The sequence below is a fragment of the Lactobacillus sp. UMNPBX15 genome (genome assembly GCF_002553785.1).
Classification (GTDB): domain Bacteria; phylum Bacillota; class Bacilli; order Lactobacillales; family Lactobacillaceae; genus Lactobacillus; species Lactobacillus crispatus.
This window is the reverse complement of sequence record NZ_PCYV01000011.1, coordinates 1-45028: the sequence shown is the minus strand read 5'-3', so window position 1 is coordinate 45028 and position 45028 is coordinate 1. Positions and strand designations below refer to the sequence as shown.

Here is a 45028-nt window from a genome sequence, read left to right as displayed (position 1 = left end):
ATACGAGAAAGGAACTCCTTTTTCTAATGTTTAAAGAAATAAATTTAAGGAATCATTCATCCTTACACAAACTATTTTACAGTCTCGACAAATGAGTATTAAAGGGATTTTTAAGGTCAATAAAGCTAAATTCATTTTAATTTTTCTAATGGTTATCATTGGTACGACCGTTGATGCTGCTTCGCAATATTTGATGACCCCGGCCTTTAACCAGCTAACGAAAATGAATTTATTTGGCTTTATTATTTTTATTTGTTTGGCTATTGGCTGTGATCTAGTTAGATTAGCCTTGATTACTAGTTCAGATTACTTATACGGAAAGCAATCACAATCTTATTTGCATCAAATTCGTGTAAAAATTAGTCGCTACTTTTTTAAAAATGAAATTGCCCAAACTGCTAAAGTGCAAAATGAATTGGTTGCCAATCTTGATCAGCTAACACAGAATTATTTAAAACCAATCAAAAACGGTTTTATGTACTTGTTGTCTGTGCTTTTCTCAATTGGAATTTTGTTTTCATTTAACTGGCTTTTAGTAGTAATGACGGTGATTTTAACTGCAATTTCATTATTTTTGCCTAAAACTTTTGAAAAAATGACTTCATCGGCCACAATAAAGGTTACTAAGAAAAATGAAAAGTTCTTAAACACTTTAGCCAAGTGGATGAGTGGCCTGGATGAATTACGAAGATATGCCAGTTTTAATATATTTAGTGAATCAGTTAACCAAAGCGCAGACGAATATAAAAAAGCAGCTATTCATCAAGGAGCAACTATTGCTATTGCAGATATGATCACCTTTGTAGTTAATATTGTGGGACAAATGCTCTTGATGGTTTTATGTGCTTACTTATATTTGCAAGGACAAATTGTTTTTGGTGCGGTAATTACTACTATTCAATTTAGTTCAACTGTAATGAATGGTGTTTCAGCATTTGTAACGGAATGGAATTTAATTAAATCTACCAAGGATTTGAATAAGGAAATTACTAATCTTCAAGCTCCAGTAAAAATAGCTCCAGATCAGCATCAAGTTAAGAAAATTAACAGGCTAGAAGTAAAAGATCTGGCCTTACAATTCAAAAATGGTGAGTATTTATCTTACCCAGATTTTACAGTTAAGCAAGGTGAAAAAATTTTGCTTACTGGTGATAGTGGAACTGGCAAGTCAACTTTATTTAAATTAATTTTAGGTAAATTAACGCCCAGCCAAGGTGAGATCAATTTTTTTGATCATAATGGTCAAAAATTAAATTTTGATCTTGATGAATTAGGCTATATTGCTCAAGATAATACCTTGTTTCCTGACACAATTGCCAATAATGTCACGATGTTTAATAGTGCTTTAAATAATCAAATTTCAGGTGTATTAGATCAAGTAGGTTTTACCAAGGATTTGGATAAGATGTCTGCTGGACTTAATAGTCAAATTGATTTGGATAAAGGAAATTTATCTGGAGGACAAAGGCAGAAGCTTGTGTTAGCCAGAGCTTTGATTCATCAATCACCTTGGCTATTGATCGATGAAGGGACTAGTGCAATTGACAGTGCTGGGGCGAAGCAAGTATTACAAAATTTAATGAATACTCCAAGTACTGTAATTATGATTGCGCACAATTATTCTACAGAATTAGTTTCAATGTTTGATCGACAAATTAAATTGACTAATCGAGGTGACGCTGATTGAGTTTCAAAGGCTTTATTAAAACTAATTATTTAAGATTTATTTACATTAATATTTTATCAGTTATTTCAGGTGTCGCTGCTATTGGTGCAGGCTACATTCAAATGTACTGGCTGACTTATATCAAAGATCGTGCTTGGGTGAAGATTTTACTTGCGACGGCTTTAATGGGGATTTTATATTTAGCTGCTCAAGGGATGATCTATTATATCCAATTTGTAATTCGAGTGCAGGAAGAAGAATATAATAAAAAGGTGCGCGCTCGTTTGGCTACACATTACTTTAGAGATGGTCAAAATCATCAAGTACCGGCCGTGCAAAATCGGATGACTAATGATTTAGAAATGATTAGAAAAAATTATTTTGATTGGTATCCAATTGTGCCGTTCTATGGTTCAATGTTTGTTGCGGCATTGGTGGCTCTACTTACAATTAATTGGTCAATCTTTTTGACTAGTGTAGTGATTGATATTGTTTCTTACTTTGTACCTAAATTAGTACAAAAGAAAATGGAACAAGCAACTAATAATGTTTCTGAGCAAAATAAGCATTATCTAGATGTTTTAGCTAAATGGTTCTCTGGCTTAGAAGAATTAAGAAGATATTTTGCTGGTGCTAAGTTATTTCAGGTAGGTGAAAAAACTTCAAGTAAAGTAGAACAGGCTCATGTTAAACAAACGGCTGCTCAACAGCAATTAATTATTTTGAATGGGATCTGTAACATGGTAGGACAAATAATCCTGTTGTCTTTGACGGCTTTTTTGATCACTAAGAATTTAGTGATTTTTGGTGCAATTATGTCTGTCCAAAACTTTGCAGCTAATATTTCGATCGGCTTACAACAAACAATTCAGGCATTAAGTTTTATGAAATCGTCACAGGATTTAATGAAACAAGTTGATGGTGATGCTACTGTGATTGAAAAAGTTAAAGCCGGCCAAGAAGAGATACCAGTAGCATTTTCAACAAAAGATTTGGCTTTGCAGTATCCTAATGGTGAAAAACTTACTTTTCCTGATATTGCAGTTAAACCTGGCGAGAAAATCTTATTAACAGGAGATTCAGGCGCAGGTAAGTCTACTTTATTTAAATTGATTTTGGGTGAACTTAAACCTAGCACAGGCAAAATTGAATTTCAAAATAGTCAAGGTTTGACAATTAAGCCTAATATGTCAAGAATAGGCTATATTCCACAAGAGCCGAACATATTTCCGGGTACAATTAAAGAAAACATTACAATGTTCAACAAGCAACTTAATAATCAAGTAGCTCAAGTGCTTGATGAAGTTAATTTTGCGGCCGATATTAAAAAGTTTAAAGCAGGTGTCGATGAAAAAATTGACTTGGATAATTTGAATATTTCCGGAGGACAACGTCAAAAAATCGTCTTAGCAAGAGCTAAGATTCATGACAGTGACATTATTTTGATTGATGAAGGAACTAGTGCAATTGATCAGACGGCGACTATGAATATTTTGCAAAAGCTATTAAAAAGCAAGGCAACAATTGTCTTTATTGCCCATAATTTTAATAAAAAGATGCAGCAAATGTTTGATCGTGAAATTCATTTAATAAAGGAATAAAAAATCAATTAGAGAAAAGACTCCAAAATATTAATATTTTTAATTTGAACCTTGACAAAATGGTGATTTAACCAGTAAATTAATTGCGGGTTATTAATTAGGATAGATTAATTATTGGAGTTGTGAAAATTGAATAAAAAATCTAAAGCTCCTCAACTCAAACGAACAATGACAGCAGGTCAAATGGAAATGATCTCTCTTGGCGGTGCTATCGGTGTTGGTTTGTTTATGGGGTCAACCTCGACTATTAAATGGACCGGTCCATCAGTACTACTAGCTTACATGTTTGTTGGCTTAATTTTATACATTGTGATGCGAGCACTAGGAGAGATGCTCTATATCAATCCTGGTACAGGTTCATTTGCTGATTATGCAACAGAATATGTGCATCCCTTAGCTGGCTATCTAGCAATGTGGGCCAATGTCTTTGAATATATTGTAGTAGGAATGTCTGAAGTAGTCGCAGCAACTGAATATTTGAAGTACTGGTGGCCAAATATTTCAGCATTGTGGTCGGGCATAATTATTATTGCCTTTCTGCTTTTGGCCAACTTAGCTAGTGCTAAAGCCTATGCTTCATTAGAATTTTGGTTTGCCATGATCAAAGTAGTAACAATTATTCTAATGATTATTTTAGGCTTTATTGTTATTTTCTTTGGCGTTGGTAATGGGGGACATCCAACTGGCTTTAGCAATTTATGGTCTCACGGTGGTTTCTTTACTGGTGGAATAAAAGGATTTTTCTTTTCAATGTCAATCATTGTTGGTTCATATGAAGGAATCGAGTTATTAGGTATTTCTGCTGGAGAAGTAGCCAATCCACAAGAGGCAATCGTTAAAAGTGTTAAGTCAGTTTTGTTTAGAATTCTAATTTTCTATGTCGGAGCAATTTTTGTCATTGTAACGATTTATCCTTGGGATAAATTAGACAGCCTAGGTTCACCATTTGTAACGACTTTCGCTAAAGTAGGGATTACTGCGGCTGCTTCAATAATTAACTTCGTTGTTTTAACGGCTGCTCTTTCTGGTGCTAACTCAGGAATTTATTCTTCCAGCAGAATGTTGTTTAAGCTATCTCATGACCACGAAGCACCGGGAATTTTTAAGCATATTTCTAAGCGAATTGTACCCGATCGGGCCATTATGGGCATTTCTGGTGGTATTTTTATTGGTTTTGTTTTGAATGTAATTGCTTCGCAATTCAATCATTCAGCCAGTGACTTATTCGTGATTGTCTTTAGTTCCTCTGTTTTACCAGGGATGATCCCGTGGTTTGTGATTTTGCTGGCTGAATTAAGATTTAGACGACATAACAAAGGTGCAATGCAAGATCATCCATTCAAGTTGCCTTTGTATCCATTCTCGAATTATTTTGCCTTTGCAATGTTAATACTGATTGTGATTTTTATGTTTATCAATCCTGATACAAGAATTTCAGTTATCGCTGGGGCACTAGTCTTGATTGTGGCAACAATTGTCTACTTAGTCAGACATAAAAGTGAATTTAAGAAAAATAATTAAGGTGATTATTCACCTTTTTATTTTTTGTATGAAATACTAAATCTATGGTTTTTCATTATCCAACATACAAGATCTATGGTATGTTAGAAGAAATGTTTTTTGAAAGGTGAAGATAATGGCAATTCTTGAACAACCATATTTGGATTTGTTAGAAAAAATTATGACTGAAGGACATGACAAGGATGATCGAACTGGTACTGGGACCAGATCATACTTTGGTGCCCAAATGCGTTTTGATTTGACACAGGGCTTTCCACTTTTAACGACTAAGAAAGTGCCGTTTGGTTTAATTAAAAGTGAATTGTTGTGGTTCTTACGGGGCGATACTAATATTCGCTTTTTGTTAGAGCATGACAATCATATTTGGGATGAATGGGCCTTCAAAAATTGGGTTCAAAGTCCTGAATATCAGGGTCCTGACATGACTAATTTTGGTTTGCGTAGTCAAAGTGATCCAGAATTTAATCAAGTTTATCAAGCAGAAATGAAGAAATTTGATCAGCGCATTCTTGATGATCCTGCTTTTGCCCAGAAATATGGCAACTTAGGTGATGTCTATGGGGCACAATGGCGTCATTGGGAAAAGCGGACAGGCGGTTTTATCGATCAAATTGCTGACGTGATTAATCAAATTAAGGAAACGCCAGATTCTCGTAGAATGATTGTCACGGCCTGGAATCCGGAAGATGTGCCAACTAGTGCTTTGCCACCATGCCATGTCATGTTCCAATTTTATGTAGTCGATGGCAAAATTAGCGTGCAGCTTTATCAAAGAAGTGGTGATATGTTTTTAGGCGTGCCATTTAATATTGCTTCATATTCGCTGCTCTTGAACATGATTGCGCGTGAAACCGGCTTAAAAGTGGGTGAATTTGTACATACTTTAGGGGATGCACATATTTATCGCAACCACTTTAGCCAAGTAAAGGAATTGCTGAGTCGGACGCCATATGATTCACCTGAATTGTGGCTTAATCCTGAAAAAAAGCACATTGAAGACTTTGAAATGAAAGATATCAAAGTGCTGAATTATCAGCACCATGGCACGATCAAGGCACCGGTTGCAGTTTAGGAGGTCTCAATGTTAAGTTTTGTTTGGGCTGAAGATCAGCAGCATGGTATTGGCATCGATGGCCATTTGCCTTGGCATCTGCCGGCTGACTTGAAGCATTTTAAGGAAAAGACCATAGGTCATCCGATCATCATGGGGCGAAAAACCTTTGCGAGTTTGCCTCACTTGTTACCAGAGAGAAAACATATTGTTTTAACTCATCGTCAAGAATTAAAGCAAAAATATGCGGGTAATGAGCAAGTGAAGATTGTGTCCACATTAGCTGAATTAAATGAATATCTTCGTCAACATCAGACTGAAGAAATCTGTGCAATTGGTGGAGTTTCAATCTTTAGGGCGTTACTTGATCAAGTTGATCTTTTAGAAAAAACAGAGATCAAAGCTAATTTTAAAACTGATACAGTGATGCCAGCGATTAACTATGATGATTTTGAATTAGTTAGTCGCGAAGAGCATCATCATGATGAAAAGAACAAGTATGACTATACTTTTTTAACTTATCATAGAAAAAATAAATAATTGTTAAAAAGTCTCGCAGAGTTGCGTGGCTTTTTTATTTTTCGCTATAATGGATGAAAGTATTTTCAGTATAGGACAGAAAATTATGACAGATAAACAAATAACGGGATTAACTCAAGCTGAAGTTGATCAAAGAATTCAAAATGGACAGGTTAATCAAGCCATTGATGACCAGTCCAAAACAGCTACTCAAATAATTCGAGAAAATGTCTTTACTTATTTTAACTTGATTTTTGCTATTTTGGCTGTGCTATTGGTGTTTGTTGGTGCCTGGAACGATCTGACTTTTTTACCAGTGATTGTTTTAAACACGATTATCGGTATTGTGCAGGAGCTTCGTGCTAAAAAAGTTTTAAGCAAGTTAAACGTGATGAATGCGACGGAAATTATCGCGGTGCGTGATGGGCAAGAAGAAAAAATTCCCATCGAAAAATTGGTTCAAGATGATGTCATTCTTTTACAAACTGGTGACCAGATTCCAGCTGATGCGCGGGTAATCTCAGGTGAGCTGCGGGTTAATGAAGCCTTGTTGACAGGTGAATCTGATGAAATCACTAAGACTAAAGACGCAGAATTAATGTCAGGTTCTTTTGTAGTTTCTGGTAAGGCTTATGCCGTCTTAGAAAAAGTGGGTAAAGACTCATATATTTCTAAATTAACGATCAAAGCAAAGGCAATGGGCAGTGTTGAACAATCTGAAATGGTGCGTTCAATCAATCGTCTGGTTAAATGGGTCGGCATCATCATTATTCCGGTGGGAATTGCCCTATTTAGTCAGAGTTTCTTTTTGAATAATATTGGACTCAAGCGTAGTATCACTTCCATGGAAGCTGCTTTAATTGGGATGATTCCAGAAGGGCTATATTTATTGACTACGATTGCCTTAGCTCTAGCTGCTATGCGATTAGCGCGACAAGAAGTAATGCTGCACGATATGAAGAGTGTTGAAACTTTAGCCCGAGTAAATGTCCTTTGTGTAGATAAAACGGGAACAATTACCGAACCGAAGATGGCCGTAGAAAAAGCTGTTAGTAGCAAGAATTTTACTGGTGATTTAAGTAGCATCATTGCGGATTTTGCTAAAAACATGCCAGCTGATAACGCGACGATGAAGGCGATTCAAGCCTATTTTAAAGATGGAACCAAAACGGCGGATAGCGTTTTGCCTTTTACCTCAGTCAATAAATATTCTGGTGTAATTTTTGGCAATCAGACAACTTTAATTGGTGCGCCTGAAATGGTTTTGCGTGATCAATTTGCGCAATATCAAACTGAATTTGAAAAATATGCGGCAGAAGGCTACCGGGTGTTGATTGCGGCTAATTATCCTGGCGTATTAACTGAAGATAATTCCGCCTTAAAGGAAAATGTACAAGTTCTCGGTTATATTTTATTGTCGAATCCAATTCGTAAAGAAGCCAAGTCAACTTTTCAATATTTTAACCAGCAAGGTGTTGATATCAAGGTTATTTCTGGGGATAATCCGGTAACCGTTGCTCGAGTAGCTAAGCAAGCTGGAATTAATGGGGCAGATAAGTATATCGATGCGCAAACCATTAAAGATGGTGAATATGAGCAGGCCGTGCAAAACTATAATGTCTTTGGCCGGGTTAAGCCTGATCAAAAGCGAAAGTTTGTCGTTGCTTTGCAAAATCAAGGTAATACCGTAGCCATGACTGGTGACGGAGTTAACGATATTTTAGCGATGAAAAAGGCGGATTGCTCAATCGCTATGGCTTCTGGTAATAGTGCTGCAGTGCAAGCTTCACAAGTGGTTTTGCTCGATTCTAATTTTGCTAAAATGCCGTTAGTGGTGAACCAAGGCAGGCAAGTAGTTAATAACATTCAACGTTCAGCCAGCTTGTTCTTGGTGAAAAACATTTTTTCATTCTTGATGGCCATCTTCTCTTTGATTATGACAATCAATTATCCGCTGCAGCCAGCCCAGATCACATTGATCTCTGCATTTACAATTGGCTTGCCGTCGTTTTTATTGGCCTTAGAAAGCAATCACAAGCGAATTCGTGGAAAGTTTATGCCAAATGTTTTAGCTCGGGCAATTCCAGGGGGCTTAACAGATTGGCTGGCAGTTGCAATTTTAGTCATTGCAGGGGCCTCTATCTCACTTGATCATGGTCAGGTAGGCACGACAGCGACTATGTTGCTAGTCTTAGTTGGTTTTATGGTGATGTATCATATTTCGGCACCAATAAACAAATTTAGACTTGCTGTTATGGGCTTATCAGTTATCTGTATTATTGGCTCAACTATCTTTTTCCCAAGATTGTTCTCATTGACAATGCTTAATAACAAATCATTATTTATTTTGGCGGTCTTATTCTGTGCGGCAGTGACTATCTTTAGATGGTTATCTAAAATTTTGGATGGAATCGCCGAAGTGTTGGTTGTCTTTGATCAAAAAGGAAAGAACATGACTTTTGTGGAATTCAAGGAAGCATATGATCGTGGCAAAAATAATGTGAAATAAGAAGATAATGAAAAAGCCAGAGTTTTGCTCTGACTTTTTTACTACCTTAATGATTTTCGATATCCAGCAGCTTGTGCGGCAGCTTCACTGTTGAAGTAAACTGCATTAGCTGATGACATATGATAATTTTGCCCATTCATTACATGGTAGATCTTACTGCGACGATTGCCAACGACTCGGTGTTCTGCAGTGGATACAGTACCTTTGATATGGTGAATGGTTCGTTTCTTGGTTACTCGAGAAGTGGATCGTTTTCTAGATTTTACATGTTCAGCAATAGTACTAGACCCATGTTTAACCTTAGAAGTACCGGTCTTGTAATTAAGCAACATACCAGGTTGCTCATTAAAAATGTAGACATTAAAGCGAGGCCCGTTTTTGCTAGTTGCTTCGGCTTCCATTTCAACGCCGTTAGCTAATAGGTCATTCCCTTTAAATATTGGAGTAACCCGATAGCGGACATAGTTTTTGCTCGAACTACGTAAATATTCAGCAACCTCATTTTCATGTTTAAGCATATCCGGATCATTTAATTCACGCGTACCGGTAATCAAATTGCGTGGATTGTTGTTTTGACCAGTCAACTGATAGCCGATTAGATGGCACCGATTATACAACCAACCACTAGCGATTCGTTTATTATGCCAGCCGGTCGGATTCCAAGTTAAAGCCGCACGCTGACTATGTGGCATTAATCTTTTATTTAGTAAAGCATTAGCAGCATGAGCTCGGTTCAAATAATCTAATTGGCTATATTTTTGCCATGGACCTTTTTTCTTGCTCAATGTACTCTTAGAAAACTGCGGCTGATCATGATCAACGGTCACAATTTCTTTGTTGTGGTATTTCAAATTGACTAATGCTTTATCTGAAACAGCATAGACGGTTTGATTGTTGCATGGGACATTAGTATTAGCAAAAGAAATGAATCCAATTGCTGCAGCTAATGAGAGAGCAAAACTTCGAAAGCGATTTTTCTTCATTTTTTCTCCTTAGCAAAAATAAATTATTTAACTATATCCTAATTATACAATGAAATCGCTTTTATCTAATAAAAATTAAAAAAGATGTTGACTAGATTAAAAGAAGATGATAACTTATTTATAACAAATCAAGAAAACAACATCTTGAAGGACTGAGTAACTAGAACTTCTATTGATAAAGAGAGCCAGCGTGGTGGTGAAAGTTGGCAAATAGGAGCTAGTGAATATGGGTTTGGAACGATGACCGGTGGTGATATTTAGCTATCGGCGGGGCTGCATCCGTTAACAGTGCAGGCTATTTTTTGATAGCCAGTGAGGTTGATTACGTAAGTGATCAGCGAATTAAAGGTGGTAACGCGAGCACTCGTCCTTTTGGGATGGGTGCTTTTTTATTTTTATCAAAGTAGGAATGTATTTTATGAGAAAACGGAGAAGAAGAAATACCATTATTTGGACGATCATTGGTATACTGATCGTGATTGCAGGTTGGTTTAGTTTTGGTCCAGGAATTCCCAGTCAAAATCAGGCAAAAACTGTTACAGTCGGAATCGTTGGGGAAAGTAAAGCCGAAGCCGCAATTTGGAAGTCAATTGCTAAAACGGCTAAGGAAAAATATGGTATTACCTTAAAAACTAAGAACTTTACGGATTACAACCAACCTAACAAGGCCTTGAAGTCGGGCGATATTGACATGAATGCTTTTCAACACTATGCCTTCTTAAAGGATTGGAATAAGGCAAATCACGGTGGCGTTGTCGCCATTGGTAGAACCTACATCGCACCGATCAGACTTTATTCACGCAAGTATCATAAATTGAGTGACTTACCTGATGGTGCCACGATTGCAGTGCCTAACGATGCTACTAACGAATCAAGAGCACTGTTTGTTTTGAAAAATGCCGGCTTAATTAAGTTGAAGAAGGGTAAGACCTTAGTTACTGTAGCTGATATCACCAGCAATCCAAATAACTACAAGATTAAGGAAATCGGTGCTGAACAAACTGGTCGAGTATTGAATTCAGTTGACGCTTCTGTAGTAAATAATGATTATGCTGGTCCTGCTGGCTTGACTGATAAGCAAACGATTTACATTGAACCAATTAACAAAGATTCAAAACAATGGATTAACATTCTTTGTGTCAAACAAGGCAAACAAAAGGACAAGCTTTACCAAGATGTCGTCAAGGCTTACCAAACTGCAGAAACTAAGAAGCTAACTAAGGAATACTATGGCAATACGCAAATTGCAGCCTGGGACGTTAAGTTGAAGTAAGGAGGATCAAAAATGAGTATTGTTGAATTAAAAAATGTAGAAGTGGCCTTCTCTCAGAAGAAGGGCGAACCAGTTAAAGCGGTGAATAATGTTTCTCTTTCCATTGAAAAAGGCGACATTTATGGAATTGTAGGCTTCTCTGGTGCCGGCAAGTCAACTTTAGTTAGAACGGTCAATCTTTTACAAAAACCAACTGCCGGTAGTATTACCGTTGATGGCACTGAATTTGTTAAAGATGGCAAGCAGGTGATTTCTAATAAAGAATTGCAATTAAAGCGCAGAAACATCGGAATGATCTTCCAGGGTTTTAACCTATTAAATGAAACGACTGTATTAGAAAATGTAGCCTTTGCCTTAAAACATGAAAAGTTGAGTGATGAGGAATTAGAAAAACGGTCATTGGAACTGCTTGATCTGGTTGACTTAAAAGATAAGGCTGACTTTTATCCAGCTGAATTATCTGGTGGGCAACAACAAAGAGTAGCGATTGCTAGAGCTTTGGCTAATAATCCAGATATTTTGATCTCTGATGAAGCAACCAGTGCCTTGGACCCACAAAATACGCAACAAATCTTGGACCTGCTTAAGCGTTTGAACAAAAAGTTCCACTTAACGGTCATCTTAATCACGCACGAAATGGATGCTGTTAAGAAGATTGCCACTAAGGTCGCCGTCATGGAACACGGCAATGTGATTGAAGACGGCAGTTTGCGAGATGTCTTCTTACATCCTAAGCAGGATTTAACCAAGAAGTTTGTTGGTGGATCACTTGAAGCGATTTCTACTTTGAATTCATTGGCGCTTGATAAGCTTGGCAAAAATGAAGCAATTTATCAATTAGTTTACAGCGTAGCTAATGTGACTAAATCAATCATTATTGAATTGTATAAGCAAATTGGCGTAGAAGTTTCAATGCTTTATGGGAATGTTGAACTTTTGAATGAAGAACCAATTGGTACTTTGGTGGTATTGGTGAAAGGCGATCCAGCTAAGCAAAAGCAAACACAAGAATTTTTGGCTAAGCAAAATGTGACATTTACACGTTTAGATGAAAAGGGGAATGTATATCATGATTAGTTTCTTAAGTAAATATTTACCCAATGTTGTTCAACTTGGCTGGGGCGGAGACGCTGGCTGGGGCACTAGTATTTTTCAGACCTTATTTATGACTTTTTGGTCAGCTATCTTTGGTGGCATTCTTGGTATTATCTTTGGCGTGATTTTAGTTTTAACTAAGGATGGCGGGATTCGGCCCAATAAATTCTGGTACAATTTCTCAGATAAGCTAGTTTCAATCTTCAGAGCGATTCCGTTCATTATCCTGCTTGCCTTTGTTGCACCAGTTACTCAAAAAATTGTAGGTACACAGATCGGAATGAAGGCAGCCTTAGTACCATTAACTTTAGGCGTATTTCCATTTTATGCTCGTCAGGTGCAAGTTGCTTTAGAAAGTGTTGACCCAGGTAAGGTTGAAGCCGCAGAAAGTTTGGGCTCAACTGCGCGTGATATTATCTTTGATGTTTATTTAAGAGAATCTCGCTCAGAACTGATTCGTGTTTCGACGGTGACGATTATTTCTTTGATTGGTTTGACTGCAATGGCTGGTGCTGTAGGTGCCGGTGGTTTAGGTAATACCGCTATTTCATACGGTTATAACCGATTCAATAATGATGTTACTTTAGTAGCTACTGTATTAGTAATTATTTTGATTTTTATCGTTCAAATCATTGGTGACTTCTTTGCTAAAAGAATGAATCACCAGTCTAGATAAAACTATGATCCAGGAAAAATCCTGGGTCTTTTTTTGGAATGAAATTGAAAAAGAAAGCCTTTACAGGTATTATAAATGGTGATTGATAATTAACGCAAACCTTATAGAGCTTAATAAGGAGGAATATAATATGAGCGAAGAAGAATACCGTGTTGAAAGTGACACTATTGGTCCAGTTAAGATCCCTAAAAATGCTTTATGGGGCCCTCAAACTGAAAGAAGCCGCAATAACTTCCCAAGTGGTGAATTGATGCCATTGCAAATTATTCGAGCATTTTTACACTTAAAGAAGGCAGCTGCAGAAAGTAACGTTGAAGTTGGCGATGAACCAAAAGAAAAAGGCGAAGCAATTGAAGATGCAATTGATCATTTGTTAGCTTTAAGCGATACTGACTTGCGTAAGGACTTCCCACTTCATGTTTTGCAAACCGGTTCAGGTACTCAAAGCAACATGAACGTTAACGAAGTTGTAGCTAACTTGGCTAATAAATTGCACCCAGGTTTAGATATTTTGCCTAATGATGATGTTAACCGTGGTCAATCATCTAATGATACTTATCCAACTGCAATGAATATTGTTGCCGTTGAAGCATTGGACAAGTTGGAACCAGCAATTCAACACTTAATTGATGAATTAGTTGTTAAAGAAAAGAAATATTGGAAGACTGTTAAAGTTGGTCGAACCCACTTACAAGACGCAACGCCTTTGACTTTTGGTCAAGAATTATCTGGCTATATTTCTGCTCTTAAACATGACTTATCATATATTCGTGAATTGAAGCCAACTCTCTACGAATTAGCTATTGGTGGGACTGCTGTAGGGACTGGCTTGAATGCAGCACCGGGAATGACCGAAAAAATTGCTGGTAAATTATCAGAAGTCTATGGTCATAAATTTGAAGTTAAAACTAATAAATTCTGGGGCTTAGCTCACCATTCAGGTCTTGATGTGGTTCATGGTGCCCTTAAAACATTGGCTGCTGATATGTTTAAGATTGCGCAAGATATTCGTTTACTTGCTTCAGGTCCGAGAGCGGGCTACCATGAATTAAATATTCCAGCAAATGAGCCAGGTTCAAGTATTATGCCAGGTAAAGTTAACCCAACTCAGGCAGAGGCTGTGACAATGGCTGCTGCTAAAGTATTTGGTAATGACACCACCATTACCTTTGCTTCTAGTCAAGGTAATTTTGAAATGAACGTCTTCAAGACAGTCATCATTGCATCATTCTTAGATAGTTGTGATATTTTAACTGGTACAATTACTGGTTTTGCTGATAAAATGATTCATGGCTTAACGGTTAATGAAGAAAGAATGGATGAATTACTTGAGAATTCATTAATGACCGTTACTGCCTTGTCGCCACATATTGGCTATCATGCTGCTGCTAAGATTGCGCAAACTGCTGATAAAGAAGGCACTACTTTAAGAGAAGCTGCTTTGAAGAGTGGTAAAGTTACTGAAGAACAATATGATGAATGGATGGACTATATGCAAATGACTAATGTTGATAAGTCTACTCCAGAAGAATAGGGAAAGTAAGAAATGCCAAATACAAAAGAATTAAAGAATAAATATGATGCTATCGTTGTTGGCTCAGGCGGAGCAGGTCTGACTGCTGCACTTCAAGCTCATGAACTAGATCTAAATGTTGTTGTGCTTGAAAAAAATGAGAAAACTGGTGGTAACACTAGTCGTGCTTCAAGTGGAATGAACGCTTCTGAATCTTTGGTTCAGCTTGACGAAGGGATCATTGATAATAACCGTGACTTCTATGAAGAAACTTTAAAAGGTGGAGGTTTATTAAATGACCGTGCCATGTTGAAGTACTTTGTTAACCACTCTGCTTTAGCTATTTCATGGTTGATGAAATATGGTATTCGTTTAACTGATTTGACCATTACAGGAGGGATGAGTAAGAAACGTGCTCACCGTCCTGCTTCAATGGAACCAGTTGGATTTTATCTAACTTCACGAATGACAACACAGGTGAAAAAAGCGGGTATTGACATCTTTACTGGTGCTAAAGTTACCAAGTTGTTGCAAGATGCTAAGAAGCGCGTTAATGGTGTTGAAGTTGAGACACCAGATGGCATTAAAACAGTTAAAGCTAAGGTGGTTCTTTTAGCTACTGGTGGCTTTGGTGCTTCCAAGGATATCATTAAGAAGTATCGTCCAGACTTAGTTGACTATAAGACTACTAATCAGCCAGGGGCTACAGGCGATGGACTGAAGCTTGCTGAAGCACTTGATGCTCAACTAATGCAAATGAACTTCATTCAGGTTCACCCAACTGCAGATACTGATAATCCGCATGTTTATTTAATTGGTGAAGGTCTGCGCGGTGAAGGTGCTATCTTAGTTAACAAGAATGGTCAACGTTTTGTTAATGAATTAAGTACACGAAAGATTGTTTCTAGTGCAATTACTAATTTGCATGAAGATGGGGCATACTTGATTTTTGACTCAGGTGTACGGGCTCATTTTGCTGCAGTTGAGTTTTATGACCAGATTGGTTTAGTAGAACATGGTACTGATTTGGCTGATTTAGCTAAAAAAATTGGCGTAAATGGTGCCAACTTAGAAAAGACCATTGCCGCTTGGAATAAGTCCGTTACAACTGGTAAGGATAAAGAATTTGGCAGAACGACTGGGATGGATCGTGAACTTGATCGTGGTCCATACTTTGCAATTCATGTTCATCCAGCAATTCACTATACTATGGGTGGTATTCATATTAATACTGAAACTCAAGTACTTGATACTAATGGTAATGTAATTGATGGATTATTTGCAGCTGGTGAAGTATCTGGCGGACTTCATGGAAATAATCGAATTGGTGGTAACTCAATTGCCGAAACAGTTATTTTTGGTCGTCAAGCAGGTATTCAGATGGCTAAATATGTTCGTGAAAGTAAATAATATAAGAAAGATTATGTAAAGAGAGCGGTTGGTTAACTGCTCTTTTTCGATAGAAATAATAACACTGGCGAGATTTTGATGGGATATTATAATTTATAATTATGGAATAAATCGTGTCTAATGAAAGCGCTTAGTGTATAATTAATCATGTAGATAAAAAACAGTTTATAAACATTTGAAAGGACTAATTTAACTTATGAGTAGAAAAGTATTTCTTGTTGGTGATGGTGCTGTTGGTTCAACTTTTGCAAATGACTTATTGCAAAATACAATTGTTGATGAATTAGCAATTTTTGATGTAGCTAAGGATCGTCCTGTTGGTGATTCAATGGACCTTGAAGATATTACGCCATTTATGGGTCAAACCAATATTCATCCTGCAGCCGATTATAGTGATGCTAAAGATGCTGACGTTTGTGTGATCACTGCTGGTGTTCCTCGTAAGCCAGGTGAAACTAGACTTGACTTGGTTAACAAGAACGTTAAGATTTTGGAAAGTATTGTTAAGCCAGTAGTTGAATCAGGATTTAATGGTGTCTTTGTTGTTTCCGCAAACCCAGTTGACATTTTGACGACTTTGACCCAAAAGTTGTCTGGTTTCCCTAAGAACCGTGTAATTGGTACTGGTACTTCACTTGATTCAATGCGTCTTCGTGTTGAACTTTCAAAGCGTTTGAATGTCCCAGTTGCTAAGGTTAACTCAATGGTTCTTGGTGAACACGGTGATACTAGTTTTGAAAACTTTGATGAATCAACAGTTGCTGGTAAGGCACTCCGTGATTACTCAGAAATCAACGATGATGTTCTAGCAGAAATTGAGACCGATGTGCGTAAGAAAGGTGGCAAGATCATTGCCAACAAAGGTGCTACATTCTACGGTGTTGCAATGATGCTTACTCAAATTGTCTCAGCTATTTTGGACAATCGTGCAATTTGTTTGCCACTTTCAGCTCCGATTAATGGTGAATACGGTATTAAGCATGATCTTTACTTAGGTACCCCAACCGTTATTAACGGTGAAGGGATCGAAAAGGTAATTGAAACTAAGCTTTCCGATACTGAGCATGCTAAGATGATTAACTCAGCAGACAAGATGCAAGAAGTTTTGTCAGGTATAAACCTTTAATTGATCATTAATTTTATTAAAAGCCCTAGTTGTCAAAAACTAGGACTTTTTCTTAATGACAAAAAAGCTAGAAAATAGTATTATATAAGAAAAGATTAATAAAAAGATTAAAAGATAAGAATTAACGAGGTATATCATGACAGTTATTTCACAACAAGAAATTGAAGGCTTTTCTGAAAGCTTTAATTCTAATCCTGAGAATAAAGTAGCTTCTCGTGCTGCTCGTCGTAGTGGTTTGCTTGAAGCTTCATTTAATGACCGCGTATCAGAACGACTTAACCATGTCTTTTCAACTGAACTTGATATTGGCGGTGTAACTGATCAGAAGCATTCTGGTCGTTGCTGGGAATTCACTACTTTGAATGTTTTGCGCCACTACTTTGGCAAGGAAAACAAGGTCAAGGATTTTACGTTCTCACAAGCTTATAATTTCTTCTGGGACAAGATTGAACGTGCTAACGCTTTTTACAATGCAATTATTCGTTTAGCAGATAAACCTTTGACTGATCGTCATGTCCAAGCATGGCTTGAATTTGCTGGTGAAGATGGTGGTCTTTGGACTATGGCCATTAACTTAGTTAAAAAATATGGTGTAGTACCTTCATACGCAATGCCAGAGAGTTTTAATACCAATAATACTACTGCTTTGGCTGAGAACTTGGCTCGCAAGGAACGAAAAGATGCGCTTGTTTTGCGTAAATTAGTCAGTGAAGGTAAGAAGGATGAAGCAGAAAAAACTAAGAAGGAATTCTTGAACGAGATTTATCGCATGGTTTCTGTAGCCTTGGGTGAACCACCAAAGAAATTTGACTTAGAATATCGTGATGATGATAAGAAATATCACTTGGAACGTGATCTGACACCACAAGCTTTTGTCCAAAAGTATTTCAAGAGCTTTAATTTCGATGATTATGTTGCTTTGTCCAACATCCCTAATCATGAATACAACAAAGTTTACCATTTGCCACTTTATGATAATGTTGCTGGTGGTGATCAAGTTAAGTATTTGAATGTACCAATTGAATATTTAGCTCAAGCTGCAGTGGCGCAACTTAAGGCAGGTGAAGCAGTCAGCTTTGGTAATGACGTTTTAAAGCAAATGGAAAGAAAAACTGGCTTTTTGGATACTGAATTGTACAAGACTGACCAATTATTTGACGTTGATACGCAAATGAGCAAGGCTGATCGTTTGAATACTGGTGAGGGCTTTGCTACTCACGATATGACTTTAGTCGGTGTTGATGAAGACAACGGTCATATCCGTAAGTGGAAGGTTGAAAACTCATGGGGCGACAAGTTTGGTCACAAGGGCTTCTACGAAATGAGTCAAGCTTGGTTTGAACAATATGTTTACGATGTGATTGTGAAGAAAGAATTTTTACCAAAAGAATTGCAAGAGTTGCTTGATCAACCTGCAATCGATGTAATGCCTTGGGAAAACTTTGGTGAATAAGATCAAAATAACAAAGATCAAGTAAAGAGATCTGGTTTAATTAGCCAGTTCTCTTTTTTTGCATAATTATTTGAGTTTAAATAATTCAAAAAATAAGCCAAAAATCAAAATAATTCAAAATTTGTAACCGCTTAATCTATTGATAAGTGTATAATACTAATTGTGAGTTGTGATGAGTTTTAGTTTTTATAAAAAGGCTTGTTTAACAATAACAAGATAGATTAGGGAGCATAAAGAGGGGAGAGCTACTCTATGCCTGTAGGAAAAAGAATTTATTTAAAGAGGCAAATGCCTGATCCAAAAGTTGTAGCTGGTTTTAAAAAGATCCCAGCTTCTAATACCGCGGATTGCATGGAACGAAATTGTGCTATGAATCCTAGAATTAAGTTAATGTCGAATCCTGATGAGGAAATGGTTGGTCCAGCATTTACGGTTCACACCAGGGCGGGTGACAACTTAGCAATTTATGCGGCTTTAAAGTATTGCCAGCCAGGCGATGTGATTGTCATCGACGACGAGGGTGATAACACTAGATCTTTGATTGGTGAGGTAATGATGTCTTACTTACGCGATCAAAAGAAAATTGCAGGTATTGTAATTGGTGGCCCAATTCGTGATATTGATAATTTAAGAAATTGGAAACTGCCGATTTATGCAACCAGTACTACTCCAGGTGGACCATATAAAGAAGGACCTGGTGAAATAAATGTACCTGTTGCTTGTGGGAATGTTAGTGTTAACCCAGGTGATGTGATTTTAGGGGATGCTGATGGAGTAATTTGTATTCCACGTAAAGATGCTCCTGAGATTTTGCCTAAGGCACAAGCTTTTCATGAGCAGGATGAGGCTAAAGCAATTGCCTTTAGCAAAGGAGAAGTTGATTTAAGTTGGGTAGATAAAAGCTTAGCAGATAAAGGCTTTGACATCATTGATGATGTGTATCGTCCATAGAGAATAGGGGATTCTTATGAAAACTTTAGAAAAAGTGAATTATAAAGGCTTTATTTGGCCTTTGATCGTTGGAATTGTATTGTGGTGTATTACTCCATGGCGCCCAAGTGGCCTTTCGGTTCAGGCATGGCAAATGTTTGCCGTTTTCGTTGCCACAATTGTAGGGTGTATTACAAAACCTTTGCCAATTGGTGGTACAACCTTAGCTGGCTTGGTAGTAACTGTTTTAGTTGGCTTAGCACCAATGAAGGACGTTACAAATGCAAAAGGTATGGTAGTTAATCAAGGCGTGCTTAGTTCATTTGGTAACTCTGCTGCATGGTTAATCGCTATGGCCTTCATTATGGCTCATGGTATTAGTAAAACAGGTCTAGGTAACCGTATTGCCTATATTATGATTCAAAAATTTGGTAAGAAGTCATTGGGTATTGGTTATGCGATTACTGGATTGGAATTAATTCTCGGTGCCTTAATTCCATCGAACTCAGCTCGTACGGGTGGGGTCGTTTGGCCAGTTGTTGAATCTGTTTCAAAAGAAGGCTACGATTCTAAGCCAGATGATGCTTCTCGTAAAAAGATTGGTGCCTACATTGACTTTACTGCCTTTCATGCCAATATTTTATCAACGGCTTTGTTTATTACCGGTGCTGCTCCTAACATGGTGGCTCAACAATTAGCCGCACAAAAGGGCTATCAAATGTCTTGGGCAGGTTGGTTTTTCACTGCAATCGTACCTGTTGCTGTATTGGCAGTAATCATTCCATTTGTTATTTACAAGATGTACCCACCTGAGACTAAAGAAACTCCAGATGCTAAGAAATGGGCTGATGAAAAATTAGCAAAAATGGGACCAATGTCAACTCCAGAAAAAATTATGATGTCAGTCTTCATTCTTTCAATTGTTTTATGGGTTTTGTCTGGTTTCTTTAAGATCCCACAATTAGATGCGACTTTTGTTGCCTTCCTGGCTGTAACTATTTTGATGACTACCGGTGTGTTAACAATGCAGGATGCTCTGAAAGAAACTGGTGCTTGGAATATCTTGATTTGGCTTTCTATCCTGATGTTCATGGCTGGTAAGCTGATTTCATACGGATTTATTGATTGGTTCTCCAAATTAGTTCAAAATGGTCTTCATGGTGTTAGCTGGGGCTTTGTATTGGCAATTCTAGTTTTGCTTTTGTTCTACACCCACTACTTCTTTGCAAGTGGAACTGCACATATGACTGCTCTTTATTTGCCATTCTTGTCTGTTGCGGTTGCAACTGGTGCTCCTTTAGGCCTTTCCGCAATGCTTTTAGCCTTTACTGGTGCAATCAACGCATCAACCACTCACTATGCTAATGGTCCTGCCTCAATTTTGGCTACTACTGGCTATGTTAAACAAGGTGAATGGTGGAAGATGAATTTTGTCCTTGGATTAATCTATATGATTATTTTTGGAACTGTCGGAGTTCTTTGGATGAAGATTATTGGTTTATGGTAAAAAATAAGCAATCTGGAATCACCAGGTTGCTTTTTTTGCGTCATAATAGAATTGAGTAATCAAAATGAAAGAAGATTAAAGATGAAATTTAAAACTAATGACGATGTAATTTTGCATTATACCGATACGGGGGATGAAGATAAGCCTGCTTTGATTGGGATCCCAGGTATAGGGGGATCTTGTCAAATGTGGCAAGATTTAATTGCCTTATTTAAAAATGATTATCGTTTTATTATGCTTGATCCACGCAATCAAGGACGGTCCGAACGAACCTATCGTGGACAGCGGATTAGTCGTCATGCAGTTGACTTAGAGGAGCTATTAGTTAGGCTCAATTTGCATGATGTAGTAGCTATTGGAAATTCCATGGGGGCTGCCAATATTTGGGCATATTTGTCAATCTATGGCAAAGGTAGACTAAAGGCAATGGTTGATTTAGACCAGTCACCAAAGATGATTGCGGATAAGAGCTGGAAGTATGGCTTTAAAGACCTAACTTGGGATAATTATCCTGACATGCTTAAATTTGATTTTGGCAAGGCTTTTTACCATCACATTGATGAAAAAATGTTTTTGGCTGCTAAAAAGGAATATCAAGAATTCCCATATGATCCAGCCGAAAACTATAACTGTTTAGTTGAACATGCGGAGCAAGATTGGCGTGACATGATTTTGGATACGCCGGTTCCCATGCTGGTAATTGCTGGGGAAAAATCGCCATTTTTTAATCCAGAATTTACCCAAGCGATAAAAATGCTGAATCAACATGTTCAAACGGCGATTGTACCGGAATGTGGGCATTTGCCTCAGGCTGAGCAACCAGAAAAAACGCATGAGATTATTGCTGAATTTTTGAAAAATTTAAAAAATTAATAGATAAATTGAAATAATCAAACTAAGAGAGTAAACTATATTTGTGAAAACGATTACCGAAATAGTAAGGCGGCATATTTATGGATAAAGTCGTTGATTTGTTTTTAAACGACGCTACAACTAGGCAAAAATGGGAAAACTTGTTGGAATCATTGGGGTTAAATGATTTTAGTGAACGCGAAGTTAATGTGATTGATCATACTATTGGGCTAGAAGATGAGGAAGGCAATTTAGTTGGTACTGGTAGTGTGGCTGGTAATGTCTTAAAGTATATCGGAGTCAAGAATGATGCCGATACGCAGGGGGCTCGCTTTAATAAAGTGGTTACAGCCTTAACGCAATATTTGACTAATGATGGAATTTTCCATTCCTTTGTCTTTACTAAAGCAAAGTATGCAACTAGCTTTGAGCACTTGCACTTCAATTTGTTAGCCAAGACGGATCAGGCAGCCTTTTTAGAAAATGGAATGCCTGATGTGAAGGAATTTGTGGCTGAAGTGCCCGAAATAGCAGATCAAGAGCATAAGAAGGTCGCTGCAATAGTCATGAATGCAAATCCGTTTACCTTGGGTCATCAGCATTTGATTAAGATGGCTAGTGAAGAAAACGATTTGGTTTATGTCTTTGTTGTGGCTAATGATGTTTCTTTGTTTAGCTTTGATGAGCGCTTCAAATTGGTGCAAGAAGGTACTAAGGAGTTTAGTAATGTGAAAGTAATCTCTGGCGGAGACTACATGGTTTCACCAGCTACTTTTCCAGCATACTTCTTAAAATCACCTGACGATTTAATTGCTGTACAAACGGTGATAGACGCAGCTGTCTTTAAGAATCAAATTGCACCGGGACTGAACATTACCCGTCGTTATATTGGTAAAGAACCAATTTCAAGAACGACTCACTTTTATAATGTTAGCCTAGCGCATGAGCTTGGTCCTGAGATTGAAGTAATCGTAATTGATCGCTTGGAAAAAGACGGTCAAATTGTTACTGCCACTAAAGTTAGACAGCTGATCAAGGATGGCAATTTAAAAGAGATCAATAAATTCGTGCCGGAAACGACTTATGAATTTATTAAGCAAAACATGCAGAAATTGCAGTCTAAAATTGAGAAAGGAATGAATATTGATGGAAATTAAAACCACAGCAGTTGCGGGAACACTTGAGAGTTCAGATATTCAAATCATGATTTCAAAGGGTTCTAACGGCATTGAGATTGACCTTGAATCAGAAGTAAAAAAGGCCTATGGAGATCAGATTGAAAAGGTGATTACTGACACCTTAAAAGCTTATGGCTTAGAAAATGCCAAGGTTAAAGCAACCGATAAGGGAGCACTGGATTGTGTAATTAAGGCTCGTACTTTAGCAGCTGCACAACGTGCAACCGAAACTTCAGACAAGCCAGATTTGGAGGTGCTCTAAATGACATACGTTAAGAATCGTTTGCGTAGAACCATGATGTTTGTACCTGGTAATAATCCAGCTATGATTAAGGATGCTGGCATTTATGGTGCAGATTCGGTTATGCTTGATTTGGAAGACTCAGTTTCATTAACGGAAAAAGATGCTGCCAGAATGTTGGTTTATGAGGCAATTAAGACAGTCGATTTCGGTGGCAGTGAAATTGTAGTTCGTGTTAATGGTCAAGACACGCCATTTTACGATGAAGATGTTAAGGCAATGGTAAAAGCCGGCGTTGACGTTATTCGCTTGCCTAAAACTGAATCAGCTGCAATGATTCAAAAATTGGTAAAGGATATCGAACATTGGGAAGATGAATTTGACATTGAAAATGGTTCTATTGGCGTGATGGCTGCCATCGAATCAGCCAAGGGTGTCTTAAATGCCCCAGAAATTGCAACCGCAACGCCTTTAATGATGGGCTTGGCAGTATCTGGCGAAGACTATACTGCAGATATGCATACTCATCGTTATCCAGATGGTCGCGAATTGGAATTTGCGCGTAACATGGTTTTACAAGCAGCTCGGGCCGCAGACGTATATGCCTTTGATACAGTGTTCTCAAATATGAAGGATACTGAAGGCTTCTATCGTGAAACTAACTATATCCATGAACTAGGGTATGATGGCAAGAGTTTGGTTAACCCACGTCAAATTCAAATGGTTAATAAGGTCTTTAATCCAACTAAAGAAGAGATTGAGCAAGCTAAGAATGTTGAAAATGCCATTCGTGAAGCCAAAGCTAAGGGCTCAGGCGTTATTTCACTTAATGGTAAGATGATCGATAAGCCAGTTGTAGAAAAGGCTACCAGGGTTTTGGAAACAGCGAAAGCTTCTAACTTGATTGATAAAGAAGGTAACTACATTGGAGAATAAAGTAAAACGCGAATTACCAGATGATTTAATGAAAAAAATGAATTTGAAACCATTTGAAACTACTGAAATTGGTCATCCTGAAGTTAAGCGGGTTGCTCCAAAAGTAAGAGTTACTACTGGACAAAATAAGATTATTGATTCACTTGATGAGGTAATCAAGAATAACCTGAAAGATGGTATGACTATTTCATTCCACCACCATTTTAGAAATGGGGATTATGTTTTTAACTTGGTAATGGATAAGATTATTAGTATGGGTTACCAGGATTTAACCTTGGCTCCAAGTTCACTTACTGGTGTTATGAATGATAAAGTTATCGAAGCGATTAAAAAGGGAGTAATCACTAATATTACTTCTTCGGGTATGCGCGGTTCACTAGGTGATTTTGTTTCACATGGCGGCTTGAAGAATCCTGTAATTTTCCGCTCACATGGTAATCGTGCTCGTTCAATTGAAGAAGGCGAGATTAAGGTTGATGTTGCCTTCTTGGGTGTGCCAGTATCTGATCCCGCAGGTAATGCTAACGGTCAAGATGGGGATGCTGTCTTCGGCTCATTGGGTTATGCCCTAATGGATGCTCGCTATGCTAATAAGGTTGTTTTATTAACTGATAATATTGTTGATTATCCAAATACGCCTGCGTCAATTCAGCAAGATCAAGTGGATTATGTGGTTAAAATTGATAAAGTCGGAGATCCAGACAAGATTGGTTCTGGTGCCACTCGCTTTACCAAGGATCCTAAGGAACTCAAGATTGCTCAAATGGTTAATCAGGTAATCATTAACTCTCCATATTACAAGCAAGGGTTTAGCTTCCAAACTGGTTCTGGTGGTGCTGCATTAGCTGTCACCAGGTACTTACGTCAAAGTATGATTGATGATGGCATTACTGCATCATTTGCTTTGGGTGGTATTACTAAACCTACCACTGACTTACTTGAAGAAGGTCTAGTCAGAAAAGTTATGGATGTGCAGGACTTTGATAAGGGTGCTGCCCAATCAATGGCTAACAATAAAAATCAACAAGAAATTGATGCTTCTTGGTATGCTGATCCTCATAATAAGGGTGCAGTGGTTAACAACTTGGATGTTTCAATCTTGTCAGCTTTACAAATCGATACTGACTTCAATGTTAATGTTATGACTGGCTCAGATGGTGTCATTCGTGGAGCCGTCGGTGGTCACCAAGATTCCGCAGCTGGTGCCAAGATGACGATTATTACAGCTCCTCTTGTTCGGGGACGTAATGCGACTGTTGTTCCAAGAGTAGAAACTATTGTTACTCCAGGTTCATCAATTGATGTTTTAGTAACTGAAAGAGGAATTGCCATTAATCCAGCTCGCCAGGATTTAGTGGATGCCTTTAGTAAGGTGCCAGGACTTAAGATCTTGGATATTAATGAATTGCAAAAAATGGCTGAAAAACAAGTTGGTGTACCAAAGCCACTTGAATATACTGATCGTACGGTTGCCTTAGTTGAGTATCGTGATGGTACTATCATTGATACCATTAAGGAAGTTAGGGATTAGTTCAAAACGAAATGTATGAATAAGTAATCACAAAGGTGTCACGAAAGTGGCATCTTTTTGTTTTTATTAAAATGTTAAGTTGTATTTTTGCAAGAAACGTTTTTTAATTATTTGTGCAAATATTTTATTTTCAAGCATAAATATCTGCACTGGTTCTTTGCGTAAAAAAACACCTCGTTTTAAGAACGAGGTGCGCGTATACATATATTTTTCTGAGTAATTTTATTATGACACAAATTAGATTGATTTTCACTTATTTAGACTCATTATTTTGTTTTGATGAATATTTTTGTTAAAGTGAACTAATGCTAATGATTTTTTGAGGGGAGATAAATATGGAAAGTTGGTTATTTCTAGCATTGGTGCTAGTTGTAGCGTTATTGGGTAAAAACATGTCATTAATTATTGCAACGGGAGTGGTAATGGTGTTTAAATTATTACCGTTTACTAGTAAATGGCTGCCTACTATTCAAGCAAAGGGGATTAATTGGGGCGTAACTATTATTTCGGTTGCAATTCTAGTTCCTATTGCGACAGGACAGATTGGCTTTAAGGATCTGATTAAAACTTTTAAGTCGCCAGCTGGATGGATTGCCATTTTAGCGGGAATTGCTGTAGCTATCTTGTCACGTTATGGTGTTGATCAATTAGCAGCGGTGCCACAGGTGACGGTTGCATTAGTTTTAGGTACTATTATTGGAGTAGTGGTTTTCAAGGGTGTAGCTGCAGGTCCTGTGATTGCTAGTGGAATGACATACTTAGTAATTACGCTGTTTAACCTACATTTTTGAGGTATAATTATGAAAAGTGAGGCGATTTAATGATTATTGTACATGAAAATACGCAAGAGCGATTAGATGACTATCTTGAACACCGTTTGCGTAATTATGAAATAATCACGCCGCCGATTCCTAAGAAACCTGAGATTGTCACTCAAGATGATCATAAACAGAAAAATCGAAAACAAAAAAGGGACCATTAGGTCCTTTTAATTTTGGTCTAAATAAATGGATTATAAAATCTACCATGATCAAGTTGCCAGAGACCAACCACAATTAATACCAAAATCACGGCTGCGATCATTACAAGATAATCAGCTTTTTTAAATGATTGGGTGACATACCAGGTCCGTTTTTTCTTTGAGCCAAAGCGGCGTAATTGCATGGCTGTTGAAATTGTATCGATTCGATCCAAACTGGAGAAGATAAGAGGCATCACGATATTCAATGTCCCCTTAATTCGTTTGCCTAAACTAGCCTTTTTGGATAGTTCATTGCCACGTGCTTGTTGGGCAGCTGAGATATCCCAATAAGAATTTTGGATATCTGGGATGTAGCGTAGAGCTAGAGAAACAGCATAGGAAATTTTGTAACTAATGCCGATTTTATTTAATGAAGCAGCAAATTGACTAGGATTAGTAGTTAATAGAAACAGCAATACGATTGGAATTGAGCAGACATATTTTAAGAAAAGATTGAATAAGTAGAATACCTCTTGCAATGTTAATGTGAAGTAGCCGGCATGGATCAAGATGCTTTTAGAATGATAAATATTTTCACCATAGCTTGGCTGAAAGATGAAAACAAAAATCAGATTTAGCAACATGAAAACTACAATAAATTTCACGATAAAAGAAATCTGGCTCCACTTAATTTTTGCCTCTTTAAACAAGAAAATTGATAAAATACAGATAGCAATTAAGAATCTGGTATCATAAGTTACCATACAAGCAACCGAGACTAGGAGCATAAAAACTAACTTAGTGGTTGCGTTTAATTGATAAATAAAAGAATCACCAGGTTGATAACCTAAAACTTGGCTCTCATTATGCATGTTTTTCATCCCTTTCTGCATCAATATAGGCGCGGACAAAGCTATCTGGATTTTCTAATTGATATTTGATAGCGAGATTATATAAGGAGGTTCGCTTCAAAGCGGCCTTTTTAATTAAAGCTTTTTCAGTTAATAACTTGATTGGATCTGTGTCAGCAATTAGTGTTCCGTCAGCAAAAGCCAGGGATCTGTTAGTGTATTCCATCAGCAAGTACATATCGTGAGTGATAATCATAATTGTTTTGCCTTGATCATTAAGCTGTTTTAAAAAGTTCATGATCTCAGTATAAGTTTGCCAATCTTGCCCTGCAGTTGGTTCATCAAGAATTAATAACTCAGGATTAAGCACTAAAATTGCAGCAATTGTGACTCGCTTTTTCTGACCGAAGGATAAAGCAGAGATTGGCCAGTTGCGGTACGGATAAAGACCACAAACTTTCAAAGTATCATAGACCTTAGTGCGAATAGTCTGCTCATCATAACCACGTAGACGCAAGCCTAGAGCTACTTCGTCAAAAATCATTTTTTGTGAAATCATCTGGTTAGGATCTTGCATGACATAACCAATCTTATCGGAACGCTCTTTGATTGAAAACTGCTTAAGGTTATCACCATCAAATAAAATAAGTCCCTCATTGTCGATAAAGCCACAAATAATTCGACAAAGGGTGGTTTTTCCCGCACCATTTTGACCGACTATTGAAACAAAATCGCCTTGATTGATTGTCGCTGTAACGTCATGTAAAGGATGAATCTGCAATTTACTATAACGGTGGCCGACGCCTTTGAGTTCTAATAGAGGATGAGTCTCTTCTTTTTCACCACTTAGGGTAATGTTGTTTTGCCATTCTTGCAATTGCTTAGCAATTGCAGGATCTTGGGGCAAAGCAGCGACTGAAGTTAGGTCCGGAATACGCGTAAGGTCGACGTTAGCTTTTTTTAAGGCATTTAAATAAAGAGGACTACGAACACCAACGTCTTCTAAACAATTCTCATGTAATAGATCATTTGGCTTCTTATCAGCTACAATTTCACCATCATTAATTAGGATAATGCGATCTATAGGCTGACTCAAAACTTCTTCTAGACGGTGTTCAATAATGATTACTGTCGCATTTAATTCTTTTTGAATGCGATCAATTAAAGCCATCGTTTTCATTCCTGAAGCTGGGTCTAAATTAGCAAGTGGCTCGTCAAAAAGTAAAATTGGTGATTCATCAACCATGACACCAGCTAGAGCAACAATTTGTTTTTGACCACCAGATAGATTTTGTGGCGCCTGCTTTAATAAATGCTCAATCCCTAATTCATCAGCCCAGCGATGAACAACTTGCTTCATATGATTTTGTGGTTGGCAGTCGTTTTCCAAAGCAAAAGCAATGTCTTCACCAACAGTTAAGCCGATAAATTGACTGTCAGTATCTTGTAGGATAGTTGAGGTGGTGAAAGAAAGATCAAATAGGTTAGTGTCTTTAATATTCTTGCCGTTAATAGTGCATTCACCGGTGATCTCACCAGTATCTAGATTAGGAATTAGGCCGTTAATACAGCGGCCAATGGTCGATTTACCTGAACCTGATGGTCCAGCAATTAACAATTTTTCACCTTGTTTGATAGTTAGATTAATCTGTTTTAGTGTTGGCTTGGCCTGACTGTCATACTTAAATGAAAAATCTTTGAATTCAATAATTGTTTTAGGCATTGTTTAATTCTCCTTGCGCAAGCTGCCTTTTTTAATCTTGGTTCCAGCATAAGCTTTAAGTAGGAGCGTGCCAATGACCATAATTGTAATACCATTAGAAAGCGTAGCCGAAATTCCTTGGACAAAAACTTTGTTAGCAGGTTCACTATAGATGATAATGTCACCGATTGGTGCAACTACAATCCAGGCGAGAATATTGGCAATAATTTGAATGATATTAAAAAAGATTATTTGTTTAATACCAAAAATACCATTTTTTAAGTCTAAGCGTTTGGCCGCTAAACCGATGATCCAGCCTAAAACAGCAGTAGCTAATACCCAGCTCCACCAAGTCTGCCCGTACATAATGAAATCAGACAAAGCATGTCCAATAAAGCCGACAATAAAACCGACCTTAGCGCCATAGATTGACGCAAAAAGAGCCAAAAAAGGAAAGACTAATTCAATATTTGTGTTAGGAATAGGCGTAGGAATCGATGTGAAACGTGCTAAAATAACATAGATTGCCGATCCAATTCCGATCGCTACAACATTTTTAACTGATAAACCCTTAGTATGCATATTTTTCTCCAAAATTTAGTATATTTACAAGGTATAATTAGTAAGCGGTAACAGTCAAGCTGATTGGGAGATTCAATCTATTTAATAAATTTGTAGAAGAATTACTAAGAGGGTATCCTTATATTAAAGAAAAGAATTTATAAATTAGAGGTAAAAAATGAAGCAGGATGAATTAAAGAAAATTAACCATGAAATAGGTTCGTATGTTGCTAAGGTAACCAAGACAATTTGGGTTGACGATAGGACATTGCAGATTGCCACAATGATGATTGATTCTTATGGCGATACCGTATATGTTTGGGTTGAGGAAGCCGATGATCATTGCCGCGTTAGTGATGGCGGACGAATTCTATTTAAGCTAGATCCTAATGAAGAAGATAAAGAGTTATATGAAACTGCGGAAGATATTGCGCTAGGGTCAGGTTATGAATTTGATGAAAAACACTGTGAGATTTTTGTTGATGTTGATCGCAAGAATGTGGCTCAGGCGGCAATGAAACTGGCACAATTACAAGTAGCAATTTCATATTTGGGCTAAAAAAGACATCCCTAAGTTTTATTTGATTAGGGATGTCCTTTATTTTTAAGTCATTTCGAAAAACTTTAGATATTTGCCATCCTTCCTAGGTTCACATCTTGTGGCTTTTTACCATTGAGGTCAAAATTAGCAATTGCTTGTGCCAAAGCCATCATTGATACAACATCTGGAATACATTCATCAATTCTAAACTCCATAATTCTCACCTCCCAGTCATTGTAAATACAACTTTAGTAATTGTTAATCAGTACATAACAAATTTTAGCATAGAAAAAAACAGCCAGTTTTTGGCTGTTTTTTCTATTTTTTATTGCTATGTTGCATAAAAATAAAGAAGGCAGAAATAATATTAACAATCACAGCAGGTAAGGCTAGAGCAGCGGTAAAGCCATATAGTGCATTACCAATTACTCCTAAAATTGGCCCAATTAGTGAGATATTAATGTTATGCGATTGCACTACTGCAACGGCATTAAGGATCACGCCGAACCAGGCAAATAAGTAAAATATTAAAGCTATTCTAGCAGTGAAGTCAGCTCCAAGGATGGCAAACCAAGAGCTAATGAATAACACACAATTGATCAGGTTCAGTGCACCAATCCATAAATCATATCTAGATTTTTTCATTTTTTCTCCTCATTATAAATAGTCTATCTCTGTATTACTTTAGCGAATTAATCGATATTTTGCAAAACGCGTTGGGCAATTGCATCATTAGTTACTAGATGAGTAATGATACCGCTACGTAAGGCGCCAAGGAGTGCCTCAGATTTAAAGCGATTGCGGACGACACAAAAACGAATTGGCGTTTTCATAATGTCATTCATGCTGATACCACAAATGTGTTGTTCGAAGTCAGGGAAAAATTCACCTTTAATATTATATGGTCGTCCCATGATCATTCCAGCTACATCGCAGTCAGGAATGTCTTTAAATAGTTCAGGTCCATAATTTTCTTTCAAAAATTGATTAGCTTGAAATGATTGGAAAGTACTAAGACCAGTGAAAAGCATGTCTAAGTGATGATAACAATTTTCAATTACTTTAAAATAAGGCTCATGTTTCAAGGCAGGCATGATCTTTGGATTTAGTATATAAAGTGGAGTTGGCAGACTTAGACTATGGGAATGCAATTTTTCTGCCGCATCTTGGGCCAATGGATTCTTCCTGCGGTTAGAATTAATTGGTTGACCAAGTAATTGAATAAAGTAAAGTTGCTCTAAGTCCTGCTCAAAAAAGTCGTTGATCACGCCATGCATTGTTGCACCCCAACTAATACCAGCGATTTTTGCTTGCTTTAGATAGGTTTCAATTTGTTTAGCAGCGAAGTTAACTACGGCTTCACTATTTTCATCGCGGTTGCCGGTAGTTTCGACAATAAAAGCTTCTTTTAATCTGAATCTTTTCTGAAATTCTCTCTCTAGTACCTGATTGCGTTTGATTCCACGCGAGATTTTAATTTTAACAATTCCACGGTTACGCGCGTCTTCTAGTGCTTTAGCGATTAAATATCGCGATAAATCATATTTTTGTGAGATATCAGCAATATTAAGCTGACTAAGGTAAAAGTCATGAGCAATGTTAGCAAGTTGTTCATCAGTTAATTGAGCCACTTTAAATCATCCTTTATTTCAAAATAACTTATATGTCTATTATAAATTTAAAATAATAAAAAGGAGCAGCAAATTTTAAAATATCAAAAATTATGATGAAGTTCCTGTGGTAGAATATAATGGTTATAATTATGCGAACTATGTGAGGGAAAGTAATAATAGCATGAGTGAAATTGATCGAGAACATCATTTATCAGAAAAACATCATATGAAGATTCTGTGGGAGGAATTTTTCAAGAGCGATAATAATACGATGGCGCAGGATGCAACATTAGTTGAAAAGACCTCGATTGTAGGTCGAGTAGGTATTATGCTTTTAAGCTGTGGTACAGGTGCTTGGCGAGTACGTGATTCAATGGATACGGTTGCCAGAACCTTGGGCATTACCTGTTCAACGGATATTGGATTAGTGTCAATTGAATATACCTGTTTTGATGTTGATAATGAATCATATTCCCAGACTTTATCGTTACCAGCAACAGGTGTGAATATGACTAAGTTGAATGAAATGGAAAAATTCGTTCGGCAATTTGAAAAGGGACATGGGGAATGGACTATCGGTCAAATTCATAAACGCTTACGGGAGATTTCTCAGCAAAAGTCAGCGTATTCTCCGTTAATTTCGGGACTTAGTTCAGGCTTGGCCTGCGGCGGCTTTATTTTCTTATTAGGCGGCGGTCTTCCTGAGGTGATCTGTGCTTTCTTGGGTGCAGCTTGCGGTCAATATATTAGAGCAATTATGGGTAAGCACAGGTTAACTTTGGTAGCCAAGATTGCGGTTGCGGTTGCCATAGCCTGCAGTGTTTACTTTATGAGTTTTCATGTAGGAGAAATATTATTCCACATTAACCATGATCATGCCTATGGCTATATTGGTGCCATGTTGTTCGTAATTCCGGGTTTTCCATTTATTACATCTGGATTGGACATGTCTAAGTTAGATATGCGCTCTGGGCTTGAACGGCTGACTTATGCGATTTTAATTATCGTAATTGCAACGATGGCAGGCTGGGCTGTAGCAACAATTTTGCGTTTGCATCCAGGATCTATGCCTAAGTTAAAAATTGATCCAGGGACGTTAACCTGCTTGCGATTGCTGGCTAGCTTTTGTGGGGTGTTTGGTTTTTCAATTATGTTTAACAGTCGACCACAAATGGCAGCTACAGCCGCGGTAATGGGAGCAATGGCAAATACATTACGTCTTAGCTTAGTCGATTATGCTCAGGTTGCTCCAGCTTTGGCAGCATTTATTGGTGCTTTAACAGCTGGTCTATTAGCAAGTATTGTAAGGAAAAAAGTTGGTTTTCCAAGAATTGCGATTACTGTTCCATCAATTGTAATTATGGTGCCTGGTCTTTACATGTATCGAGCTGTATTTAACTTTGGAATCACGAATATTAATATCGGGGCTTATTGGATCGTAGAAGCGTTGATGATTGTCGTGGCCTTGCCATTAGGTCTTTTAGCTGCACGTATCTTAACTGATAAGAAGTGGAGACATGCAGATTAAATAAATTAAGGTAGAAAAAAGAGACAGATTTTTGGTCTGTCTCTTTTAGTTTGCGATTGTTAATTAATCATGTTTTCTTTTTAGTATAAATAGTTTGGCCTTATATATTAAATATTTATAATTTGATAATAAATAACTATTATATAGAAAATAAAAAACGGCGTGATATCAAACCACGTCATTTTAAATCTGTTATTATTTTTTCGCTTTATTTACTTGGCAATTGCTAATGCCGTAACAACAAAGGCAGCGATCATGGCAACTACAAAGCCAACAATTCCTAACAATATATTCATTTTTGTCATCTTCTTCTATGTAATTGTTATATTCTGTATGCGGTACATATATTTACTATAACACAAAAGAAGAAGAATAACGCAATAAATTGTAAGCGCTTTTTATTCTTTTAGATCAATAAAAGGAGCATGGCAGAATTTGGCTAAGTCTTCTGGGTTCAAAAAGACACTGCGGCCAACTTCACCACTAGAAACACCAATTTCAGGATTTCCTTGCATAGAGTCATCCAAATAGATAGGAAACTTTTCCTTAAAATAAATTCCGATAGGAGTATTAGCGCCATGTACATAACCAGTTGTTTTGGCTAATTTCTTTAAGGGAAGCATTTCACATTTTTTGTTACCAGAAACTTTAGCTAACTTTTTCATGCTTAAATGTTCAGTAACTGGTACAACACCAACCAATGGACCAGTTTTATTTCCTTCGCAGACGAGAGTTTTATAGACTAAACGCTCTTTGTCTTCTAAAATAGAAGTGTTCATTTGTGCAACTCCGCCTTTATCTTCGGAGACAGCAAATTGAGCTTGACGATACTTGATTTTATTTTGGTCTAAGATTTTTTCGACCAATGTTTTTTCGAGTTTGTTCTTTTTATTTTTCTTCTTTGACATATTTATCACCTGTTATCATGATAGCATTATGCAAAGAAAATCCCAAAGGAGATAATATTAATGAAATTACTAATTATTAAAATTGATACTAGTCATGAAGTTGAAGACGCTTTGAGCGTTTTTGCTTTAGATAATCTGAATGCATTGGGTATTGAATCAAGAAAGCGTAGCGACTTTGAGCAAGCAGGCTGGTTGCATGATTCTACTGTAGTTGAAATGGATGACATTAAAGACTTACCTAAGGATACATATTTCTATGCTTATTTTGATGAAGAAGCAGATAAAGACGCATTAGTAAAAAAATTCCAAGATAAGTTAAAGGAATTGAAGAGCTATGGCCTAGATGTAGGGGATGCCAAAATTACAACTTCATACATTAAGGACCAAGATTGGAACACGGCATGGCAAAAGTATTATCACGTGATTGATTTTTCACGTCACTTGGCAATTGTGCCTGAATGGGAAGATTACAACCCCGCTTTTAAGGACCAGCAATTAATTAAGCTTGATCCAGGCTTAGCTTTTGGTACAGGAAATCACAAAACTACTCAATTAGCAATGATGGGCCTAGAGAGAGCAATGGTTAAGCCAATGAATGTAGTGGACGTTGGTACAGGGTCCGGTATTTTGGCAATTGCTGCATCAAAATTAGGAGCAACTGACGTTTTAGCCACAGATATTTCAGATGAATCAATGACTGCAGCTAAACAAAATGCAGCCTTAAACGATATTAATAATATTCACACTCAAAAGACTAGTTTGTTAGCTGATGTTAAAGGCAAGTTTGACATCATTGTTGCCAATATTTTGGCAGAAATTTTACTAGACTTGATTCCACAAATGGATAGTCATTTAAACGACGATGGTCAAGTTATCTTTTCTGGAATTGACTACCTGCAATTGCCTAAGATTGAAAAGGCTCTAGACGAGAATGGCTTTAAGGTCGATTTAAACATGCGTCAAGGTCGCTGGATTGGACTAGCAATTACTAGAAAAGAAAAATAAATATGGTAAAATATTATCAATTAAATTAAACTTTGATGAGAGGCACAATCTTTTAATGAAAAAACTAGGAAATAAAATCGAAGCAATTCCAATTGTCAGGAAGTTGAATTCTCATCGCTGGATGTCACTTGTCTGGTGGAGTATTTTGGTAATGATTTTGCCGTATATCTTTAGCATTTGCCGTGTGCCGGTAGTGTGGCGAGAAGCAATTCTGTTTTTTATTATTAACAGCATCATTGCATACCATCTAGGCAATTTAATTATTAAACTTAACCTGTCCAAGTGGTGGATTTTCTTGTTACCTGTGCTTTTCTGCTTAGCAATGTTGCCACATTTTGCTTTGTATAATTTAATGTTTGGTTTAATTTACTTAATAATTGAAGCTTTTGGCTTAATGAATAAAAATATTTACCGCTAGAGGGGATGATCATAATGTCCAAATACATTGAAATGACGCATGATCAGGTAATTGATACCTGCAAAAAGTATATGAATAATGACCAGGTGGCCTTTGTTGAAAAAGCATATGAATTTGCCAATAAAGCTCATGCTGGACAGAAACGGGCGTCTGGACAGCCTTATATTATTCATCCAACGCAAGTGGCTGGAACTTTAGCTACATTAGGCTTAGATCCTGATACAGTTGCAGCGGGCTTTTTGCACGATACAGTGGAAGATACCCCAGTTACAAATGATGAGCTGAAGGAAAAATTTGGTGAAGATGTAGCTTTTATTGTTGATGGTGTAACCAAGTTAAACAAATATGAGTACAAGTCTCATCAAGAATTTTTAGCTGAGAATCACCGTAAAATGTTGATTGCCATGGCTCAAGATCTACGTGTAATTATGGTGAAATTAGCTGACCGTTTACACAATATGCATACTCTGCAACACTTACGACCTGATAAGCAGCGGCGTATTGCTTCCGAAACAATGGATATTTATGCACCGCTGGCTGATCGTCTAGGTATTGGGACAATTAAGTGGGAACTAGAAGATATGTCTTTCCACTACTTAAATCCCGAAGCCTATTACCGCATTGTTAACTTGATGGATGTCAAGCGAAGCCAGCGTGAAAAATATATTGCCGATACAATCAAGACTTTGAAGAAGACTCTAGATGAATTAGGCATTAAGTATGAAATTTATGGTCGTCCGAAGCATATTTATTCAATCTATAAAAAGATGGTTAATAAGCATAAAGATTTTGATGAGATTTATGACTTATTGGCCGTACGTGTAATTGTTAAAAATGTGCGTGATTGTTATGCTGTTTTGGGTGCTGTTCATACTGAATGGAAGCCAATGCCAGGTCGTTTTAAGGATTACATTGCTATGCCAAAGGTTAACGGCTATCAATCACTCCATACAACCATTATTGGGCCTGGTGGTCGTCCACTAGAAATTCAGATTAGAACTGAACAAATGCATGAAGTAGCTGAATATGGTGTGGCTGCACACTGGGCTTATAAGCGTGGTAATTTTACTGGTGTTGAGCAAAGTACCTCTGGTGAAAAGCTGGATATGGTAAGAGAAATCCTTGAATTAAAGGATGAAACTAAAGATGCCGGTGAATTTATGAAGTCTGTTAAAAGTGATATTTTTTCAGACAGAGTTTATGTTTTTACGCCTAAAGGTGAAGTATATGAACTACCTAAAGGTTCGGTTACGCTAGATTTTGCCTATGCAATTCACACTCAAGTTGGTAGTCATGCTGTTGGAGCTAAAGTTAATAACAAATTAGTTCCTTTGGACTATAAATTACGCAATGGCGATGTTATTGAAATTATGACACAGACTAATGCTGCGCCATCGCGTGACTGGGTTGACATGGTGAAGACTTCAAGAGCGCGCAACAAGATTAGACGCTACTTCAGAAGTCAGGATAGAGAAGATAGCATCCGGCATGGTGAACAATTGATTGCTGACATGTTGCGCGATGAGGATCTTTCACCCAAAGAATTTATGGCCAGGGATCGAATTGAAAAGCTATTAGAGCACTTTAATTATCACACTGCAGATGAACTATATGCGGCAGTAGGCTTTGGTGATCTTTCTGCTCAAGCAGTGGTTAATCGCTTGACGGTTGATTTGCGCCGTGAGGAAGAAAATCAAAAACAAAAAGAGCTGGAAGAAAAGATTTTGAATTCTGGACAACAAGCAATTCAAGAAGAACAACCTAAGAAGAATTCAAATACTACAATGAAGGTTAAGCATAAAAATGGCGTCATGATCCAAGGCGTTAGTGACTTAATGCTTCATTTAGCCAAGTGTTGTAATCCAGTTCCAGGTGACAAGATTATTGGGTATGTAACTAAAGGTCGCGGTGTAACTATTCACCGAACAGATTGCCGTAATATCACCAAAGAAGCTGAAGAACAAGGCCGCTTAATTGATGTTGAATGGGAAAATGTTGAGGAAAATAGTGTTCAATCCTTTAATGCAAATATTGAAGTCTTTGGTTACAATCGTTCCAATCTGCTTAGTGACGTTATTAATAAGTTGAACTCACTTACTAAGAATATTAATAATATCTCTGGTAAAGTAAACGAAGATAATGTTACACATATGTATGTCACAGTTGCTGTACGGAATGCAGATCAACTAGATGAAATTTTGAGTAAATTACGTGATATTCCAGACGTATACGAAACTAAGAGGTCAGATAATTAATGCGAGTTGTAATTCAGAGAGTAAATCATGCTCAAGTAGATATTGACGGTAAAACTGTGGGCAAGATTGGTAAAGGCTTTTTATTATTAGTTGGCATCAAAAATGGTGATGAATTGCCAGTAATCAAAAAAGCAGCTGATAAAATAGCTAAAATGCGTATTTTTGAAGATGAGGAGGGGAAGACTAACTTGTCTTTAAAGGATGTTAACGGAGAAATTTTGTCGGTATCACAATTTACGTTGATGGCAAATACTAAAAAAGGCAACCGTCCTAGTTTTGTTGATGCGATGCGTCCACCAAGATCGAAAGAACTTTGGGAAGACTTTAATCAAGAACTAGAAAATGACGGTTTCCACGTTGAGACTGGTGAGTTTGGGGCTGACATGCAAGTTAGTTTAGAAAACGATGGTCCATTCACGATTGTGTTAGATCTTTAGCGAAAAAATGAGACCGCAAAGGTTGACAATGTCTTGAGAAAAATATAAGCTAAGTAAGAATTATCGATGACAAAGAATGTAGATTAGCAATGATCTATTCAAAGAGACTGCTCGTTGTGGTGAGAGAGTAGATAGATCGCGGTCTGTGACACCTTTAACAGATAATGGATCGTTTGGCGAGCGTTAATCGCAGCAACCAAAAAGGTGGTACCGTGCTAATCTAAGCGCCCTTGATTAAGTTCAAGGGCGCTTTTTATTTTTAATCAAGTTATCAAAATATAAAAAGGATGATTAAATGAGAGTTCAAAAACCTAAGGGAACAGTTGATATTTTGCCTGATCAATCTGGTTCATGGCAAAAAGTTGAAGAAACTGCCAGAAATTTCTTCAATCGCGCAAATTATCGTGAAATTCGCACACCAAGTTTTGAAAACTATGAAATCTTTGCTCGTTCAAGTGGCGATAGTTCAGAAATCGTTGAAAAACAGATGTACGACTTCGATGATAAGGGTGGTCGCCATATTGCCCTTCGCCCAGAAGGAACAGCTGGCGTAGTGCGGGCTTATGTAGAAGACAAGATGTATGCGCCAGAAGTTGTTAAGCCATTTAATGTTTTTTATATGGAATCAACTTTTAGATATGAAAGACCACAAGCCGGTCGTCAACGTGAATTTCACCAAATTGGGGTAGAAAGCTTTGGCTCAAGCAACCCATTAAGTGATGTACAAACAATCATGATGGGACATGATTTATTGGGTGAGTTAGGCGTTAAGAATTACCAACTTCACATTAACACTTTGGGGAATGAGCAAGTACGTCAAGATTATCATGATGCTTTGGTTAATTATTTCACTCCTTTGAAAGATGAGTTATCAGAAGACTCACAAAGAAGATTGCGTGATAATCCATTGCGTATTTTAGATTCTAAAGATGAACGTGATAAGAAGTTCTTGCCTAAGGCACCTAAGATTCGTGAATTTTTGGATGACGATTCAAAAGCTAATTTTGAAGCAATCTTGAAGATGCTAGATCAACTTGGTATTGATTATGTAATTGATGATGATCTAGTACGTGGACTTGATTACTATACTGGAATTATCTTTGAATTTATGGTTGAAGATAAGAGCTTATGGGAAAGTGCAACTACTATTCTTGGTGGTGGTAGATATGATCACTTGGTAGAAGAATTCAATGGACCCGCTACTCCAGCCGTTGGTTTCGGGATTGGCGAAGAAAGATTGATGTTGGTGCTTGAAAAGCAAAATCCTGCATTATTCGAGAAACGCGGTATTGATTTCTTTATTACTAATATTGGTGACGGTACTGCACAAAAGGCAATTGAAATTGCACGTAGCCTTCGTAATCAAGGTTTTGAAGCTGACTTTGATGTCAATCAGAAGAAGTTAAAGAACCAATTCAAGAAGGCAGATCGTGAAGGTGCTAAGTATGTTATTACTTTAGGTGAAAAGGAACTGGCTAACGGCGTTTTGAATATTAAACGTTTAGCTGATGGCAAGACGATAGATTTAAGTCTTGAAGATCTAAATAACATGACTAAAATAATGGATGAATTGAAGGACTAGTAACAATGGAAAAGATCGAAAAAAGAACAGATTATTGTGGCAATATTACTGAAAAATACATCGGTCAAGATGTAAATCTCTATGGCTGGGTACAACGTGTACGTAACTTAGGTAACTTGGTTTTCATCGATTTGCGTGACCGTGAAGGCTTGGTTCAGATCGTTGTTAACAAAGATTCTGGTAAGAAGTTAATGGATATTGCCGATTCACTTGGTAATGAATATGTTGTTCAAGTTAAGGGGAAAGTTGTTAAGCGTTCAGAAGTTAACCCTGACATGAAGACTGGTCAAGTTGAAGTTGATGCAACTGAAATCATTATTTTAAACAAGGCTAAGAACCCTCCATTTGAAATTAAAGATGGAATTGAAGTCTCAGAACAAACTAGATTAAAGTATCGCTATCTTGATCTTCGCCGTCCAGAAGTTCAACAAGCAATTATTTTACGTTCAAAGATTTTGCGTGCTACTCATGAATTCTTTGATGAAAATGGTTTTATTGATATTGAAACTCCAATCTTAGGTAAGTCATCACCTGAAGGTGCACGTGACTACTTAGTACCATCAAGAATCTATCCAGGTAGTTTCTACGCTTTGCCACAATCACCACAACTGTTCAAGCAGCTTTTAATGGGTGCAGGATTTGACAAGTATTACCAGTTAGCTCGTTGTTTCCGTGATGAAGACCTACGTGGTGACCGCCAACCAGAATTTACTCAAATTGATATGGAAATGTCATTTGCTGATGAAGAAACTATTCAGAGTTATACTGAAGGTCTTTTGAAGAAAATTATGAAAGATGTCAAGGGCATTGATCTTAAAACTCCAATTAAGCGAATTACTTGGACTGATTCAATGAACAAGTATGGCTGTGACAAACCAGATACTCGTTACGGTATGTTGATTCATGACTTAAGCCCAATTTTCAAGGATAGTGACTTTAAGGTCTTCTCCGGTGCAATTGCTGATGGCGGTTTTGTTAAGGGAATTGCTGTTAAAAATGGTGCAAAAGAATACTCACGTAAGAAGATTGACAAGAAGGCTGACTTTATTAAACGTTTCCACGCTAAAGGTTTGGCTTGGGTTAAATTTGAAGATGGCGAATTTTCAGGCCCTGTTGCTCGCTTCTTGACTGATGAGAACAAAGAAGCTTTGAAGAAGGAATTTGATCTTGAAGGCGGCGAATTAGTAGTATTCGTAGCTGATAAGTGGAAGGTATGTTGTGATTCACTTGACCACCTTCGTCGTGAATTTGCCAAAGAAACTGGTATTGTTCCTAAGGGTGTTTATGACTTTGTTTGGGTTGTTGATTGGCCATTATTTGAATACGATGAAGGACTTGGCCGTTGGGTAGCAGCTCACCACCCATTCACTATGCCAGATGATGAAGGGGTTAAGTTGCTAACTACTGAACCTCATAAGGCTCACGCACGTAGTTATGATATTGTTATGAATGGTGATGAGATGGGCGGTGGCTCAATCCGTATCCACAAGCGCTCAATTCAAGAAAATATGTTTAAGGCACTTGGTTTCACTAAGAAACGTGCATATGAACAATTTGGTTACTTGATGGATGCTTTGGACATGGGCTTCCCACCTCACGCAGGTTTAGCTATCGGTCTTGATCGATTTGCAATGATGCTTGCTGATAAGGATAATATTCGTGACGTTTCAGCATTCCCTAAGAATGCTTCTGCTTCAGAACCAATGATGCATGCTCCAGCTCCAGTAGCTGATCAACAATTAGCTGACTTGGGGATCGAAGTTGAGGAAAAGTACCAAGACAGTGTAAAGGCAACTGAAGACCGTCTTGAAAAGATGGCTGCTGAAGATGCTGCAGAAAATTCAACTTGGGATAAGTAATAAATCAATATAATAAAAAATAAGTGATCTCGCTTTGATTGAGATCACTTATTTTTTTATCTGAATTATAAATTATTAACGAAATTACTAATCCGAGCTAAACTTTCTTTTAATTGCTCAGTTGATGATGCATAAGAAAGACGGACATAACCTTCACCGCCCTTGCCAAAGTAGCGACCAGGAGTGACACCGACTTTTGCTTTTTGAGCCAGCTCAAAAGCGAATTGTTCATCATTGGTGCCATATTTTTCGGGGATCTTAGCAAAAATGTAGAATGCTCCTTGCGGTGTGGCCATTTCAAAGCCCAACTTTTCTAAGCCAGATTGCATAAAGTTTAAACGTGCTTCGTAGATTTCACGTGCTTTTTTAGGATCGTTTTGACCATTGTTTAAGGCTTCGACAGCAGCTATTTGAACGTTATCAGTAACTGAAGTAACTAAAAATGAATTAATCTTGCGGATGCTCTTCATGATTTGTTTAGGGGCAGCAATATAGCCTAAACGCCAGCCAGTCATAGCATAAGCCTTGGATAAACCGGAAATCAAAATATTTCTGTCAGGGATGTATTCAGAAAGTGAGTGATGTTTGGCTTTGCCATAAACAAGTTCTGCATAAATTTCATCAGTTACAGAAAAGATTTTGTATTCCTTAATGACATCTGCTAAGGCTTTGAGAGCTGTGGCAGAATAAACGCGGCCAGTTGGATTAGAAGGATCAGTTAAAATAATTGCCTTTGCACCTTTACCGCGACCATTGAGAACATGACGTAAATGTTCAGCTGTTAAGATGAAGTCATCTTTTTTAGTATCGACTTGAATAGGGATTGCTCCAGTCATTTTAATTAGCTGAAAGTATAAAGCCCAAACCGGAGTAGGAACCAAAATTTTGTCACCGGGGTTAAGTAAGGTCATAAAGACATCATTTAATGCACCTGTTGCACCGACAGTGACACAGATTTCACTTTTTGGATCGTAATGTACACCAATTGAGCGGTCAAGGTAATTGCTAATAGCTTCAAGTAGTTCTGGCTTACCAGCTTGAGGAGCATAATGGGAATCATTAGCCTGAATATCACGAATTGCGGCATCTTTAATATGATCAGGTGTCGCTAAATCAGGTTCACCAATAGTTAACTTAATAATCCCAGAAATTTCAGAGACCTTTTGGTCAAATGCTCGAATTTTAGATGCGGTCAAGTTGTTTAGTCTCTCATTAATAGTTGAAGTTAAATCACTGGATAAATTTGGCATATATAAAGTTCCTTTCTGTATTATATAAATTTTAAATTACTCATTAATATAAAACAACTATTTTTAAAGCAACTTGTAAATTGAACAAAAAATAGGGAAGATGAAACTAATCATTTCCCTATTTGTTTTTAAGAACAGTATTCAAATTAGTATAAATTGCTGGCTTAGGCTGAGATTTATCTGGCATTTGCAGCCAATGAGGCAAAATTCCATTTAAAGGTTGAAGTGGCCTTTTAGTGGGCTGATGCAACTCAAGCTTCCTATCAACAATCTTGATTGTAGTGGCACTTTTATCACGTGGTACAGAGGATGATTGTGGTTTAGTGCAGGCCGATAAGCTAAGTAAGAATATAGTTAGTAAAAGTAGTTTTTGCATATTTTTCAATTTTTTTCCAAATATAACTCCCAACACAATATTCTACTATTTAAGTGGACAATGATAAAATAAAAATAAGTTTAGATGACGAGGAATGGTAAAATGAGTCGAATAACAATTTATATGACAGGTGGAATCGCTGATTATAAGGCAGTTAACGTTATCCGCGATTTAGAAAAAGCGGGTCATCAAGTTCAAATAGTAATGACTAAAAATGCAGAGCATTTTGTAACTACTAATACACTGGCTGCTTTAACAAAGTATCCTGTTTTGGATGATTTATGGAGCAAGGAAAATGAGTCTAGCATACCACATGTTCATCTAGCGCGTTGGACAGAGTTAGCTCTGGTTTTACCAGCGACTGCAAATTTTATTGCTAAAATGGCAACGGGAATTGCTGACGATGCAGCTAGCACTACAATTTTAGCTACAAGTGCACCTAAATTGGTTGTACCAGCCATGAATGACCAAATGTGGAATAATCCAGCTACACAGCGAAATATAGCTTTTCTGAAAGAACATGGTGTAGAAATAATGGAGCCTGCAGTAGGGATGCTGGCAGAAGGCTATGCTGCTAAAGGACGAATGCCAGAGCCAGGAGCAATTGTGGCGTGGATCAAAAATTTCACTGAACAACAGAACGTTTTGCAAGGAAAAAATATTGTTATTACTGCTGGTGGTACTGAAGAAGCAATCGATCCCGTCCGCTTTATTGGTAACCGCTCTAGTGGGAAAATGGGCATTTCCTTAGCTACAGAAGCAGCAGCGATGGGAGCAAAAGTAAAGCTAATATATGGTAATGTAAGTATGCCTTTGCCACAAAATCCTAGGATTACATTAATTCATGTTTCTAGTAGCGAAGAAATGTTAGTTGCAGTCAAAAAAGAATTTAAGCATAGTAACGTTTTAATTATGGCTGCTGCAGTAGCAGATTGGCGCATGAAACAAGTTGCAGATCATAAATTAAAAAAGCAAGCTGATCAACAAACTTTGACTCTAACTTTAGTTAAAACGACAGATATTTTACGCGAAGTTGCTAGCCACAAGCAGCGAGGGCAGATAGTTGTCGGCTTTGCGGCAGAAACGAATAATTTGCTACAAAATGCTGCAAAAAAACTATCTTCAAAAGGTGCCGATATGATTGTAGCAAATGACGTTTCTAAAAATGTTTTTGGCAATGATGAAGACCAGGTAACGATTTTACAAAAAAATAAGTCAACTAAGAAATGGCCTAAAATGAGTAAGCAAAAGATTGCTCAAAAATTGTTGCAGCTTATTGCTCAAAAAATATAGTATTTGCATATAGCTAATAGTGAACTATATGATTTATATTGCTCTTGTAATCATTTTGTAATATAACATCTAGGCTTTTTAAAAATGTGATGAAAACTATAATGTGAAAACTAAAAATAATATTTAGTAAGTAAAATATGTTTTTTATCCTTGTTTAAATGATAAATGCTGGTATTATAGGTGTTGGGAATTAAGAGACTGAAGAGAAAGAGTTGATAGGACATCATCAGCCCTTTCTTTTTTTATAGGTTCAGTATAAATTCTTGTGTAAACGGCTGTGAGATTTAGGATGCCTTTCGGGATATTTCCATTAATCG

40 protein-coding genes and 1 other annotated feature are annotated in these 45028 nt (G+C 37.3%); of the genes, 31 read left to right on the top strand and 9 right to left on the bottom strand.

Annotated features, from left to right (window positions below):
- The first annotated feature begins 91 nt into the window (after window positions 1-91).
- The 6 genes from CP366_RS04395 (at window position 92) to CP366_RS04370 (ending at window position 8867) form a co-directional block, all read left to right on the top strand.
- The gene (locus tag CP366_RS04395; protein ID WP_089147740.1) at window positions 92-1687 is read left to right on the top strand and encodes an ABC transporter ATP-binding protein; all 1596 of its coding nucleotides are present in this window, start codon (window positions 92-94) and stop codon (window positions 1685-1687) included.
- A complete protein-coding gene (locus tag CP366_RS04390; protein WP_089147741.1) occupies window positions 1684-3267 on the top strand; it encodes an ABC transporter ATP-binding protein in 1584 nt (527 codons plus the stop codon). The genes CP366_RS04395 and CP366_RS04390 overlap by 4 nt, the downstream gene beginning before the upstream one ends.
- 129 nt (window positions 3268-3396) lie before the next feature.
- A complete protein-coding gene (locus CP366_RS04385; protein ID WP_005722362.1) occupies window positions 3397-4788 on the top strand; it encodes an amino acid permease in 1392 nt (463 codons plus the stop codon).
- 115 nt (window positions 4789-4903) lie between these two features.
- A complete protein-coding gene (locus CP366_RS04380; RefSeq protein WP_089147742.1) occupies window positions 4904-5860 on the top strand; it encodes a thymidylate synthase in 957 nt (318 codons plus the stop codon).
- Between the two features lie 9 nt (window positions 5861-5869).
- Window positions 5870-6379, top strand: coding sequence for a dihydrofolate reductase (locus CP366_RS04375; protein ID WP_005722894.1), 510 nt, complete (start codon window positions 5870-5872; stop codon window positions 6377-6379).
- Between the two features lie 85 nt (window positions 6380-6464).
- A complete protein-coding gene (locus tag CP366_RS04370; protein ID WP_061204656.1) occupies window positions 6465-8867 on the top strand; it encodes an HAD-IC family P-type ATPase in 2403 nt (800 codons plus the stop codon).
- 41 nt (window positions 8868-8908) lie between these two features.
- Here CP366_RS04370 and CP366_RS04365 read toward each other — a convergent pair whose 3' ends face one another.
- On the bottom strand, window positions 8909-9850 hold the full coding sequence (locus CP366_RS04365) for a DNA/RNA non-specific endonuclease (RefSeq protein ID WP_089147743.1): 942 nt from the start codon (window positions 9848-9850) through the stop codon (window positions 8909-8911).
- A gap of 135 nt (window positions 9851-9985) precedes the next feature.
- Window positions 9986-10225, top strand: a binding site (T-box leader).
- A gap of 43 nt (window positions 10226-10268) precedes the next feature.
- On the opposite strand from CP366_RS04365, the gene CP366_RS04360 reads away from it, so the two are divergent.
- From CP366_RS04360 to CP366_RS10760, 16 genes are all read left to right on the top strand, one after another.
- Entirely contained in the window at window positions 10269-11123 is an 855-nt protein-coding gene (locus tag CP366_RS04360) for a MetQ/NlpA family ABC transporter substrate-binding protein (RefSeq protein WP_005726430.1), read from the top strand.
- 12 nt (window positions 11124-11135) lie between these two features.
- On the top strand, window positions 11136-12200 hold the full coding sequence (locus tag CP366_RS04355) for a methionine ABC transporter ATP-binding protein (RefSeq protein ID WP_089147744.1): 1065 nt from the start codon (window positions 11136-11138) through the stop codon (window positions 12198-12200).
- Window positions 12193-12894: a methionine ABC transporter permease gene (locus CP366_RS04350; protein ID WP_005722357.1), complete on the top strand. Its 702-nt coding sequence runs from the start codon at window positions 12193-12195 to the stop codon at window positions 12892-12894. The genes CP366_RS04355 and CP366_RS04350 overlap by 8 nt, the downstream gene beginning before the upstream one ends.
- A 130-nt stretch (window positions 12895-13024) precedes the next feature.
- Window positions 13025-14428 carry a class II fumarate hydratase gene (locus CP366_RS04345; protein WP_005722356.1) on the top strand — a complete coding sequence of 468 codons (1404 nt, stop codon included), beginning with the start codon at window positions 13025-13027 and terminating at the stop codon, window positions 14426-14428.
- 12 nt (window positions 14429-14440) lie between these two features.
- Window positions 14441-15817, top strand: coding sequence for a flavocytochrome c (locus tag CP366_RS04340; RefSeq protein ID WP_089147745.1), 1377 nt, complete (start codon window positions 14441-14443; stop codon window positions 15815-15817).
- 196 nt (window positions 15818-16013) lie between these two features.
- Window positions 16014-16943, top strand: a complete 930-nt coding sequence (locus CP366_RS04335) for an L-lactate dehydrogenase (RefSeq protein ID WP_005720302.1) — start codon at window positions 16014-16016, stop codon at window positions 16941-16943.
- 136 nt (window positions 16944-17079) lie between these two features.
- Window positions 17080-18396, top strand: coding sequence for a C1 family peptidase (locus tag CP366_RS04330; RefSeq protein ID WP_065990884.1), 1317 nt, complete (start codon window positions 17080-17082; stop codon window positions 18394-18396).
- Between the two features lie 252 nt (window positions 18397-18648).
- A complete protein-coding gene (locus tag CP366_RS04325; RefSeq protein ID WP_005720304.1) occupies window positions 18649-19347 on the top strand; it encodes an RraA family protein in 699 nt (232 codons plus the stop codon).
- Between the two features lie 16 nt (window positions 19348-19363).
- Window positions 19364-20833 carry a DASS family sodium-coupled anion symporter gene (locus tag CP366_RS04320; RefSeq protein WP_089145921.1) on the top strand — a complete coding sequence of 490 codons (1470 nt, stop codon included), beginning with the start codon at window positions 19364-19366 and terminating at the stop codon, window positions 20831-20833.
- 81 nt (window positions 20834-20914) lie between these two features.
- Window positions 20915-21706: an alpha/beta fold hydrolase gene (locus CP366_RS04315; RefSeq protein ID WP_089147746.1), complete on the top strand. Its 792-nt coding sequence runs from the start codon at window positions 20915-20917 to the stop codon at window positions 21704-21706.
- A gap of 80 nt (window positions 21707-21786) precedes the next feature.
- Entirely contained in the window at window positions 21787-22842 is a 1056-nt protein-coding gene (gene citC / locus CP366_RS04310) for a [citrate (pro-3S)-lyase] ligase (RefSeq protein WP_013086263.1), read from the top strand.
- Complete coding sequence (gene citD, locus CP366_RS04305) at window positions 22832-23125, top strand: citrate lyase acyl carrier protein (RefSeq protein WP_005720311.1); 294 nt, start codon at window positions 22832-22834, stop codon at window positions 23123-23125. The genes citC and citD overlap by 11 nt, the downstream gene beginning before the upstream one ends.
- Window positions 23126-24040 (top strand): citrate (pro-3S)-lyase subunit beta, encoded by a 915-nt coding sequence (gene citE, locus CP366_RS04300; RefSeq protein WP_089147747.1) that lies wholly within the window; start codon window positions 23126-23128, stop codon window positions 24038-24040. It abuts the gene before it with no gap.
- Complete coding sequence (gene citF / locus CP366_RS04295) at window positions 24030-25571, top strand: citrate lyase subunit alpha (protein WP_005722920.1); 1542 nt, start codon at window positions 24030-24032, stop codon at window positions 25569-25571. The genes citE and citF overlap by 11 nt, the downstream gene beginning before the upstream one ends.
- Before the next feature lie 335 nt (window positions 25572-25906).
- Entirely contained in the window at window positions 25907-26362 is a 456-nt protein-coding gene (locus tag CP366_RS04290) for a DUF441 domain-containing protein (protein WP_005722922.1), read from the top strand.
- Window positions 26363-26391: 29 nt separating this feature from the next.
- A complete protein-coding gene (locus CP366_RS10760) occupies window positions 26392-26553 on the top strand; it encodes a hypothetical protein (protein WP_005720315.1) in 162 nt (53 codons plus the stop codon).
- A 17-nt stretch (window positions 26554-26570) separates the two neighbouring features.
- On the opposite strand, the gene CP366_RS04285 is transcribed toward CP366_RS10760, so the two are convergent.
- From CP366_RS04285 to CP366_RS04275, 3 genes are read right to left on the bottom strand one after another with little or no spacing between them, the layout of a single operon-like run.
- Window positions 26571-27404, bottom strand: a complete 834-nt coding sequence (locus CP366_RS04285) for an energy-coupling factor transporter transmembrane protein EcfT (RefSeq protein ID WP_005722925.1) — start codon at window positions 27402-27404, stop codon at window positions 26571-26573.
- Complete coding sequence (locus tag CP366_RS04280; RefSeq protein WP_089147748.1) at window positions 27397-29106, bottom strand: ABC transporter ATP-binding protein; 1710 nt, start codon at window positions 29104-29106, stop codon at window positions 27397-27399. Before CP366_RS04280 ends, CP366_RS04285 begins: the two co-directional genes overlap by 8 nt.
- A gap of 3 nt (window positions 29107-29109) precedes the next feature.
- On the bottom strand, window positions 29110-29667 hold the full coding sequence (locus CP366_RS04275) for an ECF-type riboflavin transporter substrate-binding protein (protein ID WP_089143023.1): 558 nt from the start codon (window positions 29665-29667) through the stop codon (window positions 29110-29112).
- Between the two features lie 157 nt (window positions 29668-29824).
- Between CP366_RS04275 and CP366_RS04270 the strand changes: the two genes are divergently transcribed.
- Window positions 29825-30205, top strand: coding sequence for a DUF1828 domain-containing protein (locus CP366_RS04270; RefSeq protein ID WP_005720116.1), 381 nt, complete (start codon window positions 29825-29827; stop codon window positions 30203-30205).
- Window positions 30206-30270: 65 nt separating this feature from the next.
- Here CP366_RS04270 and CP366_RS11060 read toward each other — a convergent pair whose 3' ends face one another.
- The 3 genes from CP366_RS11060 to CP366_RS04260 all read right to left on the bottom strand — a co-directional run bounded on the left by CP366_RS11060 (window position 30271) and on the right by CP366_RS04260 (window position 31818).
- Window positions 30271-30402, bottom strand: coding sequence for a hypothetical protein (locus CP366_RS11060; protein ID WP_255404528.1), 132 nt, complete (start codon window positions 30400-30402; stop codon window positions 30271-30273).
- Between the two features lie 103 nt (window positions 30403-30505).
- A complete protein-coding gene (locus tag CP366_RS04265) occupies window positions 30506-30832 on the bottom strand; it encodes a transporter (protein ID WP_089147749.1) in 327 nt (108 codons plus the stop codon).
- Between the two features lie 47 nt (window positions 30833-30879).
- On the bottom strand, window positions 30880-31818 hold the full coding sequence (locus tag CP366_RS04260; RefSeq protein ID WP_005720123.1) for a sugar-binding transcriptional regulator: 939 nt from the start codon (window positions 31816-31818) through the stop codon (window positions 30880-30882).
- Window positions 31819-31981: 163 nt separating this feature from the next.
- Here CP366_RS04260 and CP366_RS04255 point away from each other — a divergent pair, with 163 nt between their 5' ends.
- On the top strand, window positions 31982-33328 hold the full coding sequence (locus tag CP366_RS04255) for a threonine/serine exporter ThrE family protein (RefSeq protein ID WP_005720124.1): 1347 nt from the start codon (window positions 31982-31984) through the stop codon (window positions 33326-33328).
- A gap of 398 nt (window positions 33329-33726) precedes the next feature.
- On the opposite strand, the gene CP366_RS04245 is transcribed toward CP366_RS04255, so the two are convergent.
- Window positions 33727-34236 carry an aminoacyl-tRNA deacylase gene (locus CP366_RS04245; RefSeq protein ID WP_005727610.1) on the bottom strand — a complete coding sequence of 170 codons (510 nt, stop codon included), beginning with the start codon at window positions 34234-34236 and terminating at the stop codon, window positions 33727-33729.
- Window positions 34237-34296: 60 nt separating this feature from the next.
- Here CP366_RS04245 and prmA point away from each other — a divergent pair, with 60 nt between their 5' ends.
- The 6 genes from prmA to aspS all read left to right on the top strand — a co-directional run bounded on the left by prmA (window position 34297) and on the right by aspS (window position 41792).
- Complete coding sequence (gene prmA, locus CP366_RS04240) at window positions 34297-35241, top strand: 50S ribosomal protein L11 methyltransferase (protein ID WP_089145917.1); 945 nt, start codon at window positions 34297-34299, stop codon at window positions 35239-35241.
- Window positions 35242-35296: 55 nt separating this feature from the next.
- Window positions 35297-35659, top strand: a complete 363-nt coding sequence (locus CP366_RS04235) for a hypothetical protein (RefSeq protein WP_013086268.1) — start codon at window positions 35297-35299, stop codon at window positions 35657-35659.
- Between the two features lie 14 nt (window positions 35660-35673).
- The gene (locus CP366_RS04230) at window positions 35674-37914 is read left to right on the top strand and encodes a bifunctional (p)ppGpp synthetase/guanosine-3',5'-bis(diphosphate) 3'-pyrophosphohydrolase (RefSeq protein WP_089145916.1); all 2241 of its coding nucleotides are present in this window, start codon (window positions 35674-35676) and stop codon (window positions 37912-37914) included.
- A complete protein-coding gene (gene dtd, locus CP366_RS04225) occupies window positions 37914-38351 on the top strand; it encodes a D-aminoacyl-tRNA deacylase (protein WP_005720133.1) in 438 nt (145 codons plus the stop codon). The genes CP366_RS04230 and dtd overlap by 1 nt, the downstream gene beginning before the upstream one ends.
- A 295-nt stretch (window positions 38352-38646) precedes the next feature.
- Entirely contained in the window at window positions 38647-39933 is a 1287-nt protein-coding gene (gene hisS, locus CP366_RS04220; protein ID WP_023488611.1) for a histidine--tRNA ligase, read from the top strand.
- A gap of 5 nt (window positions 39934-39938) precedes the next feature.
- On the top strand, window positions 39939-41792 hold the full coding sequence (gene aspS / locus CP366_RS04215) for an aspartate--tRNA ligase (RefSeq protein WP_061204664.1): 1854 nt from the start codon (window positions 39939-39941) through the stop codon (window positions 41790-41792).
- A gap of 65 nt (window positions 41793-41857) precedes the next feature.
- Here aspS and CP366_RS04210 read toward each other — a convergent pair whose 3' ends face one another.
- Window positions 41858-43042, bottom strand: coding sequence for an aminotransferase class I/II-fold pyridoxal phosphate-dependent enzyme (locus CP366_RS04210; protein WP_005727617.1), 1185 nt, complete (start codon window positions 43040-43042; stop codon window positions 41858-41860).
- A 478-nt stretch (window positions 43043-43520) separates the two neighbouring features.
- On the opposite strand from CP366_RS04210, the gene coaBC reads away from it, so the two are divergent.
- Window positions 43521-44711 carry a bifunctional phosphopantothenoylcysteine decarboxylase/phosphopantothenate--cysteine ligase CoaBC gene (gene coaBC, locus CP366_RS04200; protein WP_035443635.1) on the top strand — a complete coding sequence of 397 codons (1191 nt, stop codon included), beginning with the start codon at window positions 43521-43523 and terminating at the stop codon, window positions 44709-44711.
- The last annotated feature ends 317 nt before the right edge of the window (window positions 44712-45028 follow it).

Bases quoted from the DNA above. Each gene is read 5' to 3' on its own strand.
- CP366_RS04395 (WP_089147740.1), top strand. From the start codon at position 92: ATGAGTATTAAAGGGATTTTTAAGGTCAATAAAGCTAAATTCATTTTA.
- CP366_RS04380 (WP_089147742.1), top strand. From the start codon at position 4,904: ATGGCAATTCTTGAACAACCATATTTGGATTTGTTAGAAAAAATTATG.
- CP366_RS04375 (WP_005722894.1), top strand. From the start codon at position 5,870: ATGTTAAGTTTTGTTTGGGCTGAAGATCAGCAGCATGGTATTGGCATC.
- CP366_RS04370 (WP_061204656.1), top strand. From the start codon at position 6,465: ATGACAGATAAACAAATAACGGGATTAACTCAAGCTGAAGTTGATCAA.
- CP366_RS04365 (WP_089147743.1), bottom strand. From the start codon at position 9,850: ATGAAGAAAAATCGCTTTCGAAGTTTTGCTCTCTCATTAGCTGCAGCA.
- CP366_RS04360 (WP_005726430.1), top strand. From the start codon at position 10,269: ATGAGAAAACGGAGAAGAAGAAATACCATTATTTGGACGATCATTGGT.
- CP366_RS04355 (WP_089147744.1), top strand. From the start codon at position 11,136: ATGAGTATTGTTGAATTAAAAAATGTAGAAGTGGCCTTCTCTCAGAAG.
- CP366_RS04350 (WP_005722357.1), top strand. From the start codon at position 12,193: ATGATTAGTTTCTTAAGTAAATATTTACCCAATGTTGTTCAACTTGGC.
- CP366_RS04345 (WP_005722356.1), top strand. From the start codon at position 13,025: ATGAGCGAAGAAGAATACCGTGTTGAAAGTGACACTATTGGTCCAGTT.
- CP366_RS04340 (WP_089147745.1), top strand. From the start codon at position 14,441: ATGCCAAATACAAAAGAATTAAAGAATAAATATGATGCTATCGTTGTT.
- CP366_RS04335 (WP_005720302.1), top strand. From the start codon at position 16,014: ATGAGTAGAAAAGTATTTCTTGTTGGTGATGGTGCTGTTGGTTCAACT.
- CP366_RS04330 (WP_065990884.1), top strand. From the start codon at position 17,080: ATGACAGTTATTTCACAACAAGAAATTGAAGGCTTTTCTGAAAGCTTT.
- CP366_RS04325 (WP_005720304.1), top strand. From the start codon at position 18,649: ATGCCTGTAGGAAAAAGAATTTATTTAAAGAGGCAAATGCCTGATCCA.
- CP366_RS04320 (WP_089145921.1), top strand. From the start codon at position 19,364: ATGAAAACTTTAGAAAAAGTGAATTATAAAGGCTTTATTTGGCCTTTG.
- CP366_RS04315 (WP_089147746.1), top strand. From the start codon at position 20,915: ATGAAATTTAAAACTAATGACGATGTAATTTTGCATTATACCGATACG.
- citC (WP_013086263.1), top strand. From the start codon at position 21,787: ATGGATAAAGTCGTTGATTTGTTTTTAAACGACGCTACAACTAGGCAA.
- citD (WP_005720311.1), top strand. From the start codon at position 22,832: ATGGAAATTAAAACCACAGCAGTTGCGGGAACACTTGAGAGTTCAGAT.
- citE (WP_089147747.1), top strand. From the start codon at position 23,126: ATGACATACGTTAAGAATCGTTTGCGTAGAACCATGATGTTTGTACCT.
- CP366_RS04290 (WP_005722922.1), top strand. From the start codon at position 25,907: ATGGAAAGTTGGTTATTTCTAGCATTGGTGCTAGTTGTAGCGTTATTG.
- CP366_RS10760 (WP_005720315.1), top strand. From the start codon at position 26,392: ATGATTATTGTACATGAAAATACGCAAGAGCGATTAGATGACTATCTT.
- CP366_RS04285 (WP_005722925.1), bottom strand. From the start codon at position 27,404: ATGCATAATGAGAGCCAAGTTTTAGGTTATCAACCTGGTGATTCTTTT.
- CP366_RS04280 (WP_089147748.1), bottom strand. From the start codon at position 29,106: ATGCCTAAAACAATTATTGAATTCAAAGATTTTTCATTTAAGTATGAC.
- CP366_RS04275 (WP_089143023.1), bottom strand. From the start codon at position 29,667: ATGCATACTAAGGGTTTATCAGTTAAAAATGTTGTAGCGATCGGAATT.
- CP366_RS04270 (WP_005720116.1), top strand. From the start codon at position 29,825: ATGAAGCAGGATGAATTAAAGAAAATTAACCATGAAATAGGTTCGTAT.
- CP366_RS11060 (WP_255404528.1), bottom strand. From the start codon at position 30,402: ATGGAGTTTAGAATTGATGAATGTATTCCAGATGTTGTATCAATGATG.
- CP366_RS04265 (WP_089147749.1), bottom strand. From the start codon at position 30,832: ATGAAAAAATCTAGATATGATTTATGGATTGGTGCACTGAACCTGATC.
- CP366_RS04255 (WP_005720124.1), top strand. From the start codon at position 31,982: ATGAGTGAAATTGATCGAGAACATCATTTATCAGAAAAACATCATATG.
- CP366_RS04245 (WP_005727610.1), bottom strand. From the start codon at position 34,236: ATGTCAAAGAAGAAAAATAAAAAGAACAAACTCGAAAAAACATTGGTC.
- prmA (WP_089145917.1), top strand. From the start codon at position 34,297: ATGAAATTACTAATTATTAAAATTGATACTAGTCATGAAGTTGAAGAC.
- CP366_RS04235 (WP_013086268.1), top strand. From the start codon at position 35,297: ATGAAAAAACTAGGAAATAAAATCGAAGCAATTCCAATTGTCAGGAAG.
- CP366_RS04230 (WP_089145916.1), top strand. From the start codon at position 35,674: ATGTCCAAATACATTGAAATGACGCATGATCAGGTAATTGATACCTGC.
- dtd (WP_005720133.1), top strand. From the start codon at position 37,914: ATGCGAGTTGTAATTCAGAGAGTAAATCATGCTCAAGTAGATATTGAC.
- hisS (WP_023488611.1), top strand. From the start codon at position 38,647: ATGAGAGTTCAAAAACCTAAGGGAACAGTTGATATTTTGCCTGATCAA.
- aspS (WP_061204664.1), top strand. From the start codon at position 39,939: ATGGAAAAGATCGAAAAAAGAACAGATTATTGTGGCAATATTACTGAA.
- CP366_RS04210 (WP_005727617.1), bottom strand. From the start codon at position 43,042: ATGCCAAATTTATCCAGTGATTTAACTTCAACTATTAATGAGAGACTA.
- coaBC (WP_035443635.1), top strand. From the start codon at position 43,521: ATGAGTCGAATAACAATTTATATGACAGGTGGAATCGCTGATTATAAG.